The 55,331-nt window shown below is 67.6% G+C and carries 56 protein-coding genes and 1 tRNA gene (1 of these 57 running past the window's edge); 33 read left to right on the top strand and 24 right to left on the bottom strand.

Going from position 1 to position 55,331, the window contains the following annotated elements; all coding sequences use genetic code 11:
• From kynU to DV704_RS09595, 7 genes are all read left to right on the top strand, one after another.
• Window positions 1-305, top strand: partial view of a kynureninase gene (gene kynU / locus DV704_RS09625; RefSeq protein WP_114799368.1) — the end only. Its footprint begins 925 nt before the window's first position; only the last 305 of its 1,230 coding nucleotides appear in the window; the start codon falls outside the window, past its left edge; it ends in the stop codon at window positions 303-305.
• 98 nt (window positions 306-403) lie between these two features.
• The gene (locus DV704_RS09620; RefSeq protein ID WP_114799367.1) at window positions 404-1,570 is read left to right on the top strand and encodes an ABC transporter substrate-binding protein; all 1,167 of its coding nucleotides are present in this window, start codon (window positions 404-406) and stop codon (window positions 1,568-1,570) included.
• 9 nt (window positions 1,571-1,579) lie between these two features.
• Entirely contained in the window at window positions 1,580-2,500 is a 921-nt protein-coding gene (locus tag DV704_RS09615) for a branched-chain amino acid ABC transporter permease (RefSeq protein ID WP_114799366.1), read from the top strand.
• Between the two features lie 8 nt (window positions 2,501-2,508).
• The gene (locus DV704_RS09610) at window positions 2,509-3,414 is read left to right on the top strand and encodes a branched-chain amino acid ABC transporter permease (RefSeq protein WP_114799365.1); all 906 of its coding nucleotides are present in this window, start codon (window positions 2,509-2,511) and stop codon (window positions 3,412-3,414) included.
• Window positions 3,411-4,181 (top strand): ABC transporter ATP-binding protein, encoded by a 771-nt coding sequence (locus DV704_RS09605; RefSeq protein ID WP_114799412.1) that lies wholly within the window; start codon window positions 3,411-3,413, stop codon window positions 4,179-4,181. Before DV704_RS09610 ends, DV704_RS09605 begins: the two co-directional genes overlap by 4 nt.
• A complete protein-coding gene (locus DV704_RS09600) occupies window positions 4,159-4,884 on the top strand; it encodes an ABC transporter ATP-binding protein (protein WP_114799364.1) in 726 nt (241 codons plus the stop codon). The genes DV704_RS09605 and DV704_RS09600 overlap by 23 nt, the downstream gene beginning before the upstream one ends.
• On the top strand, window positions 4,884-5,696 hold the full coding sequence (locus tag DV704_RS09595; protein WP_114799363.1) for an alpha/beta hydrolase: 813 nt from the start codon (window positions 4,884-4,886) through the stop codon (window positions 5,694-5,696). Before DV704_RS09600 ends, DV704_RS09595 begins: the two co-directional genes overlap by 1 nt.
• A gap of 2 nt (window positions 5,697-5,698) precedes the next feature.
• On the opposite strand, the gene DV704_RS09590 is transcribed toward DV704_RS09595, so the two are convergent.
• Together DV704_RS09590 and DV704_RS09585 are read right to left on the bottom strand one after the other, a co-directional pair.
• Window positions 5,699-7,579, bottom strand: a complete 1,881-nt coding sequence (locus DV704_RS09590) for an acetate--CoA ligase (protein WP_114799362.1) — start codon at window positions 7,577-7,579, stop codon at window positions 5,699-5,701.
• A gap of 9 nt (window positions 7,580-7,588) precedes the next feature.
• The gene (locus DV704_RS09585) at window positions 7,589-10,228 is read right to left on the bottom strand and encodes an AMP-binding protein (RefSeq protein ID WP_114799361.1); all 2,640 of its coding nucleotides are present in this window, start codon (window positions 10,226-10,228) and stop codon (window positions 7,589-7,591) included.
• A 186-nt stretch (window positions 10,229-10,414) separates the two neighbouring features.
• On the opposite strand from DV704_RS09585, the gene acs reads away from it, so the two are divergent.
• Together acs and DV704_RS09575 are read left to right on the top strand one after the other, a co-directional pair.
• The gene (gene acs / locus DV704_RS09580; RefSeq protein ID WP_114799360.1) at window positions 10,415-12,361 is read left to right on the top strand and encodes an acetate--CoA ligase; all 1,947 of its coding nucleotides are present in this window, start codon (window positions 10,415-10,417) and stop codon (window positions 12,359-12,361) included.
• 45 nt (window positions 12,362-12,406) lie between these two features.
• The gene (locus DV704_RS09575; protein ID WP_114799359.1) at window positions 12,407-13,021 is read left to right on the top strand and encodes a TetR/AcrR family transcriptional regulator; all 615 of its coding nucleotides are present in this window, start codon (window positions 12,407-12,409) and stop codon (window positions 13,019-13,021) included.
• Here DV704_RS09575 and DV704_RS09570 read toward each other — a convergent pair.
• Window positions 12,933-14,963 carry an ABC-F family ATP-binding cassette domain-containing protein gene (locus DV704_RS09570; protein ID WP_233498319.1) on the bottom strand — a complete coding sequence of 677 codons (2,031 nt, stop codon included), beginning with the start codon at window positions 14,961-14,963 and terminating at the stop codon, window positions 12,933-12,935. The genes DV704_RS09575 and DV704_RS09570 overlap by 89 nt on opposite strands.
• A gap of 64 nt (window positions 14,964-15,027) precedes the next feature.
• Here DV704_RS09570 and DV704_RS09565 point away from each other — a divergent pair, with 64 nt between their 5' ends.
• Window positions 15,028-15,597: a GNAT family N-acetyltransferase gene (locus DV704_RS09565; protein ID WP_233498318.1), complete on the top strand. Its 570-nt coding sequence runs from the start codon at window positions 15,028-15,030 to the stop codon at window positions 15,595-15,597.
• On the opposite strand, the gene hpaR is transcribed toward DV704_RS09565, so the two are convergent.
• Window positions 15,578-16,045 (bottom strand): homoprotocatechuate degradation operon regulator HpaR, encoded by a 468-nt coding sequence (hpaR, locus tag DV704_RS09560; RefSeq protein WP_114799357.1) that lies wholly within the window; start codon window positions 16,043-16,045, stop codon window positions 15,578-15,580. The two genes, DV704_RS09565 and hpaR, sit on opposite strands and share 20 nt — an antisense overlap.
• A 117-nt stretch (window positions 16,046-16,162) precedes the next feature.
• Here hpaR and hpaI point away from each other — a divergent pair, with 117 nt between their 5' ends.
• The 17 genes from hpaI (at window position 16,163) to DV704_RS09475 (ending at window position 34,425) form a co-directional block, all read left to right on the top strand.
• Entirely contained in the window at window positions 16,163-17,098 is a 936-nt protein-coding gene (gene hpaI, locus DV704_RS09555; RefSeq protein ID WP_114799356.1) for a 2,4-dihydroxyhept-2-ene-1,7-dioic acid aldolase, read from the top strand.
• On the top strand, window positions 17,095-17,886 hold the full coding sequence (locus DV704_RS09550; protein ID WP_114799355.1) for a fumarylacetoacetate hydrolase family protein: 792 nt from the start codon (window positions 17,095-17,097) through the stop codon (window positions 17,884-17,886). The genes hpaI and DV704_RS09550 overlap by 4 nt, the downstream gene beginning before the upstream one ends.
• 11 nt (window positions 17,887-17,897) lie before the next feature.
• The gene (gene hpaE, locus DV704_RS09545; RefSeq protein WP_114799354.1) at window positions 17,898-19,412 is read left to right on the top strand and encodes a 5-carboxymethyl-2-hydroxymuconate semialdehyde dehydrogenase; all 1,515 of its coding nucleotides are present in this window, start codon (window positions 17,898-17,900) and stop codon (window positions 19,410-19,412) included.
• Window positions 19,413-19,422: 10 nt separating this feature from the next.
• Window positions 19,423-20,877 carry a 4-hydroxyphenylacetate 3-monooxygenase, oxygenase component gene (gene hpaB, locus DV704_RS09540; RefSeq protein ID WP_114799353.1) on the top strand — a complete coding sequence of 485 codons (1,455 nt, stop codon included), beginning with the start codon at window positions 19,423-19,425 and terminating at the stop codon, window positions 20,875-20,877.
• Complete coding sequence (hpaC, locus tag DV704_RS09535; RefSeq protein WP_114799352.1) at window positions 20,874-21,353, top strand: 4-hydroxyphenylacetate 3-monooxygenase reductase subunit; 480 nt, start codon at window positions 20,874-20,876, stop codon at window positions 21,351-21,353. The genes hpaB and hpaC overlap by 4 nt, the downstream gene beginning before the upstream one ends.
• Entirely contained in the window at window positions 21,350-22,321 is a 972-nt protein-coding gene (gene hpaD / locus DV704_RS09530) for a 3,4-dihydroxyphenylacetate 2,3-dioxygenase (protein ID WP_114799351.1), read from the top strand. Before hpaC ends, hpaD begins: the two co-directional genes overlap by 4 nt.
• 85 nt (window positions 22,322-22,406) lie before the next feature.
• A complete protein-coding gene (locus tag DV704_RS09525; RefSeq protein WP_114799350.1) occupies window positions 22,407-23,927 on the top strand; it encodes a 3-hydroxyacyl-CoA dehydrogenase NAD-binding domain-containing protein in 1,521 nt (506 codons plus the stop codon).
• Window positions 23,924-25,111: an ABC transporter substrate-binding protein gene (locus tag DV704_RS09520; protein ID WP_114799349.1), complete on the top strand. Its 1,188-nt coding sequence runs from the start codon at window positions 23,924-23,926 to the stop codon at window positions 25,109-25,111. Before DV704_RS09525 ends, DV704_RS09520 begins: the two co-directional genes overlap by 4 nt.
• Window positions 25,112-25,129: 18 nt before the next feature.
• Window positions 25,130-26,161, top strand: coding sequence for a branched-chain amino acid ABC transporter permease (locus tag DV704_RS09515; RefSeq protein WP_114799348.1), 1,032 nt, complete (start codon window positions 25,130-25,132; stop codon window positions 26,159-26,161).
• The gene (locus DV704_RS09510; protein WP_114799347.1) at window positions 26,158-27,924 is read left to right on the top strand and encodes an ATP-binding cassette domain-containing protein; all 1,767 of its coding nucleotides are present in this window, start codon (window positions 26,158-26,160) and stop codon (window positions 27,922-27,924) included. The genes DV704_RS09515 and DV704_RS09510 overlap by 4 nt, the downstream gene beginning before the upstream one ends.
• Window positions 27,921-28,655 (top strand): ABC transporter ATP-binding protein, encoded by a 735-nt coding sequence (locus tag DV704_RS09505; protein ID WP_369911154.1) that lies wholly within the window; start codon window positions 27,921-27,923, stop codon window positions 28,653-28,655. The genes DV704_RS09510 and DV704_RS09505 overlap by 4 nt, the downstream gene beginning before the upstream one ends.
• A 19-nt stretch (window positions 28,656-28,674) precedes the next feature.
• Window positions 28,675-29,058, top strand: a complete 384-nt coding sequence (gene paaI / locus DV704_RS09500; protein ID WP_114799409.1) for a hydroxyphenylacetyl-CoA thioesterase PaaI — start codon at window positions 28,675-28,677, stop codon at window positions 29,056-29,058.
• A gap of 9 nt (window positions 29,059-29,067) precedes the next feature.
• Complete coding sequence (gene pcaF / locus DV704_RS09495) at window positions 29,068-30,270, top strand: 3-oxoadipyl-CoA thiolase (RefSeq protein WP_114799346.1); 1,203 nt, start codon at window positions 29,068-29,070, stop codon at window positions 30,268-30,270.
• 10 nt (window positions 30,271-30,280) lie between these two features.
• Window positions 30,281-31,624 carry a phenylacetate--CoA ligase family protein gene (locus DV704_RS09490; RefSeq protein ID WP_114799345.1) on the top strand — a complete coding sequence of 448 codons (1,344 nt, stop codon included), beginning with the start codon at window positions 30,281-30,283 and terminating at the stop codon, window positions 31,622-31,624.
• A 5-nt stretch (window positions 31,625-31,629) separates the two neighbouring features.
• Window positions 31,630-32,061 carry a thioesterase family protein gene (locus DV704_RS09485; protein ID WP_114799344.1) on the top strand — a complete coding sequence of 144 codons (432 nt, stop codon included), beginning with the start codon at window positions 31,630-31,632 and terminating at the stop codon, window positions 32,059-32,061.
• Between the two features lie 34 nt (window positions 32,062-32,095).
• Window positions 32,096-33,385, top strand: coding sequence for a DNA repair protein RadA (gene radA / locus DV704_RS09480; protein ID WP_114799343.1), 1,290 nt, complete (start codon window positions 32,096-32,098; stop codon window positions 33,383-33,385).
• Window positions 33,382-34,425 (top strand): PIN/TRAM domain-containing protein, encoded by a 1,044-nt coding sequence (locus tag DV704_RS09475; protein WP_114799342.1) that lies wholly within the window; start codon window positions 33,382-33,384, stop codon window positions 34,423-34,425. The genes radA and DV704_RS09475 overlap by 4 nt, the downstream gene beginning before the upstream one ends.
• Here DV704_RS09475 and DV704_RS12465 read toward each other — a convergent pair.
• The 15 genes from DV704_RS12465 to DV704_RS09395 all read right to left on the bottom strand — a co-directional run bounded on the left by DV704_RS12465 (window position 34,422) and on the right by DV704_RS09395 (window position 47,117).
• A complete protein-coding gene (locus tag DV704_RS12465) occupies window positions 34,422-35,558 on the bottom strand; it encodes a CopD family protein (RefSeq protein WP_114799341.1) in 1,137 nt (378 codons plus the stop codon). The genes DV704_RS09475 and DV704_RS12465 overlap by 4 nt on opposite strands.
• A complete protein-coding gene (locus DV704_RS09465; protein WP_114799340.1) occupies window positions 35,558-35,974 on the bottom strand; it encodes a copper resistance CopC family protein in 417 nt (138 codons plus the stop codon). Before DV704_RS09465 ends, DV704_RS12465 begins: the two co-directional genes overlap by 1 nt.
• The gene (locus tag DV704_RS09460; RefSeq protein ID WP_114799339.1) at window positions 35,971-36,405 is read right to left on the bottom strand and encodes a copper resistance CopC family protein; all 435 of its coding nucleotides are present in this window, start codon (window positions 36,403-36,405) and stop codon (window positions 35,971-35,973) included. The genes DV704_RS09465 and DV704_RS09460 overlap by 4 nt, the downstream gene beginning before the upstream one ends.
• A complete protein-coding gene (locus DV704_RS09455; RefSeq protein ID WP_114799408.1) occupies window positions 36,402-36,851 on the bottom strand; it encodes a hypothetical protein in 450 nt (149 codons plus the stop codon). The genes DV704_RS09460 and DV704_RS09455 overlap by 4 nt, the downstream gene beginning before the upstream one ends.
• Before the next feature lie 418 nt (window positions 36,852-37,269).
• Window positions 37,270-37,968: a gamma carbonic anhydrase family protein gene (locus tag DV704_RS09445; protein ID WP_114799337.1), complete on the bottom strand. Its 699-nt coding sequence runs from the start codon at window positions 37,966-37,968 to the stop codon at window positions 37,270-37,272.
• A gap of 8 nt (window positions 37,969-37,976) precedes the next feature.
• Complete coding sequence (locus tag DV704_RS09440) at window positions 37,977-38,360, bottom strand: NUDIX hydrolase (protein ID WP_114799336.1); 384 nt, start codon at window positions 38,358-38,360, stop codon at window positions 37,977-37,979.
• Entirely contained in the window at window positions 38,357-39,217 is an 861-nt protein-coding gene (locus tag DV704_RS09435; RefSeq protein WP_114799335.1) for a DUF1028 domain-containing protein, read from the bottom strand. Before DV704_RS09435 ends, DV704_RS09440 begins: the two co-directional genes overlap by 4 nt.
• Before the next feature lie 5 nt (window positions 39,218-39,222).
• Window positions 39,223-39,855: a leucyl/phenylalanyl-tRNA--protein transferase gene (gene aat / locus DV704_RS09430; protein WP_114799334.1), complete on the bottom strand. Its 633-nt coding sequence runs from the start codon at window positions 39,853-39,855 to the stop codon at window positions 39,223-39,225.
• Window positions 39,856-39,862: 7 nt separating this feature from the next.
• On the bottom strand, window positions 39,863-41,599 hold the full coding sequence (locus DV704_RS09425; protein WP_114799333.1) for an ATP-binding protein: 1,737 nt from the start codon (window positions 41,597-41,599) through the stop codon (window positions 39,863-39,865).
• A gap of 10 nt (window positions 41,600-41,609) precedes the next feature.
• A complete protein-coding gene (locus tag DV704_RS09420) occupies window positions 41,610-42,548 on the bottom strand; it encodes a DNA double-strand break repair nuclease NurA (protein ID WP_114799332.1) in 939 nt (312 codons plus the stop codon).
• 58 nt (window positions 42,549-42,606) lie between these two features.
• The gene (locus DV704_RS09415) at window positions 42,607-43,662 is read right to left on the bottom strand and encodes a tetratricopeptide repeat protein (protein ID WP_114799331.1); all 1,056 of its coding nucleotides are present in this window, start codon (window positions 43,660-43,662) and stop codon (window positions 42,607-42,609) included.
• A gap of 43 nt (window positions 43,663-43,705) precedes the next feature.
• The gene (locus DV704_RS09410) at window positions 43,706-44,959 is read right to left on the bottom strand and encodes an ATP-dependent protease ATPase subunit HslU (protein WP_114799330.1); all 1,254 of its coding nucleotides are present in this window, start codon (window positions 44,957-44,959) and stop codon (window positions 43,706-43,708) included.
• Window positions 44,956-45,498, bottom strand: coding sequence for an ATP-dependent protease subunit HslV (gene hslV / locus DV704_RS09405; protein WP_199489972.1), 543 nt, complete (start codon window positions 45,496-45,498; stop codon window positions 44,956-44,958). Before hslV ends, DV704_RS09410 begins: the two co-directional genes overlap by 4 nt.
• Window positions 45,499-45,557: 59 nt before the next feature.
• Complete coding sequence (gene lepB, locus DV704_RS09400) at window positions 45,558-46,346, bottom strand: signal peptidase I (RefSeq protein ID WP_114799328.1); 789 nt, start codon at window positions 46,344-46,346, stop codon at window positions 45,558-45,560.
• Between the two features lie 24 nt (window positions 46,347-46,370).
• Window positions 46,371-47,117 carry a patatin-like phospholipase family protein gene (locus DV704_RS09395; protein ID WP_114799327.1) on the bottom strand — a complete coding sequence of 249 codons (747 nt, stop codon included), beginning with the start codon at window positions 47,115-47,117 and terminating at the stop codon, window positions 46,371-46,373.
• A 100-nt stretch (window positions 47,118-47,217) separates the two neighbouring features.
• On the opposite strand from DV704_RS09395, the gene DV704_RS09390 reads away from it, so the two are divergent.
• Window positions 47,218-48,024 carry a serine/threonine-protein kinase gene (locus tag DV704_RS09390; protein ID WP_114799326.1) on the top strand — a complete coding sequence of 269 codons (807 nt, stop codon included), beginning with the start codon at window positions 47,218-47,220 and terminating at the stop codon, window positions 48,022-48,024.
• A gap of 35 nt (window positions 48,025-48,059) precedes the next feature.
• Entirely contained in the window at window positions 48,060-48,899 is an 840-nt protein-coding gene (locus tag DV704_RS09385) for a metalloenzyme (RefSeq protein WP_369911164.1), read from the top strand.
• On the opposite strand, the gene DV704_RS09380 is transcribed toward DV704_RS09385, so the two are convergent.
• Window positions 48,878-48,952: transfer RNA gene (locus tag DV704_RS09380), tRNA-Thr, on the bottom strand. The two genes, DV704_RS09385 and DV704_RS09380, sit on opposite strands and share 22 nt — an antisense overlap.
• 49 nt (window positions 48,953-49,001) lie before the next feature.
• On the opposite strand from DV704_RS09380, the gene rph reads away from it, so the two are divergent.
• Genes rph through DV704_RS09360 form a run of 4 tightly spaced genes read left to right on the top strand, consistent with a single transcriptional unit; the run spans window position 49,002 to window position 51,514 of the window.
• Window positions 49,002-49,718 carry a ribonuclease PH gene (gene rph / locus DV704_RS09375; RefSeq protein WP_114799324.1) on the top strand — a complete coding sequence of 239 codons (717 nt, stop codon included), beginning with the start codon at window positions 49,002-49,004 and terminating at the stop codon, window positions 49,716-49,718.
• Window positions 49,719-49,749: 31 nt separating this feature from the next.
• Window positions 49,750-50,361 (top strand): RdgB/HAM1 family non-canonical purine NTP pyrophosphatase, encoded by a 612-nt coding sequence (gene rdgB, locus DV704_RS09370; RefSeq protein WP_114799323.1) that lies wholly within the window; start codon window positions 49,750-49,752, stop codon window positions 50,359-50,361.
• A gap of 51 nt (window positions 50,362-50,412) precedes the next feature.
• Window positions 50,413-50,763, top strand: coding sequence for a plastocyanin/azurin family copper-binding protein (locus DV704_RS09365; RefSeq protein WP_114799322.1), 351 nt, complete (start codon window positions 50,413-50,415; stop codon window positions 50,761-50,763).
• A gap of 52 nt (window positions 50,764-50,815) precedes the next feature.
• The gene (locus DV704_RS09360; protein ID WP_114799321.1) at window positions 50,816-51,514 is read left to right on the top strand and encodes an SDR family oxidoreductase; all 699 of its coding nucleotides are present in this window, start codon (window positions 50,816-50,818) and stop codon (window positions 51,512-51,514) included.
• A 4-nt stretch (window positions 51,515-51,518) separates the two neighbouring features.
• On the opposite strand, the gene DV704_RS09355 is transcribed toward DV704_RS09360, so the two are convergent.
• The 4 genes from DV704_RS09355 to DV704_RS09340 all read right to left on the bottom strand — a co-directional run bounded on the left by DV704_RS09355 (window position 51,519) and on the right by DV704_RS09340 (window position 55,185).
• Entirely contained in the window at window positions 51,519-52,835 is a 1,317-nt protein-coding gene (locus DV704_RS09355; protein WP_114799320.1) for a sugar ABC transporter permease, read from the bottom strand.
• The gene (locus DV704_RS09350; protein ID WP_114799319.1) at window positions 52,835-54,187 is read right to left on the bottom strand and encodes an ABC transporter permease subunit; all 1,353 of its coding nucleotides are present in this window, start codon (window positions 54,185-54,187) and stop codon (window positions 52,835-52,837) included. Before DV704_RS09350 ends, DV704_RS09355 begins: the two co-directional genes overlap by 1 nt.
• Before the next feature lie 96 nt (window positions 54,188-54,283).
• A complete protein-coding gene (locus DV704_RS09345; RefSeq protein ID WP_114799318.1) occupies window positions 54,284-54,703 on the bottom strand; it encodes an OsmC family protein in 420 nt (139 codons plus the stop codon).
• Window positions 54,704-54,735: 32 nt separating this feature from the next.
• Window positions 54,736-55,185 carry a divergent PAP2 family protein gene (locus DV704_RS09340; protein ID WP_114799317.1) on the bottom strand — a complete coding sequence of 150 codons (450 nt, stop codon included), beginning with the start codon at window positions 55,183-55,185 and terminating at the stop codon, window positions 54,736-54,738.
• Window positions 55,186-55,331: the final 146 nt, after the last annotated feature.

The raw sequence follows: 55,331 nt of genomic DNA, 5'->3' as shown, positions 1-55,331 counted from the left end.
TCTTCATGGCCCTCATGGAACCCCTGGAGGCCCGCTACGGCTTCCGCCTGGCGACCCCCCGGGCCCCTGAGCGGCGCGGCAGCCAGGTGGCCTACCGCCACCCCCAGGGCTACGCCATCATCCAGGCCCTGGCGGCCCAAGGGGTGGTGGGCGATTTCCGCGCACCGGATATCCTCCGCTTCGGCTTTGCCCCGCTGTACCTGCGCTACACCGAGGTCTACGAGGCGGTGGAGCGGCTTGGGCAGGTCATGGAGCAGGGGCTTTGGCAAGACCCCCGCTACCAGGAAAGGGCCAAGGTGACCTGATGCCCGCCATTCCGTGTCGCCCCGCGAACCCCTGCCCGGCGGAAGGGGGCTCTTCCCAGCGCTATGGCAGGCGCACGCCTGCTGTGAAAGGAGGCAAGATGAAAAAACTACCCTGGCTTCTAGCCCTTTTGCTCATCGGCGGCTCGCTGGGCCTGGCCCAGCCCCGCACCGTCAGGATTGGCTTCGTCAGCACCCTCTCCGGGGGCGGGGCTGCCTTGGGAATCGACGTGCGAGACGGCTTCAACCTGGCCCTAAGGCTCCAGAACAACCAGCTTGGGGGGCTGCCGGCGGAGGTCCTCATAGCCGACGACCAGCAAAACCCCGACGTGGCCCGCCAGGCGGTGGACCGGATGCTCAAGCGCGACCGGGTGGACTTCCTCACCGGCATCATCTTCTCCAACGTCCTTTTGGCGGTGGGTGAGGCCATCTTCGAGGAGAAGGTCTTCTACATAAGCCCCAACGCCGGCCCTTCGGAGTACGCGGGGGAGCAGTGCAACCCCTACTTTGTGAACGTGGCGTGGCAGAACGACAACCTGCACGAGGCCATGGGCCAGTACGTCCAGACCCGCCGCTTCGAGAACGTCTTCCTGCTTGCCCCCAACTACCCCGCCGGACGGGACGCCCTCACCGGCTTCAAGCGCTTCTTCAAGGGCCGGGTGGTGGCCGAGGTCTACCACCGCCTGGGCCAGCTCGACTTCTCGGCCGAGATTGCCCAGATTCGCGCCGCAAGGCCCAAGGCGGTCTACGCCTTTGAGCCGGGGGCCATGGGGGTCAACTTCATCAAGCAGTACGCCGAGGCCGGGCTCATGCGCGAGATCCCCCTCTTCCTGCCGGGGTTCTCCGCCGATGCGGACGTAATTCGGGCGGTGGGCAGGCCCATGGTGGGCATCTACAACAGCTCGCAGTGGGCCCTGGAGCTCAACAACCCGGTAAACCAGCGCTTCGTGGAGGAGTTCCGCAGGGCCTATGGCCGCACCCCCACCCTCTATGCCGCCCAGGGCTACGACGCCGCGCTTTTGCTGGACGCGGCCATCCGGGCCGTGGGGGGAGACCTGAGCAAGAAGGACGAGCTGCGCCGGGCCATGCTGGCAGGGTTCAACAGCACCCGGGGGTTCGTTCGCTTTAGCCCCAACGGCTACCCCATCCAGAACTACTACCTGCGCCAGGTTGTGCAGCAGCCCAACGGGGAGATCGTGAACCGGTTGGTGGGCACCATCTTCACCAACCACCGCGACGCTTACGTGGAGAAGTGTAGGCTGAGGTAAGGACCCCCCATGCCGCCCTCGCTTTTCGCCGAGCAGCTTCTAAACGGCCTCCAGTTTGGCCTGATGCTTTTCCTGCTGGCCGCAGGGCTTACGCTGGTCTTCGGCATCATGGACATGATCAATCTGGCCCACGGCTCGCTGTACATGATCGGGGCCTACCTGACCGCTACCTTTGTGGGTCTGCTGGGCAACTTCTGGCTGGCCGTGCTGCTGGCGGTGCTGGGCACCGCCCTCGTAGGGATGCTCCTCGAGCTCACCGTCCTCCGCCAGCTATACCGGCGCGACCACCTCTCGCAGGTGCTGGCCACCTTCGCCCTCATCCTCATCATCAACGAAGGGGTGCGGATGATATGGGGCTCCCAGCCCCTGCTGCTCTCAGCGCCCGAGGGGCTCTCGGGCCCCGTCGAGCTCCTACCGGGCTTCAGCTACTCGGCCTACCGCCTTACCCTGATCGGGGTGGGGCTCCTGGTGGCCCTCCTGCTTTTCTGGCTGGTTAACCGCACGCGGGTGGGGATGTGGCTGCGGGCCGGGGCCTCGAACCGCGAGATGGCCCAGGTCATGGGGGTGCCCATACGGCCCCTCTTCACCCTGCTGTTCGGGGTGGGAGCGGGGCTCTGCGCCATTGCGGGGGCCTTCTTGGGGCCCATTCTGGCGGTGCAGATTGGGATGGGCGAGAGCATTTTGATCCTGGCCTTCGTGGTGATTGTGATTGGGGGAATCGGCTCAATCAAGGGGGCCCTGGTGGGATCGCTGCTGGTGGGGATGGTGGACACCGCCGGGCGGGCCTTCCTGCCCCTTCTGCTCTCGCAGGTGGCCCCGCCCGAGGTGGCCTCCAACCTGGGGCCGGCCCTGGCCTCCATTCTCATTTACCTGCTCATGGCGGCGGTGCTCTTCTTCCGGCCGCAAGGGCTCTTTCCGGTGCGGACCTAGGGGGCTTTGTGGGAGGGGTAATCGTCCTTCTTCTGCTGCTGGCCTTCCCGCCCATCGCCAGCGCGGCAGGCCTCGAGTTCTACCAGGGCCTGCTGACCAAGATTATGATATTCGCCCTGGCCGCGAGCAGCCTGAACCTGATCCTGGGCTACGGGGGAATGGTGAGCTTCGGCCACGCGGCCTATTTTGGTCTGGGGGCCTACACCGCGGCCATCTTGGTGCGCGAGGGCGTGACCTCGGGCTGGCTTATCTGGGCCCTGGCCGTGGGCCTCAGCGCGCTGCTGGCCTTTTTTATCGGGGCCATCAGCCTCAGGACGCGGGGGGTCTACTTCATCATGATCACCCTGGCCTTCGCCCAGATGATCTACTACCTGGTGGTCTCCTTCAAGCAGTACGGGGGGGAGGACGGCCTCAGGGCGCGGCGGCCCGAGTTTGGCCTGTTTGAGCTCACCGACACCGCGCTGTACTACCTGACCCTGGGGGTGCTGGCAGGAGCGCTGTACCTGCTTCACCGGCTGGTGCACTCGCGCTTCGGGCGGGTGCTCCAGGCCATCCGGGAAAACGAGTCGCGCGCGCTGGCGCTGGGCTACCCGGTGTACCGGTTCCAGCTCACCGCCTTCGTGCTGGCCGGGGCGATGGCCGGCCTGGCCGGGGTGCTGATGGCCCACCACACCCAGTACGCCTCGCCCCACCTCCTGTCCTGGCAGCAGTCGGGCCACCTGATGATGATGGTCATCCTGGGCGGGGTGGGGCAGTTCTGGGGCGGGGCGCTGGGGGCGGCGGTGCTCCTTCTGGTGGAGGAGGTCCTGCAGGACCTGACCATCCACTGGCAGCTTGGGGTAGGGCTGATCCTCCTTCTTATCGTGTTCTTCGCCCCCAAAGGGCTGGCCGGGCTATGGCGGAGGGAAAGGTGAGACTGCTGGAGGTAGAGGGCCTGACCAAGCGCTTTGGCGGGCTTTTGGCGGTGAACGGGTGCAGCCTCTGGGTTGAGGCGGGCGAGGTACACGCCCTGATCGGCCCCAACGGGGCGGGCAAGACCACGCTGATCAACCTGATCAGCGGCACCCTCAGGCCCAGCCAGGGGCGGATTTTCTTCGAAGGGCAGGAGATCACCCGCACCCCCGCCCACGAGCGGGTCCACCGGGGGCTGGCCCGCACCTTCCAGATCACCAACCTGTTTCGGAACTACACGGTGCGGACCAACCTCGAGCTGGCCGTGCAGGCCCGCTCAGGGAGCAGCTTCCGCTTCTTCCAACCGGTAAGCCGGGAGCGGGCCCTCACCGAGGAGGCCCTGGAGGTAGCCCGGCGGGTGGGCCTGGAGAAGCGGTTTGAGGAGGTGGTGGGAAAACTCTCCCATGGGGAGCAGCGGGCGCTCGAGGTGGCCATGGCCCTGGCCAGCCGGCCCAAGCTCCTCCTACTGGACGAGCCCACCGCGGGCATGGGCTTCGAGGAGTCGGAGAGGATGGTGGAGCTCATCGCAAGCTTGGCGCGGGAGTTCACCATTCTGCTGGTGGAGCACGACATGCAGGCGGTCTTTCGGCTGGCAAAGCGCATCTCGGTGCTGGTCTATGGCCAGGTAATCGCCACCGGCACCCCGGAGGAGATCCGGGCCAACCCCGAGGTGCACAGGGCCTACCTGGGCGACGAGGTGGAGGGGTATGGGCGCGCTTTTGGAGCTTGAAGGCCTGGAGGCCTTCTACGGCCCAAGCCAGGTGCTCTTCGGGGTAAGCCTGCGCCTGGAGGAGGGCCAGGTGGCCACCCTTTTGGGCCGCAACGGCATGGGCAAAACCACCACGGTGCGCTCGATCCTGGGCCTGGTCCCGGCCTGGCGGGGCAGCATCCGCTTCGCTGGCCAGAGCCTCAGAGGCCTGGCCCCGGAGCAGATCGCCCGCCTGGGCGTGGCCCTGGTGCCCGAAGGGCGGCAGGTCTTCCCCAACCTCACGGTGGAGGAAAATCTCATCGCCTTCGCCGCCAACCGCAGCAAAAGCCCGGCCCCCTGGAACCTCGAGCGCATCTACGAGCTTTTCCCCAGGCTAAAAGAGCGGCGCAACAACCTGGGCCACCAGCTCTCAGGGGGCGAGCAGCAGATGCTGGCGATTGGGCGGGCCCTCATGACCAACCCCAGGCTCCTGATTCTGGACGAGGCCACCGAGGGCCTGGCCCCTTTGCTGCGCGAGGAAATCTGGCGGGTGCTGGAACTGCTCAGGCAGAACGGCCAGACCATCCTGGTGATCGACAAGTATCTGGAGCGCCTCCTGGCCCTGGCCGACTGGCACACCATCCTGGAGCGGGGCCGGGTGGTCTGGCAGGGAGGCTCAGCGGCCCTGAGGGCCCAGCCCGAACTCTGGCGGCGCTACCTGAGCGTGGAGGTGACCCCGAGGTGATGGAGAACCCTTCCTGGCTCGAGCTGCAGTACAGCCCCCGTCTCACCGTGCCGGATGCGGCCGGCTACTTCCGGCGCTGGGCCGAGGAGGCCAAGGCCGCCCGCGCGGCCCTGCCCCACCATCCCAGCCTGGCCTACGGACCGGGCCCGAAGGAGACCCTCGACCTCTTCCCCGCCCCCCAAAGCCGCTATCTTTTGGTCTTCATCCACGGCGGCTACTGGCGGGCCTTCGACAAGGACGACTTCTCCTGGCTGGCCCCGCCCCTGGTGGAGGCCGGGGTCAGCCTGGCGGTGCTGAACTACGACCTCTGCCCCGCGGTCAGCATCGGCCAGATCGTCGAGGAGTGCCGCCGGGCGGTGGCCTGGCTCTACCGCGCGGCCCCGCGCTACGGCCTGAGCGGCCTGCCCATACTCCTGAGCGGCCACTCCGCAGGGGGCCACCTCACCGCCGAGCTCTTCGCCACCCCCTGGGCCGAGTACGGCGTGCCCGAGGCGGCCTTCGCGGGGGGTATAGCCATCAGCGGCCTTTTTGACCTGGAACCCCTTCTGCAGGTCTCCTTCAACACCGACCTGCGCCTCACGCGCGAGAGCGCCCGGGCCCTCAGCCCCATCCACAAGCGGCCTACCCTGAGGGTTCCTTTGGTGCTGGGGGTGGGGGAGCTCGAGTCCAGCGAGTTCCAGCGGCAAAGCCGGCTCCTGCAGCAGGCCTGGCCGGAGGTCTGCCCCGGGGTCTGGCGGGTGCCCAACGCCCACCACTTCAACGTGCTGGAGGCCCTGGCTGACCCCAGAAGCGAACTCTGGCGGCCCTTCTAGGGCTACTCCTCCAGCGTGCTCAGGTCCCCTGGGTCCCGCCCCAGTTCCCTGGCCTTTAGAAGGCGGCGGAGAATCTTGCCGCTGCGGGTCTTGGGCAGCTTGTCCAGGAAAGCCAGCTCCGCCGGTGCGGCAATCGGCCCCAGCTCCCGGCGCACGTGCTGCACAATCTCCTCCGCCAGGGAGGGGCTTTGAGCAAAGCCCGTCCGGAGGACCACAAAGGCCTTGATGCGCTCGCCTTTTAGGGCATCGGGCAGGCCAACGGCCGCGGCCTCGGCCACCGCGGGGTGCGAGACCAGGGCGCTTTCCACATCGGCGGTGCCGATGCGGTGCCCGGCCACGTTGAGCACATCATCGGCCCGGCCCAGCACGGCAAAGTAGCCGTCCCGGTCCCTGACGGCCACATCGCCCGCCACATACACCTGGCCGGGGACCTCCGTCCAGTACTGGGTGTAGCGGTCGTGGTTGCCCCAGATGGTGCGCATCATGTGGGGAAAGGGCCGCCTCAGCACCAGCAGGCCGCCCTGGCCCGGGGGCAGCTCCTGGCCCTGGGCGTCCACCACCGCCGCTTCCACCCCGGGGAGCGGCACCCCCGCGAAGCCGGGTCGGGCCTCGAGGGCAAGGGGGCTGCCCAGGGTGGGCCCCCCCAGCTCGGTCTGCCACCAGTTGTCCACCACGAACCCCCGCCGGCCCTCCCCCATCAGATGGGCGTGGGCCCAGCGCCAGGCCTCGGGGTTCAAAGGCTCCCCCGCCACGGCCAGGAGGCGCAGCGAGGACAGGTCTGCGCGGGCGGGCCACTCGGGACCGAACTTCATGAACATCCGCACCGCGGTGGGAGCGGTGAACATCACGTTGACCCGGTAGCGCTCCACCGCCTGCCAGAGCGCACCCGGATCGGGGTGGTCGGGGGCCCCTTCCCGCAGCACGCTGGTTATGCCCAGGAGCAGAGGAGCGTACACGATGTAGCTATGCCCCACAATCCAGCCGATGTCCGAGGTAGCCCAGAAGACATCGCTCTCCTTCACATCGAAAAGGGTGCGCAGGTGGTAGGCCACGCCCACCATGTACCCCCCGTGCACGTGCAACACCCCCTTGGGCTTGCCCGTGGAGCCCGAGGTGTAGAGGATGAACAGGGGATGCTCGCTGTCTACAGGCAGGGCTGGCGTCTCGGGTCTGTGGGCCCAGAGCAGGGTGTTGAAGTCGCTGTAAAGGGGGCCCCGAGGGGCTTCCTTGCGGCTGAACCAGACGATGGGCAGTTCCAGGCCCTGGGTGGCCTCCAGCACAACGGAGGCCAGGTCCACCTCCCGCCCCCGCCGGTAGCCCACGTCCCCGGCGATGACCAGCTTGGCCCCCGCGTCCAGGATGCGCTCGCGCAGGGCCTGGACCCCCAGCCCCGCGTAGACCACCGAGTGGATGGCCCCGATCCGGGCGCAGGCCAGCATGGCGATGATTCCCTCCGGGGTGAGGGGCATGTAGACCACCACCCGGTCGCCCGGCCCCACCCCCAGGGCCCTGAGGGCGGTAGCGAAGCGGGAGACCCGCTCCAGGAGCTCGCCGTAGGTGAGCTTTTGCTCGAGGCCGTCCTCCCGCAGGTACAGGAGGGCCAGGTGGTTGCGCCTGGGCCCCTGGGCATGGCGGTCCAGGGCGTTGTAGGTGATGTTGGTCTTGCCCCCCAAGAACCAGCGGTGGTCGGGGAATCTCCACTCCAGCACCTGCCCGAAGGGTTCAAACCAGTAAAACCGCCGCCCCTCCTCCCCCCAAAACCCCTCCGGGTCCTGCAGACTGCGGGCGTACTCGGCGTGGAAATCGGAGAGGTTGGCCTGCTGCCGCAAGGCCTCGGGGGCCTGGTAGCCGGTTGAGTGCTTGAGGAGCTGCTCTATTTGCATAAGCCTCCTTCAGGACTCCAGGGTGGAGAGGTCGCCTGGGTCAAGGCCCAGCTCCTGGGCCTTTAGCAGACGGCGCATGATCTTGCCGCTCTTGGTGCGCGGCAGCCGCTCGATGATCTCCACCACGGTGGGCAGGCCCAGGTTGCCTAGCTGGCGCCGCAGGTGGGCCTGGAGCTTGTCGGCCAGAATGGCGCGCACCTCGAGGCTGGCCTCCCGGGTCTTGAGCACCACGTACACCTTGATGACCTCACCCCGCTCTGGGTCGGGCACCCCAACCGCCGCGGCCTCGGCCACCGCGGGGTGGGAGAGCATGGCCCCTTCGATCTCGGCGGTGCCGATGCGCAGCTCGCCGGCCTTGATCACATCATCGGAGCGGCCCAGAAGAGCAATGTAGCCCTCGGCGTCCTGCACCGCCATATCGCCGGTGGCGTAGCAGCCGGGGATTCGGCTCCAGGCCTCCACATACCGCTCGTCGTTGTTCCAGAAGGTGCGCATCATGTGGGGGAAGGGCTGGCAGATCACCAGGTGCCCCTTCTGCCCAGGGGGCAGCTCCCGGCCCTGGGCGTCCACCACCCGCATCCTCACCCCGGGCAGGGGCAGGCCGGCCTTGCCCGGCTTGGCCGGCATGCAAGGAGGGGTGGCCAGGCAGGGGGCCCCGGTCTCGGTCTGCCACCAGTTGTCCACCACATGGGCCAGGTGGGCGCGGGCCCAGTGCCAGACCTCGGGGGCCAGGTATTCTCCCACGCTGCCCACGAGCCGGAGCTCGCTCAAATCGGCCTCCCGGGCCCACTCCTCCCCGTGGCGGCGAAAGGCGCGCAACCAGGTGGGGCTGGTGAGGAGGACGTTCACCCCGCAGGCCTCTATGGTCTCGTAGAAGCTCCCCGGATCGGGGTAGTCAAGCCGCTCGGCCCGGATCACCGTGGTCAGGCCCTCCAGCAGGGGGGCGTAGAGGCCGTAGCTGTGGCCCACAATCCAGGAGAGGTCGGCGGTGGCCCACATTACATCGCCCTCCTTGAGGTCGAAGAGGGTGCGCAGATGGTAGGTGATGCCCACCATGTACCCCCCGTGCACGTGCACCACCCCCTTGGGCTTGCCCGTGGAGCCCGAGGTGTAGAGGATGAACAGGGGGTGCTCGCTGTCCACGGGGAGGGCCGGGGTGGTGGGGCGGTGGGCCTCCAGAAGCTCCCAGAACTCCAAAGGGCGCCGCTCGCTGCCCCGGCTAAACCAGAGCACCTCGAGGTCCAGCCCCTCCACCGCCTCCTCCACCAGGGCTGCGAAGGGTAGAACGCGCCCCCCATGGTACATACGGTCGGCAGCCACCAGAAGCCGGGCCCCGGTATCCAGAAGGCGCTCGCGCAGGGCCTGGGCCCCCAGGCCGGCGGGAACGGCCACGTGCACCGCCCCGATGCGGGCGCAGGCTAAAAAGGTCAGGGCCATCTCCAGCCCGCTCGGCAGATAGACCGCCACCCGGTCGCCTTTCCCGATTCCCAAAGCCCGCAGCCCCCCTGCCAGCCGGGCGCTCAGGTCGCGCAGCTCGCGGTAGGTGAGCTTGTGCACGGCGCCGTCGCCCGCAAGGGCGATGAGAGCCAGGTGGTTGCGCCTGGGCCCCTGGGCGTGGCGGTCCAGGGCGTTGTAGGCCAGGTTGGTCTCGCCGCCCACAAACCAGCGGTGGTGGGGAAACTCGAGCCGGCAAACCTCCTTCCAAGGGGTGAACCAGAAAAACCGGCCGGCCCACGAGGCCCAGAAGCCCTCGGGGTCCTCCAGGCTCCGCCCGTACTCGGCCCGGTAGTCCTGCAAATTGGCCTGGCGCCTGAGCTTCTCTGGAGGTGGCACGGTCTCCTCCTTGGCGGCGAGAAGGGGGAGGGCCGGAGCCGGCTCTGGGGGGGCTACCTCCGGCTCCTCCCGGATGGGCTCGGGGAGAGGGTGGCTCGAGGCCGCCCGGGCCACCTCCTGCACCGCCCGGGCCAGCCGGGTAAAAGCGTAGGGAAAACGCCGGGAGGGCACCACCACCCCCAAAGCCCCCACCACCTGCCCCTGGGGGTCGAAGATGGGGGCGGCCAGGCTCGAAAGGCCCAGAGCGTGCTCCTCGAGGTCCACCGCAAAGCCCATCCGCCGCACCCTGGCGAGCTCCTCCTCCAGGGTCAGGGGGTCGGTGAGGGTGAGGTGGGTGTAGGCGCGGAGGTTCTGCAGGTGGGGGGCCTGGGCCTCGGGGGGCAAAAAGGCCAGCACCGCCTTGCCCAGGGCAAGCGCGTGAAACCCCTCCCCCACCACCTCCTCCACCCCCAGCTTGGGCAGACCCTGGCGGCCCCGGGTAGCCAGGCGCAGCCGCCCCTCGCGGTCCAGAAGGGCTAGGTAGGTGCGCTCACGCGTGCACAAATAGAGCTCCTCCAGCGCATCTGAAAGCCGCTCGGGCTCCACCAAAGGGGGTGGGGTTCGGGCCAGGGCTGTCCGGGACAGCCGGTAGAGGCTTCCCTCGCGTTCAGCAAACCCCTCAGCCACCAGGCTGGCCAGAAGGGCGTAGGCGGTGGAAAGGCTCTTGCCCAAAAAAGCTGCCAGCCGCGCCGCTTCTACCCCCTCGGGGTGCTCGGCCAGGTAGGCCAGCACCCGAAGGGCCGCTTGTACGGTGGTGAGCTTGCGGGTCTTGGACATAAAGTGCTGCTGAAGTCGTTGTTTTTGGCCCATCATGGTCTTTGCTGCCGGAGGTGTCAAGTAATGGCTTTTTTCTTACATTTGCCAAAGCCCCTGATTTCTTGACGGGGCCAGCGCGATTACCTATGCTCACCTCAAAAAGCCCTGGCAGCCTGCTGCCTCCTTCTCGGTTTTGGGGTGTGGTGTATGGAAAAAATCGAAGCCGTCCTAAAAGAGGAAAGGGTCTTCCAGCCTTCCGAGGCCTTCCGGAAAGCGGCGCAGATCAACCGGCTTGAAGAGTACGAGGCGCTTTACAAGGAAAGCTTAGAGGCCCCCGAGCGCTTCTGGAGCCGGGTGGCTTCCGAGCTACACTGGTTCCAACCCTGGGAAAAAGTGCTGGCCTGGGACCCCCCCAAGGCTCAGTGGTTCATTGGGGGCAAGCTCAACCTCGCCTACAACTGCCTCGACCGGCACCTGGAAACCCGGGGCAACAAGGCCGCCATCATCTTTGAGGGGGAGCCGGGCGACTCGCGCATCCTCACCTACCAGCAGCTCCACCGCGAGGTCTGCAAGTTCGCCAACGTGCTCAAGTCCTTGGGGGTGGAGAAGGGCGACCGGGTCACCATCTACCTGCCTATGATTCCTGAAGCTGCCATCGCCATGCTGGCCTGCGTGCGAATCGGGGCGGTGCACTCGGTGGTCTTCGGGGGCTTCTCGGCCTCGGCCCTGGCCGACCGCATCAACGACGCCGAGGCCAAGGTGCTTATCACCGCCGATGGGGGCTGGCGCCGCGGCAGCGTGGTCCCCCTCAAGGCCAACAGCGACGAGGCCCTGGCCGACGCCAAGAGCATAAAGCACGTGGTGGTGGTAAGGCGCACCGGGCAGGAGGTCCACATGGAACCGGGCCGCGACCACTGGTACCACGAGCTCATGGCCAACGCCTCCCCAGTCTGCCCGGCCGAGCCCATGGACGCCGAGGACCCGCTCTTCATCCTCTACACCTCGGGCTCCACAGGCAAGCCCAAGGGGGTGCTGCACACCACCGGGGGCTACTCGGTCTACACCTACCTCACCGCGCGCTACATCTTCGACCTCAAGGAAAGCGACACCTACTTCTGCACCGCCGACGTGGGCTGGATCACCGGGCACAGCTACGTGGTCTATGGCCTCCTGCAAAACGGGGCCACCACCCTCATGTACGAGGGAGCCCCCAACTTCCCCGACGAGGGGCGCATCTGGAGCATCATCGAGAAGTACCGGGTGAACATCCTCTACACCGCCCCCACCGCCATCCGGGCCTTCATGAAGTGGGGCGAGCAGTGGCCGCGCAGGTACGACCTCAGCAGCCTGCGCCTGTTGGGCTCGGTGGGCGAGCCCATCAACCCCGAGGCCTGGCTCTGGTACTACCGGGTAATCGGCCAGGAGCGCTGCCCGATTGTGGACACCTGGTGGCAGACCGAGACCGGGGGCATCATGATCACCACCCTGCCCGGGGTGCATCCCATGAAGCCCGGCCACGCGGGTAAGCCCTTCTTCGGGGTAGAGCCCGAGGTCGTGGACACCTCCGGCCAGCCGGTCACCAACCCCGACGAGGGCGGCCACCTCATCCTCAAGCGGCCCTGGCCCTCCATGCTGCGCACGGTCTGGGGCGACCCCGAGCGCTTCGAGCGGCAGTACTTCGCCCAGTACCCCGGCCGCTACTTCACCGGCGACGGGGCCAAGCGCGACCCCGAGGGCTACTACATGATCCTGGGGCGGGTAGACGACGTGCTCAACGTCTCCGGCCACCGCCTGGGCACCATGGAGATCGAAAGCGCCCTGGTGGCCCACCCGGCGGTGGCCGAGGCTGCGGTGGTGGGGCGGCCCGACCCCATCAAGGGCGAGGGCATAGTGGCCTTCGTCACCCTCAAAAGCGGCCAGACCCCCAGCCCTGAGCTGGCCCAGGAGCTCCGGGCCCACGTGGTCAAGATGATCGGGGCCATCGCCCGGCCCGATGAGATTCGCATCACCGACGCCCTGCCCAAGACCCGCTCGGGCAAGATCATGCGCCGCCTGCTGCGGCAGGTGGCCTCGGGCGAGGAGATCAAGGGCGATACCAGCACCCTGGAAGACCGGGCCGTGGTGGAGCGGCTCCGGGCCACCTCAGCGCAGTAGCCCCGCGTTGACCCCCTGGCGGGGAGCCCCTATACTCTTCGCAGGGTGGCAAGCCGCTCACCAGGGGAAAAGACCAGCCGCCGGGACGAGATTCTGCGGGCCGCCGGGCGGCTTTTTAGTCGCCGGGGCTTCCACGCCACCTCCATGCGCGACCTGGCCAGAGCGGTCAACCTGCAGGGAGGGAGCCTTTACGCCCACATCACCTCCAAAGAGGAGGTGCTCTTCGAGCTGGTCAACCGCGCGGCGGACGAGTTCCTGGAAGGGGCGCGGGCGGTCCCCGAAGGCCTCGCCCCCAAAGAGCGGCTTCTACGGCTGGTGCGGTCCCACCTGCAGGTCATCGCGCGGGAGCTCGACCACGCCACGGTCTTTTTCCACGAGTGGAAGTTCCTGAGCCCCGCCATGCAGGCGCAAATCAAGGCCCGGCGCGACGAGTACGAGGAGCATTTCTACCGCGCCATCGAGGCGGGGGTGAGGGAGGGAGAGTTCCAGGTGGAGGATGCCCGGCTGGCCACCTTGTTCGTCCTCTCGGCGCTGAACTGGACCTACCACTGGTACCGTCCGGGGGGGAGGCTCAGCCTTGCGGAGCTGGCGGAGGCCTACGGCCGGCTGGTTCTGCGCAGCCTGGGTGCCCAGCCCCCACCACCTCCCCCAGCCCGATGAGCTCGAGGGCCATCCGCCAGATGGCCCGCAGCATGCGCGGGCTGGGCTGCCCTTCCAGGTAGAGGGCAGGGCCCCGGGCCTCGGCAAAGACCACCCCCTCCCGGCTCCAGAACTGCCAAAGGCCCAGCTCCTCCTCGGCAAAGACCTCCAGCCCCTCCTGGACCACCCGGTAGCGGTAGGGATGGGGGCGGTAGTAGACCTGGGCGTAGTGGAGGAAAAGGGCCTCCTCCAGGGCCAGAAGGTCGGCCCGCAGGCGGGCGAGGCTGCGCGCAGACAAGGGGCCATCCAAACGCTCCAGCAAGGCCAGGCGCTCCTCCTCCAGGTCGCGCTCGGGTGGAGGGGGCTCGAGCGTAGGCTCGCCGCAGGGGTCGATTCGCAAGGCCGGCCGGCCCAGCATCGCAGCCTCGGCCTCGGCGTAGCTGGGGTACTCCACCAGCACCCCCTCTTCCAGCCCCCAGAACCGGGTGGCCACCCTCTGCACCAGGGTGCGGTCGTGGGAGACGAAAAGAAGGGTGCCGGGATAATCGACCAGGGCTCGCTCGAGGGCCTCCAGGAGCTCGAGCTCCAGGTGGTTGGTGGGCTCGTCCAGCACCAGCAGGCCGGCCCGCAGGGCCGAGAGCAGGGCCAGGCCCGCCCGGGCCCGCTCGCCCCCGGAGAGGCGGGCCGGCGGGCTGTGCCAGTGGGGCGGACGAAAGCCCAGCCGGCCCAGAAGGGCGGCGGCCCGAGCCTCCCCAAAGCGGGCCGCGAACTGGGCGAAAAGCGGCTCTTCTGGCACCAGGCCGTGGTGATGCTGGTCGAGGTAGGCCACCCGCACCCCCAGCCCCAGGGTCCGCTCCCCTGCCTCGGGCGGCTCCAGGCCCAGCAAAAGACGCAGCAGGGTGGTTTTGCCCGCCCCGTTGGGCCCCACCAGCGCCACCCGATCGCCGCGGAAAAGGCGCAGGGTAGCCCGGCGCAGCACCGGTCCTCGGCCGGGGTAGGCCTTGGCCAGGTCGCGGGCCTCGAGGACCAGCCGGGGGGCACCTTCCGCAGCAATTTCCAGGCTCCAGCGCCGCTCGGGGGGCAGGGGGTCGGGGGCCTCGATCCGCGCAGCCCGCCGGCGCAGGGCCCGCCGCTCGCGCACCCGCCGGTCCACCCCGGGCCGGCGTCTATCGGGCAGCACCCGCAAAAGCCGCTCGCGCTCCTTCTCCGCCTCGGCCCGGGCCTTTTCGACGGTGCGGCGGATGCGCTCGCGCTCCTGCAGGTAGGTCGCGTAGCCGCCCGCCACCCGGAAAAGCACCCCGGCCTCGAGGTGGTAAACGGTGGAGGCCACCCCGTGCAAAAGGGCCCGGTCGTGGCTGATAAAGCCCACCGCACCGGGGTAGGCCCGCAGCAGCTCTTCCAGCCCCAGGCGCAAGGGCAGGTCCAGGTGGGTGGTGGGCTCGTCTAGGAGCAGCACCTCGGCCCCGGAAAGAAAGGCCAAAGCCAGCCCCAGCCGCACCCCCTCCCCCCCCGAGAGCCCATCGGCGGACCGATGGCGCAAAGCCTCCAGCCCCAGCGCCCGCAGAACCCGCTCCACCCGCCCCTTCCAAAAAGCAAGGGCCCTGCGCTGCGCCCACAGCTCGCCCCACTGCTCGGAAGGGGCCGACTCCAGCGCCCGCTCCAGGCGGGCAAGCGGGGTGACCGCGTAGGCCAGCTCGTGCACAAGCCCCCCCGTGGGGCGGAAGTCCTGGGGCAGGTAGAAAACCTGCACCCCAGAAGCCCGCCAAAGCCGCCCCCCATCCAGCCCCACCTGGCCGGCCAGGACCCGGAACAGCGTGCTCTTTCCTGCACCGTTGGGCCCTACCAGGGCGGCCCGTTCGCGGGCCACAAGCCAGAGGTTCGCTCCTTTGAACAAGACCCGCTCCCCAAAGGCCTTCTCTCCCTCCAGCAGGCGCAGCAGGGGAAAACGGCCGGAGGTAGCCACCAAAACGAGACTACGCAGCCTCCGGCGATTTATCAATGGCCAGGGCATCCTGTAAGGTAGGGACATGCTGGCGGTGGAGCTGCGCCCCCTGGCGATGAGCGACCTGGCCCGGGTGATCTCCTGGAGCCAGGACGAGGCCTTTTGCCTGGCCAACGGCTGGCCGCTGGGGCTCTCGCCCGAAAAACTGCAGGACTGGTTCGTGCGCTTGCTGAACAACCCCCCCGCCGACCTGGTGCGCCGGGGCATCGTACTTCGCAGCCAGGAGCACCCCGAGGGTCTGCTGGTGGGCTTTGTCGACCTGCGCGACCTGAACCCCCTGGAGCGGCGCGCCCGGCTGCGCATCGCCATCGGGGAGGAAAGCCACCGCGGGCAGGGGGTGGGCTATGCGGCCGGGCGGGCCATGCTGGCCTACGGCTTCGGCGAGCTGGGACTGGAGCGCATCACCGCCGAGGTGCAGGGCTCTAACGTGCCCATGCGCCACCTCCTGGAAAAACTCGGCTTCCGGTTGGAGGGCATCCTGCGGCGGCACGAAACCCGGCAGGGTGTAAAGGAAGACCTCTACCTATACGGGATGCTGCGCGAAGAATTCGAGGAGGCGAACCGCTTCCTGCCCCCTAACTGCCTCCCTGACTGAGCCCTTGCTCCAGCTCCTCCAAAAGGGCGTAGAGGAGCTCGAGCTTTTCCTTCCCCAGAAGCTGCTCAATCTCGGCGTAGACCGCCACCACCTCGGGCTTGATCCGCTCCACCAGGGCCTGCGCGGCCGGCGTGAGGGCCACGCACACGCTGCGGCCATCGGCCTGGTTGGCCCGGCGCTGCACCAGCCCGCGCTGCTCCATGCGGCGCAGGATGCCGCTCATGCTGGGCAAGAGAATGCGGCACTGCTCGGCCAAAAGCGATATCTCCAGCCCTTCCTTACCGTCCAAAGCCCGCATCACCCGCCATTGTTGTTCAGTTAGGCGGTGGCGGGAGAGCACCTTGCGAAAACGCTGCACCACCGCCTCGCGGGTGCGCAGGAGGGCCATGGGCAAGGAGTGGGTTAGGTCGCGCAGGAGGCGGGCTGCATCTGGGGGAAGGGTGGTCATAGGGCCTCTTGGGGAGTAATTGTACTTTAGCTCGCAAACGCTGCCCCGGTTTTACTTAACATATTAAGTATCTCAAAGGCGGCAGCACAGCAAGCCAGCTCACAACCAAGGAGCGCCATGGTGGAGTTCAAAGGCAGCGTCGTACCCCTGATTACCCCGTTCAAGAATGGCAACCTCGATGAGGCCGCGCTGGAGCGGCTCATCGAGCGGCAGATCGAGGCCGGGTCCCACGCCTTGAGCGTGGGGGGCACCACCGGCGAGCCCGGCACCCTGAGCCTGGAGGAGCGCGAGTACCTGATTGAGCGGGCCCTCTTCTTCATCCGCGGCCGGGTACCCCTCCTGGCCGGCACCGGCAGCCTGCGGCTGGACGAGACCCTGAGGCTGACCCGCGCAGCCCAGAGAATGGGGGCCCAGGGGGCGCTGGTCATCACCCCCTACTACGTCAAGCCCAACCCAGAAGGCCTATACCGCTTCTTCGGCCAGGTGGCGGCCAGCGTGCCTGAGCTGCCCATCGTGCTCTACAACATCCCGGGGCGAACCGGGGTGGAGATCGGCATAGAAACCGTGGCCCGGCTGCGGCGCGAATTCAAGAACATCGTGGGGCTCAAGCACTCCTCCAAGGACATGGAGTACGTCTCGGCCCTGCTGCGCCGGGTGGGGCGGGACTTCCAGGTCTACTGCGGCCTGGAGGCCCTCACCTTCCCCATGATGTGCGTGGGCGCGGTGGGCACCATTGCCGCCACCGCCAACTGGCTGCCCAGGGAGACCGCCGCGCTCTGCCAGCTTGCCCTCGAGGGCCGCTACCAGGAGGCCCGGGAGCTTCACTACTACCTCCTCGAGGCCAACGAGGCGGTCTTCTGGGACACCAACCCCATCCCGCTCAAGACCGTGCTCGCCTGGATGGGCCTCTGCGAGAAGGAGTGGCGCGAACCCCTGGGGCCCACCACCCCCGAGATCGAGGCCCGGCTGCGCCAGATGGCCCAGGCCTATGGCCTCCTACCGGCCCAGGACCCCCCAGTCCTGCCCGACCCCTCGAGGAAGCAGTACGTATGAAACGGGCCCGCTTTATCGCCAAAGGCCGCCTGCTGGAGGGGTACCTGCAGGGGGGGATGCTCGTGGACCCTGCCGGGGAGGCCCATCGCCCTGAGGAGGTGCAGTGGCTGCTGCCGGTGGTGCCCAGCAAGGTCATCGCCCTGGCCCTCAACTTCGCCGAGCACGCCGAGGAGTTCGGCCTGCGGAAGCCCGAGGAACCAGCCCTCTTCTGGAAGCCCAACAGCTCGCTGCTTCCCCACCGGGGCACCGTGATCTACCCCCGGGGGGCCCGGTTCATGCACTTCGAGTGCGAGCTGGCGGTCATCATCGGGCGCCCCATGCGGCGGGTCAAGGCCAGGGAGGCCATGGACTACGTGGGCGGCTACACCATCGCCAACGACCTGGTGGTGCGCGACTATGTCAGCAACACCTTCCGCCCCCCCATCCGGGCCAAGGGCTGGGATACCTTCGGCCCCCTGGGGCCCTACTACGTGAGTGCGGACGAGGTTCCTGACCCCCACAACCTCTGGATGCGGGCCTACGTCAACGACGAGCTGCGCCAGGAGGCCAGCACCCGGGGGATGCTCTTCAGCATCCCGGAGATTCTGGAGTACATCAGCCGCTTCATGACCCTAGAGGCCGGGGACGTGATTCTGACCGGCACCCCCAGGGGCATCTCGCAGGTGCGCCCGGGCGACGTGATGCGGATGGAGATCGAGGGGCTCGGGGCGCTGGAAAACCCCATTGAGCAGGAAAGCGAGTGGGCCGAGCCCGTAGTGGGGGAAGAGGGCGACCGGTCGGTGGTGTAGAGGAGGCGCAGGTGAAGCTAGCGGAGAAAACCCCAGCCATAACCCCTGAGTTCATCGCCCAGGTGCGGCAGCGGGTGGCCCGCCAGACCGTGCCCCACTTCATCAACGGGGCCTTCGTACCGGGGGAGCGGGGCGAGGTCTTCGAGACGCTTGACCCATCCGACAACCAGGTGCTCGCCCGGGTCTACAGGGGCCACGCCCAGGACGTGGACAAAGCCGCCAGGGCCGCCAAGGCTGCCTTTGTGGGCTGGAAAAAAAGCGCCAAGACCCGCAAGAAGTACCTGCTCCGCCTGGCCGAGCTTTTGGAAAAGCACGCCGACGAGCTCGCGGTGCTGGAGTGCCTGGATGCTGGGCAGGTGCTCAGGATCGTGCGGGCCCAGGTGGCCCGGGCCGCCGAGAACTTCAGCTTCTACGCCGAGTGGGCCGAGCGGGCCATGGAAGGGCAGACCTTCCCGGTGGACGACACCTGGCTCAACTACTCGGTGCGGGTGCCGGTGGGGGTCTGCGGCATCATTACCCCCTGGAACGCGCCGCTGATGCTCTCCACCTGGCGGATCGCCCCGGCCCTGGCCTTCGGCAACACCGTGGTGCTGAAGCCCGCGGAGTGGTCGCCCCTCACGGCCTGGAAGCTGGCGGAAATCTTCCAGGAGGCCGACCTGCCCCCAGGCGTCTTCAACGTGGTGCAGGGGTTCGGGGAGGAGGCCGGGGACGCGGTGGTGCGCCACCCGGATATCCCCCTCATCGCCTTCACCGGCGAGACCACCACCGGGGCCCTCATCACCCAGAACAGCGCCCCCCTGCTCAAGCGGCTTTCCCTCGAGCTCGGCGGTAAGTCGCCGGTGATCATCTTCGAGGACGCCGACTTGGAGCGGGCCCTGGACGCCACCGTCTTCCAGATCTACAGCTTCAACGGCGAGCGCTGCACCGCGAGCAGCCGCGCGCTGGTACAGGAAAACCTCTTCGATGCGTTCGTGGAGCGTCTGGCCGAACGTGCGGCCCGCATCAGGGTGGGCCACCCCCTGGACCCCGAGACCGAGGTGGGGCCCCTCATCCACCCCGAGCACCTGGCCCGGGTGCTCCGCTACGTGGAAATCGGCAAGCAGGAGTCCAGGCACGTCTTCGGCGGGGAGCGGATAGGCAGCGAGGGCAACTACATTCGCCCCGGGGTTTTCGTGGCCGAGAACCATCACACCATCGCCCAGGAGGAGATCTTCGGCCCCATCCTGACCGTCATCCCCTTCAAGGACGAGGCCGATGCGCTGGAGAAGGCCAACCACTCCAAGTACGGCCTGGCCGCCTATGTCTGGACCAAAGACCTCTCGCGGGCCCACCGCATGGCCCTGCACCTAGAGGCCGGCATGACCTGGATCAACGCCCACAACGTGCGCCACCTGCCCACCCCCTTCGGCGGGGTCAAGTTCTCGGGCACCCACCGCGAGGGCGGGGCGCACAGCCTGGAGTTCTACACCGAGCTCAAGCACATCGCCGTTCCTCTCGTCGACCCCCCCATCCCCAGGTTCGGCTAAAGGAGGCCGTATGGCGCGCAACGGTAAGGAGTACCTGGAAGCCCTAAAGGAAAACCCGCCCAACCTTTGGTACAAGGGCGAGCGGGTGCAAGACCCCACCACCCACCCTGTCTTCAGGGGCATCACCCACGCCCTGGCCAGCCTCTACGACCTGCAGCACGACCCCCGCTACCGCGAAACCCTAACCTACGAGGAAGGCAAGGAGCGCTACCCTGTAAGCCTGCTGCCGGCGCAAAGCCGGGAGGACGTGGCCCGCCGAGGGGCTGCCTACAAGGTCTGGGCCGACGCCCACCTGGGCATGATGGGCCGCAGCCCCGACTACCTCAACGCGGTGCTGATGGCCTTTGAGAAGAGCGCCGAGTTCTTTGGGCCCTTCGCCGAGAACGTACGCCGCTACGTGCAGTACGTGCGCGAGCGGGACCTCTGCACCACCCACTGCCTCACCAACCCCCAGGTGAACCGGGCCAGGGGCAACCTCGAGCTGCCCGACCCCTACATTCCCCTGGGGGTGGTGCGCGAGACGCCAAAGGGCATCGTAGTGCGCGGCGCGCGGATGCTCTCCACCCTGCCCACCGCCGACGAGCTGCTGGTCTTCCCCTCTACCCTGCTCAAGGCGGAGCCGGGGGCCGAGAAGTACGCCATCGCCTTCGCCATCCCCACCCACACCCCCGGGCTCCACTTCATAAGCCGGGAGGGGCTCAGGGGCGGGGACTCGAGCTTCGACCACCCCCTGAGCAGCCGGCTGGAGGAGATGGACTGCCTGACGGTCTTCGACGAGGTCTTCGTGCCGTGGGAGCGGGTCTTCATCTACAAAGACCTGGAGCGCTGCAACACCGCCTACGCCGAGACCGGGGCCCTGATGCACATGGCCCACCAGGTGGTGGTGCTCAAAAACGCCAAGACCGAGGCCTTTTTAGGGCTCATCTCGCTCATGGCCGAGGCGATTGGGGCCGACGTCTACCCCCACGTGCAGGAGAAGGTGGCCGAGGTCATCATCTACCTGGAGGCCATGCGGGGGCTCTGGGCCCGGGCCGAGCGGGACGCCAGGCCCAACGCCTACGGCCTCTACTGCCCCGACCGGGGGGCCCTCGACGGGGCGCGCAACCTCTACCCCAGGCTCTACCCCCGCATCCACGAGATCGTGCAGCAGATCGCGGCCTCGGGCCTTATCACCCTACCCTCCGAGGCCGACTTCGAAGCCCCCATCGCCCCCTACCTGGAAAAATTCCTGCAGTCGGCCACCCTGCCCGCGCGCGAGCGGGTGCAGCTCTTCCGCCTGGCCTGGGACATGACCCTCTCGGGCTTCGGGGCCCGTCAGGTGCTCTACGAGCGCTTCTTCTTCGGCGACCCGGTGCGCATGCACCAGACCCTTTTCTCGGTCTACGACAAGGAGCCCTACAAGGCGCGCATCCGGGAGTTCCTGGGCTGGCAGAAAAAGCCCGAGCCCGAGGTGGTAGCCGGATGAGCGACCAGCCCCTCGCTGAAGCCCTCCGCCAGGCGATGCGCCGCTGGCCCAGCGGGGTGGTGGTGGTGGCCGCGCGGCACAACGGAGAGGCGCGAGGGATGACCGTGAGCAGCTTCACCAGCGTGAGCCTCGAGCCCCCCCTGGTCCTGGTCTGCATCCACCAGGTCACCCTGCTCTGGCCGGTGCTGGAGAAGGCCGGGCGCTTCAGCGTGAACCTGCTGCCCGAGGGCCACGAGCGCACCTCGGAGCACTTCGCCGGCCAGCCCGCCCAGGACCACGCCCCCCTCACCGAGGACGAGGTACCAGCCCTGGTCGGGGCCCTGGCCACCATCTACTGCCAGACCTGGGCGGTCTACCCGGGCGGGAGCCACCGAATCGTGGTGGGCCGGGTAACCGAGGTACGCCTGGCCGAGGGCCGGCCGCTTCTGTACTGGAACCGCGGCTACCGCAAGCTCTGTTTGGAGGGTGAGAGATGAAGGCAACCCCCAACCTCGTGCGCGCCGCCCACGTGGCCCTTTACGTGACCGACCTGGCGCGCGCCCGCTATTTCTACGCAGACCTGCTGGGCCTCCAGGTCCTGCATGAACGGGAAGGGGCCCTCTATCTGCGGGGCACCGAGGACCGCGAGTGGACCCTCAAGCTCGAGCAGGCCGCCGAGCCCGGGGTCAAGCACCTGGCCTTCCGGGTGGCGGGCGAGCCGGATTTGGAGCTCCTGGTGGGGCTGGCCCAGGAAGAGGGCCTCCCCTACCGCTGGGAGTCGGAACAGGACCGGCCCCGGCTGCTGCGAATCCAGGACCCCTTCGGCCTGCCGCTGGCCTTCTACGCCGAAAGCCAGAGGTACCCCTGGCTCCTGCAGCGCTACGACCTGCACAGGGGCCCTGGCCTGCAGCGCATCGACCACATCAACGTGATGACCCCCCAGGTAGGGCAGGCCACCCGCTGGTACATGGACAGGCTCGGCTTCCGCCTCTCGGAGTACACCGAGGACGACGAGGGCCGGATCTGGGCCTCCTGGATACAGCGCAAGGGCAACGTCCACGACCTGGCCTTCACCAACGGCACCGGGCCCAGGCTGCACCACTTCGCCTACTGGATGCCCGATGCCATGAGCATCATCCGGGCCTGCGACATCCTGGCCGGGGCCATGCACACCGAGGCCATCGAGCGCGGCCCGGGACGGCACGGCATCTCCAACGCCTTCTTCCTCTATCTGCGCGACCCCGACGGGCACCGCATCGAGCTCTACACCTCCGACTACAGCACGGTCGACCCCGACTTCGAGCCCATCCGCTGGCACCTGAACGACCCCCGTCGGCAAACCCTGTGGGGTGCCAAGACCCCCAAAAGCTGGTTCCTGGAGGGCTCGCGCCTCGAGGCCTTCGAGGGGGGGTTCGTGCCCACCAAGGCCTCGGAGCTGGAGGGGCTGCCCCAGCACGTCATCTGAGCGCTTGACAGCGGTCTGGGCTTCAAGATACACTGACGGCCAACAAATAAACAAACAAGTGTTTGTTTGGTAAGCGGGAGGAGCGGTGGAGGAGACGGTAGCGGTTTTGGGTGCGGGCACCATGGGCCGGGGCATCGCCCAGGTGGCGGCCGCCGCGGGCCACCCGGTGCTGCTCTACGACCCCCACCCCGCCGCTTTGGAAAGCGCCCTGGCGGACATCCAGGCCGGCCTAGAAAAACGCCAGCCCGCCGCGCTGGGCCGCATCCAGCCCACCCAGGCGCTGGAGGCCTGCGCCCAGGCCGGGCTCGTCATCGAGGCTGCGCCGGAGGAGCTGGCCCTAAAGCAAGAGCTGCTGGCCCGGCTGGGGGCCCTCAACCCCCAAAGCCTCCTCGCCTCCAACACCTCCACCCTCTCCATCTCGGCCATCGCGGCCAGGGTGCCCGACCCCAGCCGGGTGCTGGGCCTCCACTTTTTCAACCCCGCCCCGCGCATGCGGCTGGTGGAGGTGATAGGCGGGCTGGAGACCGACCCGGCCCTGCTCGAGAAGGCCAGCCAGCTCATGCGAAGGTGGGGCAAGGAGCCCATCCGGGTCAAGGACGCCCCAGGCTTCCTGGTGAACCGGGTAGCCCGGCCCTTCTACGGCGAGGCCCTCAGGCTCCACGCGGAGGGCGTTCCCAAGGAACATATCGACTGGATCATGCGGGGGCTGGGCTTCCCCATGGGCCCCTTCGAGCTGATGGACCTGATCGGGCTGGACGTGAACCTCGCCGCCTCCAGCTCGGTCTACCAGGGCTTCTTCGGCGAGCCCCGCTACCAACCGCACTACCTGCAGCAGCAGAAGGTGGCCGCCGGCCACCTGGGGCGCAAGAGCGGGGTGGGCTGGTACCGCTACCCCCCGGGCCCCCCACCCACCCCCACCCCGCCCAACCCCAGGACCGACCATCCCCTCCCCCTCATCCTCGGCCCCAACCCCCTGGCCGCGGCGCTGCGGGCCCGCTTTCCCCATGCTGAAAACCCTGCCGAGGCCGCCTTTGTGCTGGACTGCCGGGTCAAGCCCGAGCGCAAGCACAGCCTGCCCGAACCCCTTCCCGTGGTCACCCTGGTCTGGGGCCACTCGGTAAGCCGCCTCCAGGCTGAACACAAAGGCCCGCTGGCGGGGTTCAGCCTGGTGCCGCCCATCGGCGAGCGGGCCATCGTGGAGCTCTATGCGCCCCTTTCCGGCCCCAACCCGGCTTTAGCCCTGGCCCAGAGCTACTTCGAGGCCCAGGGCCACCTCTGCCTGCTCCTCCCCGACCAGCCCGGGGGCGTGGGCTTCCGCATCCTGGCCCTCCTCATCAACGAGGCCATTTCGGCCCTCGCCGAGGGCCTAGCTTCCCCAGCCGAGATCGACCGGGCCATGCGCCTGGGCACCGGCTACCCCCTGGGGCCCCTGGAGTGGGCTGAGCGCATCTGGCTCAAGCCGGTGCTCCGGGCTTTGGAGGGGCTCCACGAGGAGCTGGGCGAGGCGCGCTACCGGCCCCACCCCCTGCTGCGCCGGATGGTGGCCGCCGGGCTCGAGGACTTCCGCAACCTCTTTCCTAAGGAAAAAGACAAGGAGGCAGTATGAGGCGAGCGTTGTTCGGCGTACTGGCGCTGGGCCTGGCTCTGGCCCAGCCGGCCCCCCTGAAGATCGGGGTGGTGGTCTCGGCCACCGGCCCCGCGGCCAGCCTGGGGATTCCCGAGCGGAACACCCTGGTGCTTTTGGAAGAGCAGGTCAACCGCCGCGGCGGGGTGGCGGGCCGGCCGGTCCAGTTCATCATCCTGGACGACGCTTCGGACACCACCCAGGCCGTGCGGGCCACGCGCCGGCTGATTCAGGAAGACCAGGTGCTGGCCATCATCGGCACCACCACCACCCCGGCCAGCCTGGGGATGATCGACGTGGTGGCCGAGGCCGGGGTACCCAAGATCTCGCTGGCGGCCAACCTGGAGATCGTCTTCCCGGTGGACGAGAAACGCCGCTGGGTTTTCAAGACCCCCCAAACCGAGCAGCAGATGAGCATCCCCATCGTGCGCGATATGGTTGCCTCGGGGGTTAGGACCGCGGCCTACATCGGCTTCAACGACGCCTACGGTGAGGGCTGGGCCCGGGCCTTTGAGGCCGCAGCCCGCGAGGCCGGCATCCAGGTGGTGGCCTCGGAGCGCTTTGCTCGCACCGACACCTCGGTCACCGGGCAGGTGCTCCGCATTCTGGCCCGCAACCCCGACGCGGTCTTGATCGGTGGCTCGGGCACTGCGCCGGTCCTGCCCCAGCGCACCCTGCGCGAGCGGGGCTACCGGGGGCTCATCTACCAGACCCACGGGGTGGCCAACCCCGACTTCCTGCGGGTGGGGGGCGACCTGCTGGTGGGGACCCGGCTGCCCGCTGGGCCGGTGTTGGTCTTCGACCAACTTCCCCCCGACTTCCCCAACCGCCAGGTGGCCGTCAGCTACGTCCAGCTCTACGAGTCGCGCTTCGGCATCGGCAGCTACTCTACCTTTGGCGGCCATGCCTACGACGCCTGGGCCATCCTGCGCCCGGCCCTGGAGCGCGCCCTGCGCCGTGAACAGCCTAGCAACCTGGTGGCTTTCCGCCGCATCCTGCGCGAAGAGATCGAGGCTACCCGCAACGTGGTAGGCACCCACGGCATCTTCAACATGTCGCCCACCGACCACCTGGGCCTGCGCTTCAACGAGTCGGCGGTGATGGTGGAGATCGTAAAGAACGCCAGCGGCAAGCTCGAATGGAAGCTTTTGCGCACCTTCCGCTAGAAGAAGCCTAGGGCCCCCATGGACTGGACCATCGCCTCGTTCCTCGCCGCCGATGCCCTGCAAAACGGCACCATCTATGCCCTTCTGGCCTTAGCGCTGGTGCTGGTCTTCGCGGTGACGCGGGTGATCCTGGTGCCGGTGGGGGAGTTCTTGGTCTACGCCCCCCTGACCTACGTCTGGTTCCTGCCCCCAGAGGTGAGCGGCCTGAACCTGAGGGGGCAGATACCGGGAACCGCCTGGCTGGTGGCGGCCATGCTCCTGGGCTGGGCTTTCCTGGAGCGGCGAAACCTCCGGAGGGCCGGTCTGCTGGGGCTCGCAGCGGCAGGGGTGGTGGGGCTGGCCTGGTGGGGGGCCCAGGGAGTGCCCCTCTGGCTGGGCTGGATCCTGGCGGTCCTGATCGTGCTGCCCATCGGGCCCGCCTCTTACCGGCTTTTTTTCGAACCCGCCAGGAACGCCAGCGTGCTCACCTACCTGATCATCGCGGTGGGGCTTCACTTCGCCTTCATGGGCCTGGGGCTGGTCTTCTTCGGCCCTGAGCAGTTCCGCCTGCCTCCTCTATGGCCAGGACAGACCCAGGTGGGCCCGGTGCCCATCAACAACCAGGCCTTCCTGGTCTACGGCTTCGCCCTCCTGGCCATGCTGGGGCTGTACCTCTTCTTCACCCGAAGCATCTACGGCAAGGCTCTCAGGGCCTGTGCCATCAACCGGTACGGGGCCCGATTGCTGGGCATAAGCCCCAGCCAGGCGGGCTACGTCTCCTTTGGCATCGCCACCTTGATAGCCTGCGTGAGCGGGATGCTGCTAGCGCCTTTGATCTCGCCGGCCTACTTTCAGGGCTTTTTACTGGGGCTGAAGGGCTTCGTGGCGGGCATCCTGGGGGGCCTGGTCAGCTACCCGCTGGCGGTGGTGGGGGCCTTGCTGGTGGGGGCCATGGAGTCCTGGGCGGCCTTCCAGGCCAGCGCCTACAAGGACGCTTTGGTGTTCGCCCTTCTCCTGCCCATCCTCTTCTGGCGCAGCCTACGCAGCCACGAGATCGCGGAGGAAGAGTGAGGTTTTCACCTTTGACGCTGGGCGCAGTAGGGGTTCTGCTCCTTCTACCTCTGCTGCTGCCGCCCACCTCCTTCTACCTGAGCGTGGGCAACTACATCGCCTTTGGCGCGCTGGTGGCCCTGGGGCTGTACTTGCTCACGGGTCTTTCGGGCATGACCAGCTTCGGCCAGGCCGCTTTTATGGGCCTCGCTGCCTACACCTCGGCCCTGCTTACCGTCCAGCAGGGCTATAGCCCCTGGCTCACCCTTCCGCTGGGCCTATTGGCCGCGGCGGGGGGCGCTTTGGTGCTGGGGGGCATCACCGTGCGGCTCAAGGGGCACTACCTGCCCCTCTCCACCATCGCCTGGTGCATGGCCCTGTTCATCGTGATGGGAAGCTGGGTGGGCCTCACCGGGGGGCACACCGGTCTGCGGGGGATTCCCCCCATCTCCATCCTTGGCTACACCCTGAGCGACTCGAGGAGCTACTTCTACCTCTCCTGGGGCTTCGTGCTGGTGGGGGCTTGGGCGGCCTGGAACCTCACCCAAAGCCGCATCGGCCGGGCCATGCGGGCCTCTAAGGGTGATGCCATCGCGGCGGCCAGCTTTGGGGTCAACCCTGCGACCCTGAGGCTGCAGATCTTCGTCCTCTCGGCCCTATACGCTGGGGCGGCCGGCTGGCTTTACGTGCACTACCAGAAGTTCGTCAACCCCACCCCTTTCAGCCTCGAGGCCTCCATCAAGTACCTGATCGCGGCGGTGGCGGGCGGGGTGGGCAGCATCCCTGGGGTGGTGCTGGGGGCTGGGCTGGTGACGGGGTTGGAAGAGGCCCTCAAGGGCCTTCTGCCGCGCATCTTCGGGCGCACCGGAAACTACGAGATCATCGCCTACGGCCTGATTCTGGTCCTGATCCTGATGTTTGCCCCCAAGGGGCTCTGGCCCTTTATCGAGCGCTACCTGCCCCGACCCCGGCCCCCAGTCCCGCAGGGTGGGGGGCTGCCCGTGCGAACTGGGGGCGGAGCGAAGGGGGAGGTGGTGCTCGAGGTGAAAAACCTGAGCAAGCGCTTCGGCGGCCTCATGGCGGTAAGCAACATGAGCTTCGAGCTGCGGCGGGGCGAGATCCTGGCCCTCATCGGCCCCAACGGGGCGGGCAAGTCCACCTGCTTCAACATGATCACCTCGGTCTACGCCCCTACCGCAGGGGAGGTTCGCTTCAAGGGCCAGGTTATCTCGGGCCGCACCCCCTACGAGGTGCACCGGCTGGGGATTGCCCGCACCTTCCAGCACCCCCATCTTTTCCCCGAGATGACCGTGCTGGAAAACGCCGCCCTGGGCACCTTTGCCCGGGCTCGAGCCGGGATGGTGGCCTCGCTGCTGGCCCTTGCCCGCAAGGAGGAGGAGGCCGCTATGGCCGAGGCCTACTGGGCCCTTTCGCAGGTGGGCCTGGCCCCAATCGCCCACCAGAAGGCCGAGGGGCTTTCCATCGGGCAGCTTCGCCTGCTGGAGCTGGCCCGGGCTTTGGCCGCCCGGCCCGAGGTGCTGCTCTTGGACGAGCCCGCAGCGGGCCTCAGGGCTGGGGAGAAGCGGCAGTTTGCCGCGCTCATCCGCCGGCTGGTGGAGGAGGGCATGACGGTGCTGTTGGTGGACCACGACATGGAGCTGGTCATGGGGCTGGTGGACCGGGTGGTGGTGATGCACTATGGGGAGAAAATTGCCGAGGGTAGCCCCGCCGAGGTGCAGCGCAACCCGCGGGTGATTGAGGCCTACCTGGGGGAGGCGGCGTGATTCTGGAGGTGGAGAACCTCACCGTGCGTTACGGGGCAGTGGAGGCCGTGCGCCACCTCACGCTTTCGGTGGGGGAGGGCGAGGTCATCACCCTCATCGGCCCCAACGGGGCAGGCAAGACCAGCGTCCTGAAGGGCATCCTGGGCCTGGTGACCACCAGCGGCCAGGTGCGCTACGAGGGGAAGCTTCTGCGGCGGCGCGAGCCGGAGGCCCTGGCCCTGAAGGGGCTGGTGATGGTCCCGGAGAAGCGGGAGCTATTTGCCTCCTTGACGGTGGAGGACAACCTGCTCCTCGGGGCCTTCCCCCGCTTCCAGCGGCGCGAACGGGGAATCTGGGAAGACCTGGACTGGGTCTACAGCCTCTTCCCCAGGCTGAAGGAGCGCCGCCGCCAGCTTGCCGGGACCATGTCCGGGGGCGAGCAGCAGATGCTGGCCATCGGGCGGGCCCTGATGGGCCGGCCCAGGCTCCTACTTCTGGACGAGCCCAGCCTGGGGCTGGCCCCCCTGATTGTGCGGGAGATCTTCCACATCCTAAGCGAGCTCAAGGCCCGGGGGGTGACCCTCTTGCTGGTGGAGCAGAACGCCCGGATGGCCCTGCGGTTGGCCGACCGGGGATACGTCCTCGAGGCCGGCGAGCTGGTGATGGAGGGCCGGGGAAGCGAGCTGCTCCAAGACCCCCGGGTCATCGAGTCCTACCTGGGCATCCGCGCGCAGGAGGCCGCCGGTGGCTGAGCTGGCCCCTGACCCCTACATGCGGCTTTTGGGCTTCACCCTGGTCCGGATAGGCCCGGGCCACGCCACCCTGGAGGCCGAGGTGCGCCCCGAACACACAAACATCCACGGCCAGTGCCACGGGGGCTTCCTCTACAGCCTGGCCGACGCCGCCTTTGCCCTGGCCTCCAACGCCCACGGCACCCCGGCGGTGGCCCTCAGCACCAGCATGCAGTACTTCCGGCCGGTAAGGGTGGGGGAACGGGTCGTGGCGCTGGCCCGCGAGGAACACCTGGGGCGCCGCACCGCCACCTACCGCATCGAGGTGATGTGCGGGGAAAGGCGGGTGGCCCTCTTCACCGGCACCGTCTTTCGCCTCGAGTGTTCGCCAAAGCCCCTTGCCCCCGAGGGGCAAAGCGGGTAAAACCCAACCATGGAAGCCTACATCGTAGATGCCGTTCGCACGCCCGTCGGCAAGCACGGAGGGGCGCTGGCCTCCGTCCGGCCCGATGACCTGGCCGCCATTCCCCTAAAGGCCCTGCTGGAGCGCACCGGGATACCCGGGAGCGATGTGGAGGACGTCTACATGGGCTGCGCCAACCAGGCCGGGGAGGACAACCGCAACGTGGCCCGCATGGCCCTGCTGCTGGCCGGGCTGCCCAAGGAGGTGGGAGGGGTCACGGTCAACCGGCTGTGCGGGAGCGGGCTCGAGGCCATCGCCGGCGCGGCTCGGGCCCTGATGCTGGGCGAGGGCCAGGTCTACATCGGGGGCGGGGTGGAGAGCATGAGCCGGGCCCCCTGGGTCATGCCCAAGGCCGAGCGGGCCTTTCCCACCGGAAACCTGACCGTTTACGACACCACCCTAGGCTGGCGCTTCATCAACCCCAGGATGCAGGCCCTCTACGGCACCGACTCGATGGGCGAGACCGCCGAGAACCTGGCCGAGCTGTACCGGATCTCCCGCGAGGCCCAGGACCGCTTCGCTCTTCACTCCCACCAAAAAGCGGTGCGGGCGCAGCAGACGGGGGCCTTCGAGAGCCAGATGGTGCCGGTGGAGGTGACCGACCGCAAGGGGCAGAGCACCTGGGTTCGGCAGGACGAGGGGCCCAGACCCGACACCAGCTTGGAGGCGCTGGCCAAGCTCAAACCGGTCTTCCGCCCCGGTGGCAGCGTCACTGCCGGCAACGCCTCCTCCCTCAACGACGGGGCTGCGGCGGTGCTGCTGGCCTCGAGCGACTACATAAGGGCCCACGGGCTCAACCCCCTGGCCCGGGTGCGCGCCATGGCGGTGGCCGGGGTGGAGCCCCGCATCATGGGCATCGGGCCGGTACCGGCCACCGAAAAGGTCCTGAAGCGCTCTGGTCTTTCCCTAAGCGAGATTGGTCTGATCGAGCTCAACGAAGCCTTCGCTGCGCAAAGCCTGGCGGTGCTCCAGGAGTGGGGCATGGACCCCGAGGACGGCCGGCTCAACGTGAACGGCGGTGCCATTGCCATAGGCCACCCCCTGGGGGCCTCGGGGGCCCGCATCCTGACCAACCTGGTGCACGAGATGCAAAGGCGGAACGTCCAGTTCGGCCTGGCCACCATGTGCATCGGGGTGGGCCAGGGCATCGCCATGGTGGTCGAGCGGGTGTGAAGAGGTGGCTATGTTCCAACCCGAGCTGGAGACCCTTCCCCGCCATCAGCTAGAGGCCCTGCAAAGCGAGCGCCTGCGCGAGCAGGTAGCCTATGTCTACGAACGGGTGCCCTTTTATCGCAGGATGCTGGACGAGCGGGGCCTCGAACCCTCGGCCATCAAGAGCATCCAGGACATCCACAAGCTGCCCTTCACCAGAAAGCAAGACCTGCGCGAGGCCTACCCCTTCGGCCTCTTCGCGGTGCCGCGGGAGCAAATCGCCCGCATCCACGCCTCCTCCGGCACCACCGGCAAGCCCACCGTGGTGGGCTACACCAAGGGCGACCTGGAGATATTCGCCGAGGTGGTGGCCCGCTCGCTGGCCGCTGCCGGGGGCCGGCCCGGAATGATGCTGCACAACGCCTACGGCTACGGCCTCTTCACTGGAGGGCTGGGCCTGCACGCCGGGGCTGAGAAGCTGGGGATGACCGTGGTACCCATCTCAGGGGGCATGACCGAGCGGCAGGTCATGCTCATCCAGGACTTCAAACCCGAGATGATCGCCTGCACCCCCTCCTACGCCCAGACCCTGGCCGAGGCCTTCCGGGCGCGGGGGGTGGCGCCGGAGGAGATCAGCCTCAAGTACGCGGTGCTGGGGGCCGAGCCCTGGACCGAGGCCGTCCGCAGGAGCGTGGACGAGGGGCTGGGGGTGGCCTCCACCAACATATACGGCCTCTCGGAGATCATCGGCCCCGGGGTGGCCAACGAGGATGTGAACGAGCGGGAGGGGCTTTCCTACATCTGGGAGGACCACTTCTACCCCGAGGTGGTGGACCCCGAGACCGGCGAGCCCCTGCCCGAGGGCAAGCTGGGGGTGCTGGTCCTCACCAACCTGACCAAGAAGGCCATGCCCCTCCTGCGATACTGGACCGGCGACCTGACCTTCCTCACGCGGGAACCGGGCCCCTCGGGCCGCACCCACGCCCGCATGGCCCAGATCAGGGGCCGCACCGACGACATGCTGATCGTGCGGGGGGTGAACGTCTACCCCACCCAGATCGAGGCCCTGCTCCAGGAAATCCCCGAGGTGGCCCCCCACTACCAGATTGTGCTCTCGCGCCAGGGGACCCTGGATGAGATGGAGCTCAAGCTCGAGGTGGCCGAGCCCTTCTTCCGCGGACTGGGGGTTCCAGCTCTCTCGGAGGAGAATGTGGAGGCCGACCCGCGCCTGAGCCATCTACGCGAGCGGGTGGGGCGCAAGATCAAGGACCACGTGGGCATCTCGGTGCGGGTGACCCTGCTGAGCCCAGGCACAGCCCCCAGGAGCGAGGGCGGCAAGCTCAGGCGGGTGCTGGACCTGCGCAAGCAGGGGTGAGGGCGATGAGGCCTATTCCCCCGGGCTACCAGGCCACCTTCGAGACGGTGGTCACCGAGGCGATGACCGTGGACTTCGAGCAGGCCGACCCCCGGCTGGGGAGGCTGCACCCGGTCTACGCCACCTACTGGATGGCCAAGCACATGGAGCTGGCCGGTCGTAAAATCATCCTGCCCTTTTTGGAGGAGGGAGAGGAGGGCATTGGGTCCAGGGTAAGCGTGGACCACCTGGCCTCGGCCCTGCCGGGCATGCGGGTGCGCATCGTGGCCGAACATTTGCGCACCGAGGGCAACCGGGTGCACGTGCGCTGCACCGCCTGGAACGAGCTGGGGGACCGGATCGGCGAGGGCTACACCGAGCAGGTCATCCTGCCCAAGGACCGGCTCGAGCAGATCTTCGGCCGGCTGGCGGAGCGCTGGCGGGCCCACAGGACCTAACTTTGGACCCCTTTTCACGCTAGACTTATTGCAAATGCCCCGGGCGGCCCTCCAGTACCGCTGCGTCGAGTGCGGCTACCGAGCCATCAAGCCGCTGGGACGCTGCCCCAGCTGCGGAAGCTGGGAAAGCTTCAGGGAGGAGGCCCTGGCCAAGACCGGGTCCAAGCCGCCCCCCCCTCAGCCGGGGGCCCTCATCCCCCTTGGGCAGGTCCTCGAGGACGGCGAGGCCCGCTTCAGCAGCCGGATGGCCGAGTTCGACCGGGTCATTGGCGGGGGGTTCGTGCCGGGGGCGGTGCTGCTTCTGGGCGGCGAGCCCGGGGTGGGCAAGAGCACCCTGCTCTTGCAGATAGCCCAGCGAATCCTGGAGCAGGGCCGGCGGGTGGTCTACCTGGCCGGGGAAGAGTCCCCAGGCCAGATCCGGCTGCGGGCTAGGCGGCTGGGGATTGCGGGCGGGCTGGAACTCCTCCGCGAAACCCGACTGGAAAGCGTCCTGGCTATCTTGGAGGCCTCTCCGCCGGAGTTCTTGGTGGTGGACTCAATCCAGACCCTGGAGACCGACGCTGCAGTGGGCTCGCTGGCGGCGGTGCGCGACGCCACCGCAGCCCTCACCCGCTTTGCCAAGCAACACCGTGCAACCACCGTGCTGGTGGGGCACGTCACCAAGGAAGGCTTCGTGGCCGGGCCCAAGGTAATCGAGCACGTGGTGGACGCCACCTTGTACCTCGAGACCGCCGGGCAGTTCCGGGTGCTGCGCAGCAGCAAAAACCGCTTCGGGCCGGTGGGGGAGCTGGGGGTTTTCCGGATGGAGGAGCAGGGCCTTGTGGAGGTGCCCAACCCTTCGGCGGCCTTCCTAGCCGAGCGCCCGGTGGGGGTGCCCGGCTCGGTGGTGGCCCTCAGCCTGTTGGGGGAGCGGGCCCTGGCCCTGGAGGTGCAGGCCCTGGCCGCCCGCACCCCCTTTCCCGCGCCCAGGCGGGTGGCGCAGGGGCTGGATGCCCGGCGGGTGGACGTGGTGCTGGCGGTGCTCGAGCGCCGCCTCGAGCTGCCTTTGGGCAACCTGGACATCTACGTGAACCTGGCCGGGGGGCTAAGGGTCTTCGACCCCGGGCTCGATCTGGCGGTGGGGCTCGCGGTGTATTCTGCCGTTGTGGGCCGCCCTCTTCCGCCCAACGTGGCGGCGGTGGGCGAGGTGGGGCTGGCGGGGGAGCTCAGGAGCGTGGAGGGCCTGGAGCGCCGCCTGCGCGAGGGGGAACGGGCCGGCTTCAGCCGGCTCGTCCACCCGCCGAAGCACAAAAGCCTGAGAGAAGTGGTGGACCTTTTCCTATGAACTGGTTGCGCTGGATTCTCTACCTCCTATTCACCTACCTCGGCTACCGCACAGGGGTCTGGCTCGAGCAAGAAGGCCTGATTAGCACCAGCCCCCTGGGCCTCAACCAGCTCTACTTAGGGCTGGTGGGCTTCCTCCTGGGCCTTCTGGCCGCGCCCCGGCTGGCCTACTGGCTGGAGAAGCGCTGGCAGCAGACCCAAGAGCGCCTGGGGAAGCTCCCTCCCGAGATCCCGGTGGCCATCACGGTGGCCTCGAGCCTGGGGCTCCTGCTGGCGGTGCTCCTGACCAACCTCCTCATCCAGATTCCAGGCTTCAACGCCCTGCACTCGCTGCTTATTGCTGCCGTGCTGGTGGTCTCGTTCTCGGCCTTTGCGGTGGCCAACCGGGAGTACTTCCGCTTGGCCCGCCCCCCCAGCCCCCCCCCCAAGCCGCGGGGGGGCAAGGTGCTGGACACCTCGGTTCTGATCGACGGGCGCGTCGCCGAGGTGGCCGAGCTGGGTTTTCTGGAGGGGCCTCTCTTCGTGCCCCGGCAGGTTCTGCGGGAGCTGCAGCAGTTCGCCGATTCCTCCGAGGCCCAGAAAAGGGCCAGAGGGCGGCGGGGGCTGGAAACTCTGGAACGGCTCAAGCTCAAGGTGGGACTGGAGGTGCTGGATGCGCCCGAGTCCGAAGACCCGGTGGACGAGCAGATTCTGGCCCAGGCCAAAAGCCTGGGGGCTGCCCTGGTCACCAACGACCATGCCCTGGCCCAGCTTTCCCGCATCTACGGGGTCAGGGCCCTCTCCATCCAGGCCCTGGCCTCGGCCCTGCGGGCCCCCTTGCAACAGGGGGACTACCTCCAGATCACCATCGTCAAGGAGGGCAAGGAGCCCGGCCAGGGGGTGGGGTACCTGGAGGACGGGACCATGGTGGTGGTGGACGACGCCATCGGCTTCAAGGGCAAGGAGGTGGGGGTGGTGATCACCCAGTCCATCCAGACGCAGGTGGGCCGCCTGCTATTCGGGCGGCTCCAGGAAAACGGCCGCTCCGCCAAGGAGGGCTAGCGGTCCACCCTCAGGGCGAGGTCCAGCCGGCCGGAGGGAAGCTCGAGCTCCACCCGCCACACCCCCGCTTCGGCCAGGTAGGCCAGGTGGTACTGCGAGCGGTGGTAGGGAGCCAGGGCCTCCTCGTGCGCCTGCCCCCCTTTCTCAAACCGCACCCGCAAAGTGGGGCCGCTGGCCAGGAGGTTGCCCTCGGGGTCGCGCAGGTCGAGGTAGAGGTGGATAACGCCTGCCTGGCTGAAAAGCTGGCCCACAAAGCGGTGCGCCCCGTAGGGCTCGCGGATATCGACCAGGCTGGGCACCGGCCTGGGCGGCTCGGTGCCGGCCAGCACCCCGGTGGCCAACAGCACCCCCAGCAGCAAAGCCGCCTCGAGGGCCACCGGCCCCGGCCCCTGCACCCCTTTGGCCCGCAAGCGGGGGAGGAACCACAGGCGGTTGAGCCCGGCCAGAAGCAGCACCAGCCCCACCAGGGCCAGCTTGACCAGGAGCCGCTGCCCATAGGCGGTGGTCCAGAGGTCAGGAATGCTCGGCAGCCGGGAGGCCGCCAACCCCACCCCTGAAAGCGCCACCCCCAGGACCGCCACCAGCCCCAGCGCGGAAAGCCGCTCCAGCGCCCGCAGCCGGGCCTCATGGCGAGCGGTGGGCCAGACCACCACCAAAGCCAGCAGGCTGCCCCCCCAGACCACCCCCAGCCCCAGGTGCAGCAGGTCGGCCAATACCTCCCCCACCCCGCCCCCCGCGGCATGGCCGGTAAGGCTTACGGTGAGGAGAAGGGCCAGCGCCAGAGGGGGATAGAGCCAGGCATCCCCTCGCAGCCAGCCCAAAGAGAGGCCTAGCAGCAGCGGCAAAAGCAGAAGCCTCAATAGCAGCCAGGCCCCCTGCTGGGTCTCCAGGAAATACCGGCCCAGGAGCGCTGGGTCCCCCAGCATCCAGACGGTGTGGTAGGCCCCGTAGAGGGTGGCACCCCAGGCCAGCATGAAGCCGGCCACCAGCATGTACCAAAGCCGCCAGCGCGAGGCCAGCGGGCCGCCCTGCCCCACGTAGCGCACGAACACCCCGGCGCCCAAAAGCAAAAAGACCCCCAGGTACAAAGCCCCCCGCAGGAGGTAGAGGGTGGTGTCGTGGGCGTGGGGCATCAGGGCCGGTAGATGAAGACGAAGTAGCCGCTTTGGCTGTGGCCGTCCACCGAAAGGTTCCGCCACATCACCACGTACACCCCGGGCCTTAGGTCGGGCCTCAGCCGCAAGGTCACGCTCCGGCTGGTGCGGGCAGAGGTCAGCAGGCCGGTGTCCACCCGCCGCGCCTGGTCATCCCTGCGCGAAAGGGCCTGGCGGACCAGAGGGGCGGCCAGCCGCTGCAGCTGCTCCGGGCTGCCCTGGGCCTCGAGGGGATAGACCTTGAAGGTGGAAAGCCGCACCTCCACCGGCTCGGTGAAGTGGACGGTGACGGTTTTGGGCGGAAGCCTGAGCACCGCCCCCGCCGGGGGAACCGAGCTTTTGTACTCGGCGTGGGCCAGGGCCAGCCCGCCTAAGAGGACCAGGCCCCACCTCATGGGCGGCCTCCTGGAGGCTGGTAGGTGAACAGGTAGAAACCCGAGGTCACGTGGGTGTCCACCGAAAGCACCCGCCAGACGACCACGTACACCCCGGGCCTCAGGCCGGGCTCGAGCGCCAGGACCACATTCTCCGCGCTGCGGCCCTGGGTCTTCAGGCCCAGGTCAACCCGCCCAGGAGGGTCCTCCCGCCGGGCCAGCACCCGCGCGGCCAGGGCCTCTGCCGCCTGACGGGGATTGCCGGGGGCCTCGAGCCGGTAAACCCTGAAGAGGGAGAAGGGCAGCACCACCGCCTCGGTGAAGCCCAGCCGCACCTCGGTAGGGGGAGCCTCCAGGCGGGCGTTCTCCGGGGGGCTGCTGCTGACCAGGTAGGCGTGGGCCAGGGCCATCCCGGCCAGGGCCGGGATGACCCCAAGGAGCAGGCGTTTCATCGTACCTCGAACAGGCTCCTATCGCGGATGTTGAAGGTGCTCCCCCCCACCGTGAAGTCGAAGGCCACGCCCTCGATCTCCCCGTAGACCCGCACCTGGTACTGCCCCGGGACCGCCAGGATCCACCTGGTCATGTACCGCCCGGCCCGGTCCGCCCCGGGCTGGGGCCGCAGGCGGTAGATGTCCTTGGGATCGTCCGACCACCTATAGACCCGGCGCTGCCCCGAAGGGCCGATGATCTCCACGGTGAGGTTCTTTTCCACCCCCACCACCGGGGTGTTGTCCGCTTTGCGGCGGATGATGAGGTCGAGGCCGTTGACCTCGCCCGCCATGGAGGGCTCGTTGAGCTGGCCCACCGCGAACACAAAGGGACCCACTTCCACCCGCTCGTGCGCAAAAGCCGAAACCGAGAAAACCAAGAGGAACCAGACTGCCAGAGCGCGCATGCTCACATCCCTCTCCAAACAGGCCACGGGCCTGCCAAGGCTACCCTAGGACCGAAGAGACCTACCTTGGGCGTATGCGCGCTCTATGGGCGGCCCCCGGGCCCCCAACCCCTGTCCAAAGACTTCCCGTTCTAAGACCCCCCCAGGGGCAAAGACCGGAGCAGAGCGCAGAGGATGGTACAGACCCTGCAGGGGGTCCAGGTCAGGCCAGAAGATCTGGAGCAGGCACAGCGGGCAGTGCTCGAGGTGCGGCTGCGCCTTGGCCTTCGAGGTGTGGGCAGCGGTGCAAAGCTGGGCAGAGGAGGCAGCGGACAAAAGCACCGCCCCCCGCAGCCCATAGAGGCTGAAAGCCAGCAAAGCAAGGACCACCAGCCCCAAAACAGGCTTCCAACGGGAGGGTGAGCGGAGCGGCCGCATATCAGAGGGGTCGTATGAAGCCCTCGCGCAAAAGCGCCTGCAGCAGCTCGGGGGAGGCCTCACCCAGGCGGCCCTCCGCCACCAAGCGCAGGGCCGAGAGCGCCCCGGGTTCACTGCGCTTGAGCTGCAGGTGCAGGTCGCTAAAGGGGTTCAGGGCATCCTGGCCCCGCAGGGTGAGCTGGTAGCGCCCTGTGGGGGCCACCGGAGCCAGATGGGTTCGGTAGTGACGGGCCAAAGCCACGTAGCGCTCGGCATTCCTGGGGGCCTCCACCGGGCCCCGCACCCTGGCCGGAATGCCGACCGCCAGCATCCCCGGAGGAATCTCCATACCCGGTGGCACCACCGCCCCTGCCCCCACCACCGCCCCCCGGCCCACCCGGGCGCGGTTCAGCACCACCGCCCCAATGCCAATCAGGGCCCCGTCCTCCACCAGCGCCCCGTGCACCACAGCGCGATGCCCCACGGTCACGTTCTGCCCCAGTATACACGGCTCTCCGGGATCAGCATGCAGGATGGCCCCATCCTGCACGTTGCTGCCAGGACCGATCACCACCCGCTCGGTATCCGAGCGCACCACCGCCCCGAACCAGACCGAGGCGTTCTCCCCCACCTCGGCCTGCCCCACGATGAGAGCACCGGGGGCCACAAAGGCGGTGGGGTGGATCCGGGGGGTGTGCTCGTCCAGGCGGTAAACGGCCATTTCGGTCTTTATTCTATGCGCCCCAAGGCCTCCTCCAGCAAGGCCACATCCTCCGGAAAGGCCAGCCTTTGCCGGGCCTCCTGCGGGTCGAAGAAGCCTACCCCGCTCAAACCCCTCTCCAGCCGCAGCTCCCCCTCGCCCCGCATCAAGAACCAGTGAATCTCCCGGGGAACGCCCTGGTGGTTGGTGTAGCGGGTCGTGCCCAGCGCCCCTTGCACCTCAGCCTTTATGCCGGTCTCCTCCTCCACCTCCCGCAGCGCGGCCTGGGCCAGGCTCTCCCCCGGCTCCACGTGCCCCTTGGGAAAGCACCAGTAGCCCATCCGGTCGCGAATCAGAAGCACCTCGCCCTTGGGGTTGAACAACACCCCCCCTGCCCCTATTACCGCCTTCACGCGAACTTCTCCTTCAAATAGTCCAAGGTGGTCTCGTCCAAAGCGGCCCCGCCCCGGTAGCGCTCCTCCAGGTTCTCCACGCCCAAAAGCGCCCGCAGGGCCTGCTCGGTGGCCTCGTCCCAGCGGCCGGTAGCCTCGCCTGTGTAGTAGCCCTCCCGCTGCAAAACCGATTGCAGCCAGGCGATCTCGGCGGCGGCCAAGGACCTGGGCTCCTCGCCCTGCCCGAAAAGCAGGCGATGCATCCGCAAAAGCCGGGCCAGCTCCTCCACCGGCTCGGGGTGGTCGTCCACCCGCAGGTCAATCCAGCGCTCCATCCCGCCATAGCCCTTGCCCTGCCCCACCACCAGCAAGGCTGCCGACTGCCGCCCACGCCGGTCGCCCCCGGCCTGCTCGGCCTGGCGTAGGGCCTCCACCAACCGCTCGGGGAAGGGCAGGTCGGTGCGCTGAAGGAAGGTTTGCTCGAGCGCCTCCACCACCTCGGGGCCGGCGAGCAGGTTGCCCTGGGCGGCGTAGCCCTCCCCCCAGCGGCCCCCGGCCCAGGGGTGGCAGGCCGGGCCGGTGTAGGAAAGGCTCTCCCCGCTATTCAGCACCAGGCCAAACTGCCGCTTGGCCAGCTCGGGGTCGGTGCGGGCAAAGACCGAGAGGATGTCCTCCGGGCCAGCCCCCGCCTCCATCAGGGCCAGGCCCTTGGGACCGAAGGCGGGATTGGCGTAGGACTGGGTGGCCACCGCCCCCACCCCTGCCCGGGCCCAGGGGACCACCCAACCCACCGCCAGAAATTTGCTGGCCACGGCGATGCCCAGATCACCGGTCTGCGAATCGCAGGCCACCAGCGAGAAAGTCGAGACCACTTCCATGAGCCCTATCCTAAGGGTTTCGCCAGGGGCCCATCCAAGAAGCGCAGGGGTCTTTGGATTGCCCGCTGCATCCAGCGGCGGAATTCGACGGGGTCCACCTCAAAGGCCCCGAAGCGGGCCAGGTGGGGGTTCATCACCTGCACATCGAAGAGCTCGTAGCCCCGCGCGCGCAGGTACTCCACCAGCCGGACCAGGGCCACCTTGGAGGCGTTGGGCACCCGGTAGAACATGCTGTCGCCGATGAAAGCGGCCCCCAAAGCCACCCCTAAAACCCCCCCGGCCAGCTCGCCTTCCAGCCAGGTCTCAAAGCTGTGGGCATAACCCCAGCGATGAAGGTACTGGTAGAGCTCCGCGACCTCCGGGGTGAGCCAGGTCTCGCTCTTGTAGGTCCAGCCCCGGGTGGCGCAGCCCTCCAACACCCGGGTGAAGCTATGGTTGATCCGCACCTCAAAGCGGCCTGCGTTCAGGACCCGTCGGAGGCTTTTGGGAATGTGAAAGCGCTCGTCAAGCGGCATCACCGCCCGGAAAAGCGTGCCGTAGGCCCGCTGGTCGAACCAGCCGATTCCCTGCCTGAGCCCCAAGGGAAAGTAGCCCTGGGCGTACATGTGCAGGATGGCCTCTAACTGCGGATGGCCCATGCCCTCTTCAGTCTATCAACTGGGAGAGGGCGCTGGCCGAGAGGTCCTCCTCCACCTCCTCCTGCTTCATGGCCCAGGCGGGAAGGGGAAAGGTGAGGGCCAGGGGGACGGGCACCTCTGGCTGGTGCAGAATCACGGTGCCCTGGGGCAGGATCACCGCCCGCTGGCGGAAGGAAGCGGGCAGGTAGCGGTACTCGGGGCGCTCGGCCTCGGCCGCGTCCAGCCGCCCTACCACCCGGATGGCCGCGTTGCCCACGATGCGGCCCTCCACCTCCGAGGCGGTCTGCTGGGCCCCTATGAGGATCACCCCCAGGCTGCGCCCCCGCTCGGCGATGTCCAGGAGGATGTCCTTGATGGGGCTTTCCCCCTCACGCGGGGCGTACTTGTTGAGCTCGTCGAGCACCACAAAGACCCGCCCCTTGTACTCGTCCCGCTCCTTGCGGCCGAAAACATCCTGCAGCAAGGCCCCCACCACGAACATCTGGGCCTGGGCGTGGAGCTGGTGGATGTCGATGACGCTGAGCTGGGCCGGGGTTTGCAGGGGGCGGGGGGGCTGGCCGGGCCTGTCGCCGCGGATGAGGTGCTCCACGTTGGCCGCCGAGGCCCGCAGGCGGCGCACGAAAGCCTCGAGGGTGCCCCGGGCCTGCCGGGCCGTCCAGCGGGGGTCGCCTTTTGGTTTTTCCTCGTCCTCGGAAGCCTCGGGGCCCAGGAGCTTGTACTCGATGTAGCGCACCAGCTCAGCGAAGCTGGCGATGCGCCGCCGGCCCAGCCCGGCGAAGTCCACCGTCTTTCCAAGGTCGTCCTCCCCCCAATCGTCCACCCACAGGTCCGGGCCTTCCTGGTCTTTCACCAGCCAGCGCAGCCGCTCGGTCACCTGGTCGATCAGAAAGCCCAGGTTGCTCATGGTCCCCCGGTCGGCGAAGAGGAAGGGCAGCAGCCCCTCGCGGCAGAACTGCACCAGGTCCCAGTAGTAGGGACGGGCATCGAGGCGGGTCACATCCGGAAGGATGTCCCCCGGGCTGCGGCGGGGCGGGGCCAGGAAGGCCACGTGGGTGAAGGGCTGGGCGGGCAGGCCCAACCGCTGGTAGGCCTGCCGGTCCTCCTCCCGCAGGCCCCGGTTGGGCTTGTCCAGGTAGAAGAGGTCCTCGCCCTTCACGTTGAAGATGAGGGCCTTGGTGGTGCTGGGGTGGGGGTTGGCGCGGGAGTGAAAGAGGCTGTGGAGCAGGAAGGTGGCGTAGCTGGTCTTGGCCGCCACCCCCGAGATGCCCGAGATGTTGATGTGGCCGCCCTTGAAGCCGTTCACGAACTCGAAGTTGACGTAGGCCACCTGCCCGTTCTTGAGCAGGCCCACCGGCAGCTTCCGCTCGCCCATGCGCTCGTAGTAGAGGGCCAGCCCCAGGGTTTCCTCCTCGTCGGCCAGATAGACTGGGGCCCCAGGGCTTGGGGGCAGGTACTCCTCGGGCAGGATGCGGGTCACCTGGACGTGGGCGATGTAGGCGAGGCTCACCGGCAGAAGCTGGCGCTCGGCCAGGAAAACGTCGGTGTCGAAGGTCTTGCCCTCGTAGAGCTTGAAGACCTCGTCCACCATGCCGTAGTAGCGCACGTTGCCCAGGCTCGGCTCGGGATGGGGAAACTCCACGCACACCAGGTCGTCCAGCCGGAGGTAAGACCCCTCCGGCACCGCCACCCAGAACTCGAGGGGCCGCGCTTCGCGGCTGCCCAGAATTAGACCTACCTGCCTCACCCCGAACCTCCTATGCGAACAGCGCCTCCACGATTCTACGCCGCACCACCTCTAAGGAGCCCATGTGCTGCCCCAGCCACTGCTCCAGCCCCCCCACCGGCACCAGGTTCTGCGGGGCCCGGGGGTCTTTAGTGGGCGAGGAGGCCATGGCGCAGAACAGGCTCACCGAAAGATCGGCCAGCTCTTTGGCCTCAGCCGGCTCGAGCGTGGGCGACTCCACCCGCAAAAGCGCTGAGGCCCCGTGAAAAGGGGTGCTGGGCTGCAAAGGCAGCCGCAGGTACCAGCTGTAGACGTCCACCGCCCGGCCCAGCCCCCGCCCCGGCAGGAAGAAGATGGGGGTGCGCTGGTAGGGCTCGAGCCGGTAGAGCAGCCCCCGCTCCCCAGGGGCCAGGTAGGTGGCGGCCTGGGTCTTGGTGTAGCCCAGCACCCGCCCGGGGCGCCGATAGGTGAGCCCGCCCGGGTATAGCTGGCCGTCCACAATCACATACCCCTCTTCGAGCTGGTTGACGAGCTCCGTCTCCAACCGCCGCATGGCCTCGGTCAGGCTCGAGCGAATGCTGGTGGGGTCAGCCCTCCTAACCTGGTAGGTCTGGTAGTGCCGCAGGCCATCCGGCAAGGACTCCTGCAGCTCCCCCGCGTGCAGCAGCAGGTGTTTTTTTATGGGGTCGCCAGCCGGGCGTATGCCCCCCTCATCGCGCAGCACTGCGCCGGCCACCACCGTGGCCAGCACCGCCCGCCGCCCCTCAGCATCGATGAGCTGGGCCTCGATACGCTGGCGGCCGTCCACCAGGTAAAGCTTCGGCCACTGCTCAGGGGAAACCAGCTTCGGGCTCTGGGCCTCCCAGGCCCCCTCGATACCGGTCTTTACTTCCAGCCGACTCTCCTCTTCCTCCCCTACCCGTTCCGGCAGCACGTACTCGGGGCTCCAGGTTTCTAGACGCCAGGGCATGAGGCGATTATAGGCCAGCTTATGTTTTTGCGCAAAGGACTGCTAGCTTTTATGCAGTCTACCTAAGACGGTTCAGCACCTCCTGGGCTTCCTTGAAGTCGGGGCGCAGCCGGATGGCGTGCTCGCACTGGGCCCGCGCCCCCTCCTTGTCGCCCATGAGCTCGTTGGCCCGGCAGAGCCAGTAGCGGTAGACCGGGTTGTTCTGCTCCAGGGCCACCGCCTTGGTGAAGTTGAAGCGGGCCTTCTGGTAGTCCTTCAGCTCCAAGAAAACCTGCCCCAGGCCCAGATAGGCATCGGGGTAGCGCACCGGAGAAAGGGCCACGGTCTGCTGGTAGGAGACCCCCGCCTGCTGCCAGTCTTTTTTCTCGTAGTAGGCATCCCCCCGGCGCAGCCAGGCCTCGGCGTTGCCCGGGGCCAGCACCACCGCCTGGTCCAGCTGCTCAATAGCCTGGTCCACATTACCTCTAAGAAGCAGCAGGCTGCCGTACTTGACCCGCAGGCTGGCATTCCTGGGGGCAGCCTTCACCGCCTCATCGTAGTTCTTGAGGGCCTCTTCCCACTTGCCCTGGCGGATATAGATATCGGCCAGCAAGGCCCGCACCACCGGCTCGTCCTTCAGGGCCAGCGAGCGGTTGATGGCCTCGATGGCTTGGTCAAGGCGGCCCTGGTAGGCCAGCACCGTGCCCCGGGTGGCGTAGATGGGGGCGTAGCGGGGGTTCACCCGCTCGGCCTCGCGCAAAACCGAAAGGGCCTGGTCCAGCAGGCCCTTGGCCGCCTCGCGGTTTTCCGAAAGCAGGTACTGGCGCACATAGACCTGGGCCAGGGCCACATAGGACTGAATGAAGCCGCTGTTTTGGGTGATGGAGCGGCGCAGGTTCTCGATAGCAGCGGTAAAGCGGCCCAGCTCGGCCTGAACCCGGGCCAGGAGGTAAAGGTTCTCCGCCGTGGGGGCGTCCCTCACTGCCCGCTCGCAGGCTGAAAGGGCCGCTTCTGGCCGCCCGGCATCGTAGAGCAGGGCGCACAGGCTGGCCTGGGTCTGGGGCCGGGACGAGGGCGGGTTCTGCTGCGCCAGGACGCTTCCCGCAACCAAAACCAAAAACAACCAAAAGCGCATCTTCTTCCTCCACGCCAGGCCCGATGCTCGCACCACGCTACTCCTAGAGGATGTAGCGGGATAGGTCGGGCGAGGCCAGAACATCTTTGAGCCGGGCTTCCACATACTCCTTGGTGATCTCTACCCGCCCCAGGTTGGTCTGAAACGAGACTTCCTCCAGAACCCGCTCTAGGACGGTTGAAAGCCGTCTGGCGCCAATATCCTCCAACTCTTGGTTAGCTTGGTGAGCAAACCGGGCCACCGCCTCAATGGCTTCAGGGGTGAAGTGAAGCTCGGTCTCGTCGGCCGCGAGCAGGGCCTTGTACTGCTTGATGAGGGAGTTCTCCGGCTCGAGCAGGATGCGCTCGAACTCCTTGGGCCCCAAGGGCTCGAGCTCCACCCGAATGGGAAAGCGGCCCTGGAGCTCTGGGATCAGGTCGGAGGGTTTGGAGACATGAAAAGCCCCTGCAGCGATGAAGAGGACATGGTCGGTGGAAAGAGGCCCCAACCGGGTCGAGACCACGGTGCCCTCCACGATGGGCAGCAGGTCCCGCTGCACCCCCTCGCCGGAGACATCGGGTCCACCCACAGACCCCCTGCTGCGAGCGATTTTGTCGATCTCATCGATAAAGACAATGCCTTCCTCCTGTGCCCGGCGCAGGGCCTCCTGGGAGGCCTCCTCCTTGTCCACGAGCCGCTCGGCCTCCTGGTTCTTGAGGACCTCCAAAGCCTCCCGCACCCGCATCCGCCGGCGCACCCGGCGCTGGGGCAGAAGCCCCCTGAGCATCTCCTGCAAACCCTGCATGGACTCCCCCCCGAGCATGCCCACCATGGGCAGCCGAGCCTCCTCGGCCACCTCCACCTCCACGTATTGCTCGTGGTAGCGGCCGGTGCGCAGCTCGTGGACGGGGACCCGCAGCAGCGAGGCCACCTGGTCCTCGGCCAGGCTCCGCGCCCGGTCCTCCACTTTGGCCTTCATTTCCTGCATCACGAGCTGGTAGGCGGCCTCGGCCAGGTCGCGCACGATAGAGTCCACATCCCGCCCCACGTAGCCCACCTCGGTGAACTTGGTGGCCTCTACCTTGAGGAAGGGAGCCCCTGCCAGCCGCGCAAGCCGCCGGGCAATCTCGGTCTTGCCCACCCCGGTGGGGCCTATCATCAGGATGTTCTTGGGCATAACCTCGCGGGCCAGCTCGGGGGGCAGTTTCTTGCGCCGCATGCGGTTGCGCAAGGCCACCGCCACCGCGCGCTTGGCCGCCGTCTGCCCCACGATGTGCTTATCGAGCTCCCGCACGATCTCGGCTGGGGTAAGGTTCACGCCGCCTCCCCTAGCAGCAGGACCTGGGTGGCCTCCCCGCTGGTGTAGAGGTCGATCTCCCCTGCAAGCCGGATGGCCTCCCGGGCGATCTCGGGGGCCGAAAGGGCCGAGTGGCGCAGCAGGGCCTTGGCCGCGGCCAGGGCGTAGGGCCCCCCGGAGCCCACCGCGAGCACCGGCTCATCGGGGGTGAGCACCTCCCCACTGCCCGATAGCAGGAGCAGGTTTTCCCGGTCGGCCAGCACCAGCATGGCCTCCAGGTTGCGCAGCACCCGGTCGGTGCGCCAAAGCTTGGCCGTCTCGATGGCCGCCCGCTGGAGGCTGCCCTTGGCCTCCTTGAGGGCCGCCTCGAACCGCTCCAAAAGGGTGAGGGCGTCGGCCACCGCCCCGGCGAACCCCACCAGCACCCCCCCGCCCACCTCCAGCCGGCGCACCTTGACCGCGCCGGTCTTGAGGACGGTCTGGCCCAGGGTCACCTGGCCGTCGCCTGCCATAGCGGTCACGCCGTCCCGACGTACAGCCACAATTGTGGTGCCGTGCATTTTCACTCCCCGGAATCTAGCGCCGCAGGGTGAAGCCGCCATGAGAGGGCGCAAGAGGCTCAATTTTCCAGGGCCCTGAACCCCTCCGGCACCGGCAAGAGGCGGATGCGGTTGAGCGGCCACCAGACCGCGTTGGCCCGGCCGGCAATCGCCGTGACGGGCACCGGGCCAAAGGTGCGGGAATCCTCCGAACCGCCGAAGGTGCGGTTGTCCCCCATCACGAAGTAGTAGCCGGGCCTGAGCTTGAGCGCCCCCACGAAGCAGTGCTCCCCCAAACGGCTTTTGGCCAGCTCCTCCTCGGAAGGGGGCACCAGCATCTCCAAAGTGGGCCTCAGGTAGTCGGGCAGCAGCTCAGGGGTGAAGCGCACCTGCTGCTGGGTGATGAGGGCGGTGAGTCTTCCATCGCGGTAGCAGACCACCGGGTAGCTGTCCGGGTAGGGCTGGAGCGAGGCGGTGATGTGCAGCTCGTTCAGGGGCTGGCCGTTTACGTAGAGCACTCCCTCCCGCAGGCTTACCTCATCGCCCGGCAGGGCCACGATGCGCTTGATGAAAAAGGCCCGGAACTCAAAGCCCAGCACAGGAAAGCGAGCCACCGCGTTGGGGGTTCCCTCAGGGGGCTTGACGATGGCCACCTCGCCCCGCTGCCACTGCATCAGGCCAAAGCGCACCAGCCAGGTCTCGTACTTGGGCACGAACACCCGCTCGCCATTCAAGAGGGTGGGGTTCATCGAGCTGCCCACCACCCCTACGGTGGTGAAGAGAAAGGTGGTCACCAGGAAGGCCAGCAGCAAAGCCTCCCCCACCTGACGGAACCACTCCTTGAAAAGGTACTCGAGAAACTTTCGCATCGCGTAGCGTCTCCAATCCGGCCCCTAGCATACCTTGAGGTCCAGGCTGGCCGCAGCCTTTCGCCCCGCCTCCACGATCTCCTCCAGGCGCCCGAACTGCTCCATGCCCACCCCTCTTAGCTCAGGGCGGATGTAGGCCTCCGGGGGGTACAGCGAGCGCCGGGCCGCGGTGAGGTGGTGCTGCATGATGTCGAGGGCCCGGCGAATCTGCCCCACGGAGGAGCGCGGCACCCCGGGCTGGGCCGCCTCGGGGGTCACGTCCACCGCGAGCACGTAGCGGGCCCGCATGAAGCGGGCTGCGTCCACCGGGAGGTTGTCCAGCACCCCGCCGTCCACATAGACCCGCCCGGCGTACTCCACCGGGGCCAGCAGGCCCGGGTAGGCCACCGAGGCCAGCACCGCCCCCGGCAGGTCGCCCTCGCTGAAGTAGGCCAGCCGGCCGGCCTCGAGGTCCACCGCCGTTACCACCAGCTTTCTTTCCAGCTCCTCAAAGCTGGGCGGCAGGTGCCGGGCTAGAAACTCGTGCAAAGCCCGCTGGGAGATGAGGCCCGGGCGGGGCACCAGGTCCAAAAGGCGCAGCCAGGGAGTGCGGCGGGCGATCTCGAGGATCGCCGCCGGCCTCTTGCCGGAGGCGTACAGGGCCCCCACCACCGCCCCCATGCTGGTGCCGGCCACCACCTCAGCCTCGAAGCCCTGGGCCTCCAGCACTTCCAGCACCCCGATGTGGGCCAGCCCCCTGGCCCCCCCACCCGACAAGACCAGACCGCGCACCCTACCTCCTGCGAATCCCCATCCCCAGGGGCGGGTGTAATTCTATGCCTCCGTTCTAGAATGGCCCAAGAACCCTGACCAAAGCGGGTATAGTGGTGCTGTGGGGTTAGCCGGAATCACCCTGGAGGGCCGGTACAAGGTCATCCGCCCCATCGCCCGCGGCTCCTTGGCCACGGTCCACCTGGCCTTCGACATTCACGGCACCCCCTACGCCCTAAAGGTCTTTCCCAAAGGCTTCGAGGGCCGGGCCGAGCGCGAGTGGCGGGTGGGCCGGCAGCTCAAGCACCCCCACATCAACCCCGTGCTGGCCCGGCTCAGCGTGCCGTACAACGGCTGCAACCACCCGGCCGTGCTGCTGGCCTTTGCCCCAGGCAGCCGCTTCTCCGAGTGGCGCCAGGACCACCCCAGCCGGGTGCTCCTGGTATTCCAGCACCTGCTCGAGGCCCTGGCGCACATGCACAGCAAAAACCTGGTCCACCGCGATGTGAAACCCGAAAACCTGGTGGTAGATGGCACCGGTGAGGCCCGGCTGGTGGACTTCGACCTCTCGGGGCCGGCCAGCGAACGCTTCTCCCGGCAGGTCCGCCTGGGCACCCCCGCCTACATCGCCCCAGAGCAGATCCGCGGCCAGCCCCCTACCCCCGCTTCAGACATCTACTCGGCGGGCGTGCTCCTGTACTGGGCCCTGGCCGGCGAACTCCCTTTTACCGGGGAACCCACCGAGGTGCTGCGGGCCCATCTCCACACCCCTCCTCCGCCGCTTTGCATCGCCCCGGAGACCGGGCTCACGGCCTCAAAGGAGCTGCAGGCCTACCTCAACCGACTCCTGGCCAAGGATGCCCGCGAGCGCTACCCCAACGCCTCGGAGGCCCTGCGCGAGCTGAAAGGGATGGGCCTGGCGCTTTGAACCCACACCCAGCTCGGGGTGAAAATGGGCCCGTGCTGGCCTTCTTGTTTGTGGACGGGCTGGGGGTCTGCGAGGACCCCGCCAGCCCCCTGCACCGGCTAAAGCTGCCCACCCTGAGGGGGCTCAGCCGGGGCTTCAGCCGGCTGCCCTTCACCACCAGCGACCACGCCTACCGCGTGCTGGACGCCTGCTTGGGGGTAGAGGGGCTGCCCCAGTCGGGCACCGGCCAGACCACCCTCCTCACCGGCATAAACGCAGCCAGGCTGCTGGGGCGGCACCAGGGCCCCCACCCCCTGAGCCGCCTGCAGGCCCTGCTGCAAAGCGAAAGCCTCCAGGTCTGGGCTGTCCGCCAGGGCCTCAGGGTGCTCCACGCCAACGGCTATCACGAAAGCTACCTGGAGCGAACGCAGAAAAGCCGCCGCAACCTGCTCTCGGCCTTCGGCTATGCGGCCCGAGCAGCCGGGCTGGCGCTGCTACCCTGGGAACACCCCCTGGCCCTTCCCCCGGCCTTCTGGCCCGAGCCCGAGGCCAGCGGGGCCCGCTTCGCCCGGCTGGCCCAGGCCCACCATCTGGTCATCCTGGAGCACTGGGCCCTGGACCACGCCGCCCACCGGGAGCCCGAACGCCTGGCAGAGCGCTTCCTCGAGCTCGACCGTTTCCTGGCAGGCTTCCTGGCCGCCCAGGGCGAGGCCACCCTCGTTCTCACCAGCGACCACGGCAACGCCGAGGAGCCCTGGCACCCCCAGCACACCCGCAACCCGGTGCCCCTGGTGGTCTCCGGACCCCTGGCGGCCAGCCTGCCCCCCATGCAGAGCCTGGCCGAGCTGGCCCCCTGGCTGCGCTGGGCTTTATGTGGAGCCGGTGGTCGGATTTGAACCGACGGCCGCTCGATTACGAATCGAGTGCTCTACCGCTGAGCTACACCGGCACGCCCGGATATTCTAGCGTCAAATGCCCTTGTGGTAAAGTCTCGGGCGATGAAGCGCAAGGACGGCCGCGCGGCCCATGAGCTGCGCCCTCTCAGGCTACAGATGGGCTACGTACGGTATGCCGAAGGCTCGGCCCTGGTGGAGCTGGGCCAGACCCGGGTCCTGGTGAACGTCTCCCTCACCGAAGGGGTGCCGCGGCACGTCCCGGGCCGGCAGGGCTGGCTGATGGCGGAGTACAACCTGCTGCCCCGCTCCACCCAGGAGCGCAAGGAGCGCGAACGGCAAAAAATCTCCGGCCGCACCGCCGAAATTCAACGCTTTTTGGGCCGGGCCTTCCGGGCCGTGCTGGACCTGCGCCTTCTGCCGGGCAGAACGGTGGTGGTGGATGCGGACGTGATCCAGGCCGACGGCGGGACCCGGGTGGCCGCGCTTCTGGGGGGGTACGCTGCCTTACACATGGCCCTGGACCGGCTGGTCCAGCAGGGCCGGCTCGACGAGTGGCCCCTGACCGAGTTTGCCGCGGTGAGCGTGGGCTGGATGAGCGACGGCACCCTCCTGCTCGACCTAACCCAGCTCGAGGACGAAAACGCCTGGGCCGACCTGACCGTGGTGGCCACCCGGGCTGGCGAAATCATCGAGCTGCACGGAGCCGGGGAAGGCCGCCCGATTCCCAAGGAAACCTACCAGGCGATGTTCGAGCTGGGGCTGGCCCAGATTCCTGAGCTGGTGCGGCGGCTTCACGCCCAAATCCATGCAAAAACCTGAGGTCCCCCGCAGAAGCGCTAAGATAGAGCCGATGCGGCTTCTGATAGCGACCTCCAACCCGGGCAAATTCCGCGAGCTCAAGGAGGGCCTGGCCCCGCTGGGTTGGACCGTGCTTTCTTTGCTTGACTACCCCTTCAAGCTGCCTCCCGAGGAGGGCGCCACCTTCGAGGACAACGCCATACTCAAGGCCGCCTTCGCCGCCAGGCACAGCGGCCTGCCCACCCTAGCCGACGACTCTGGGCTCGAGGTCAAAGCCCTGGGCGGCGAGCCCGGGGTCTACTCGGCGCGCTACGGCAACCGTAACTCCGACCTAGAGCGCAACGTCTACCTGCTGGAGCGCATGCGCGGGCTCCCGCCAGGCGAGCGCCAGGCCCGCTTCGTGGCCGTGCTGGCCCTGGCCTACCCCGATGGCTACCTGGAGCTCTACCGCGGCGAGACCGAGGGGGAGATCCTGGAGGCCCCCAGAGGCGACTGGGGCTTCGGTTACGACCCTCTCTTTCTGGTACCCGAGGCCGGAAAGACCTTTGCCGAGATGACCCTGGAGGAAAAAGCCCGCTACTCCCACCGCGGCAAAGCCCTAAAAGCGCTGATAGAGGCCCACCAGCAGGGCCTGGTGCGCAGGGAAGCCCCCATGCAGGAGTAGCTTAAGCAACGCTAAAGGCTGCCCGGGGCTGCAAGGGGTTAGGGTAATGCCATGCCTGTGCTCCTGTTCCTTGGCCTGGTGCTCCTGGCTGCCTGCAGCGGGGCCAACACCCCCACCGCCTGCGCGGAGGTGCGGATGGTCAGCCCCACCCAGCCCTTCAACCCTAGCCTCGTGACCCTCAAGAAAGGCGGCTGTATCGAGTTTTTCAACGCTGATCAGGGCGTACACGACGCAGTTTCGGTTCCCAGCACCCCTGCTGCACTCCAGTTCAGCACCCGAAGGCTGAACGGCGGCGAGCGCCAGCGGGTGGTCTTTAACCTGGCCGGCGAGATCGAGTACATCTGCACCGTAAATGGCCATGCCCAGCTCGGCATGCGGGGGCGCATCGTGGTGGAGCCCTGAAAGGTGTCGCCCGTCATTGTGGCCCTCCTGCTCCCTAAAAACGATATAGGGCGTGGCAGATTTGCATGGAAAAGTAGCACTGGTCACCGGAGCCTCCTCGGGCATCGGCCTGGAAATCGCCCGCGCGCTGGTGGCCCATGGGGTGAGGGTGGGGCTCTTTGCCCGCAGCCAGGACAAGCTGGCCCGGCTGGCCGCTGAGCTGGGCGGCTGCCTGGCTTTGCCGGGGGACGTCACCCGCTACGAGGACCTGGTGCAGGCAGTGGAGCGGCTGGAAGCTCAATTCGGCGGCCTAGACTTCCTCATCAACAACGCCGGCATCGGCATCTTCAAGCCCGTGCACGAGCTAAGCCCGGAGGAGTGGCAGCAGGTGGTGCAGACCAACCTCACCGGCCCCTTCTACGCCACCAAGGCTGCGGTCCCCGCCTTGCTCAGACGGGGGGGAGGCTACATCATCAACATCGGCTCGCTGGCGGGGAAAAACGCCTTCGCCGGGGGGGCAGCCTACAACGCCAGCAAGTTCGGCCTGCTGGGCTTCTCCGAGGCGGCACTGCTCGACCTGCGCCACCAGGGCATCCGGGTAAGCAGCATCCTGCCCGGCTCGGTGGACACCCCCTTCGCCGGCAACCCCACCGGGGTGGGCTGGAAGATAAAGCCCCAGGACGTGGCCCAGGCGGTGCTCTACCTGCTCACGACCGACCCCGGCATCGTGGTGAGCGAGCTGGACATAAGGCCCAGCCAGCCCAAGCGATGAAGCGCTACTCCTTCACCGCGCCTGCGGTGTAGCCTGAAACAAAGTAGCGCTGAAAGCCGTAGAAGGTAAGCAGAATGGGCAGCGAGCCCACCACCGCTGCTGCAGCAAACAGGCCCCACTTGGTGGAGAACTGCCCGGTGGTGAAGTTCCTGAGGCCCATCCCCACCGTCCAGGCATCCACCCCGGTGAGGAACAGATTGGCCACGATGAACTCCGAATAGGTGCCCACGAACTGCAAGAGGAAGATGAAGACGAACATGGGGGCCGAAAGGGGCAACAGAATCCGGGTGAAAACCTGCCACCTGCTGGCCCCATCGATCAGGGCGGCTTCTTCCAGGCTTTTGGAGATGCTTTCCAAAAAGCCCTTGTACACCCAGGTACCGAAGCTGATGATGGCCCCCGAGTAGGCCAGCACCAGCCCTGTGAAGGTGTTCAGGAGCCCCAGGTTGGAGATGAGGATATAGGTGGCCACCAGCCCCAAAAACCCCGGGAACATTTGGATGAAAATGAACACTAAAAGCAAAGGGTAGCGCCCGGGAAAGTTGAAGCGGGCGAAGGCATAGCCTGCCGTGGCCGTGAGGAGCACGGCCAGAAGCCCTGTGAGCCCGGAAACAAACAGGGTGTTCCGCACCCAGAGCAGGAACTTGGACTCGGTGGTCTGGCCGGTGAACTGCGCGGGAGAAATCAAAACCACCAGGGCAAAGCTGAGGAGAGCAAAGGCCGCCAGGCTGCGGTTCTGCGCCAGGCCCAGGGGGCTGTCGGCCTGGGCGTCCCCCACCAGCCTTCGGTAAGCAGCCAAAAGCCCCACCCCCAGCAAGGCGAGCCCGGCCAGAAGCAGCAAAACCACCTGGTAGGGGTAGAGCACAAACCCCTCGAAGAGCCGGGCGTAGTTTTCCCAGCTAAGCTGGGAAAGATCGGGGATTACTCGAGCCCGCACCAAAAGGTTTTCGCTCTGGGGCGGCAGGATGCGGTAGAGGGTGTTGCGGGGGTCAAAGGAGGCGGCCAGAATCTGCAGCACCGGGTAGTAGGCAAAAAAGAGCACCAGCACCATAAAGAGGTGCGTTAGCCCCTGGCCAAAAAGCGGCCAGAAGCTGCGGCGGCGGCCGGTGCGCCGGTTTACCAGGCTGGTCACCCCCACCGCATACCCCAGAATCAACAGCACCAGCCCCAGCAGCCCCCCCAGGGCATAGACCCAGCCGTTTTCAATCCGCACGAAGCCCGGCGGCAGGTTGGGCTGTACCCGCGAGAAAAGGTCGGGAAGGTAAACCCCCACCAGCCAGGCCAGCAAAAGGGCCAGGAGCGTCCAACCCAGCCAGCGCATCAGCGCACCTCCCGTAAAGCCCCGGTAAAGCGGAAATTGATGAGGCTTATGAATACCGTCAGCAGAAAAATCAGCACCGAGATGGCCCCACCCAGGCCATAGGCCTGGCCCCCATCGGCCTGGAAGGCGGTCTTGTAGGCCCAGGTAATCAGGATATCGCCGGCCTGGGCGGTAGAGGGGCGGCCCTCCACCCCAGGCTGGGGGCCCATCAGGTAGATGAGGCTAAAGTTGTTGAAGTTAAAGGCAAAGGAGCCCAAAATCAAGGGAATGAAAGGTTGACGCAGCAAGGGCAGGGTGATGCCGGTGAGGGTCTGCCAGCCGCTGGCGCCGTCTATTCTGGCCGCCTCGTAGACGTCCTCGGGGATGGTGGAAAGAGCTCCCAAAGTGGCGGTCATCCAGTAGGGGAAGCTCAGCCAGAGGCTGATGAGCAGGGCCGAGACCTTGAACCACTCGGGGTCGGTGAGCCAGGGAACAGGATAGGCCCCCAGCAAGCCCAGCAGGCGGTTGATGGGGCCAAACTGAACGTTGAGCATGGCGGTGAAAATTTGCACGCTGATGACCGCCGGTATGGCCCAGGAGATGATCAGGGCCGTGCGGTAAAAGCCCCGGAAGGCCAGGTTCTTGTTGCTCAGGATCAGGCCCAACACCAGGCCCGGGACCGCCCCCACCACCACCGCGCCGGCAGCGAAGATGAGGTTCCAAACGAGCACCGGGAGCAAAACGCTGCCCGCTCGGCTGAAGATTTCCACGTAGTTCTGGAAGCCCACGAACTGGTAGTCGTTGATCTTGTAAACCAGGCTGGGGGTAAAAGGGGGCGGGGCGGTAAGGAGCACCACCTCGCCCTGGGCCCTCTCCGCCACCACCCGGGCCCGCTGGGTGCGGCTGGTGATCTCCAGGGGCTGGCCGGCGCAGTCGGGCCGGTCGCAGCGCAGCAGGGGGTAGGCCTCCCCCTCCAGCACCAGCGAGCGGTCCTCTACCTGCACCACCGCCGTTTCGGTGGAGCGGTCGGGCTTGCCGTTGCGCAGCCCGGTGTAGTTGGTGAAGCTGTAGTAAACCGTGAGAAAAATAGGAAAGACCGTAAAGGCCAGGAGAAAGGCGATGGCCGGCAGCAGATAGTACCAGTCGGTCAGGTAAGGCACCCGCCGCCCCAGGAAGACCAGCAGAGGCAGCAGGACCAGAAGGGCAAAGATCAGGACCAGGTACCCGGGGTAAGCCGCCTCGAGCGGCCTGGGGAAAGCCGCCTGCAAGGCCCAGTACAGGAGCAGCCCCGCCAGCGTAGCCAGCAGCAGGGCCCCACCCAAAAGGCCGATAGCGATGAAAAAACCTCGAGCGCCGGGGGGAGATCGATACATTGCCACCTCCTGACAGAAGCGCTCTTAGTATAAGAGGGTCATGGAAGCGCTTCTACCAGCAGGCCCGAGCACCCCCTGGCCGGCGGGGCAGGCGATTTAGAGCAGCCGGGCTTCCAGGGTAATCTCCGGTACCGCTGCCAGGGCCTTGGAAATGGGGCACTTGGCCTTGGCCTCCTCGGCCAGCTCGGCGAACTTCCCAGGGTCAAGACCGGGCACCCGGGCCGAAAGCTCCAGCTCGATCTTGGTAAGGGTGGGCCCCTCGCCCAGGTGGACCCTGGCGGTGACGTTGAGCTCCTCCGGGGGGGTGTTGTGGTTGGTGAGCAGGGCCGAGAGGAACATGGCGAAGCAGCCGGCGTGGGCCGCCGCCACCAGTTCCTCGGGATTGGTGCCCGCGGCATCGGCAAAGCGCGAGGCCCAGGTATAGGGCCCCTCGTAAACCCCACTTTGCAACCTCAGATGGCCCTGCCCTTCCTTGAGGGTGCCTTTCCACACTGCGTTGGCTGAGCGTACCGGCATGGTCTCTCCTTTCCCCCATAATAGCCAAGGAGCTAGAACAGGGCAAAGCTGAGAAGGGCAAAACCAATGCCCAAGAGAGCCCCCACCGCCACCTCGAGGTAGGTGTGCCCCAAAAGCTCCTTCAGGGGTTCGGGCTTGGGCCCTTGCTGGAAAACCGCCCGGAACTCCTCGAAAAGGTCGTTCAGGCGGGCCGCGTGCAGCCCGGCGGCCCGACGAATACCGGTGGCATCGTACATCACGATGATGGCCAGCACCACCGCAATCGCAAAGTACGCGCTGCCCAGCCCCTCGGTGATGCCCACCCCCGTGGCCAGCGCCGCCACCGTGGCCGAGTGGGAGCTGGGCATCCCTCCGGTCTCAGCCAGGCGCTCCCATTCCCAGCGGCGCTCCATCCAGTAGTAGATGAGGAGCTTGATGAGCTGGGCCAGCACGCTGGCTAGGATGGCTGTCCAGAGTACCTGATTGGCGAGAAGCTCGTGCATAGGGCGCTTCGGTCTGATTGTGACGACTCCCCGTTCTGAAGAACGGGGCTTCGCGGTTCTCACGGGACGGCCCTTGCCGTATCCATCCCCGCAGGCTCCGTCCGAGCCCATCTGCGGTCGGGTGCACGCCCCGACCTGGCCAGGAT

This window comes from Meiothermus sp. QL-1 (assembly GCF_003351145.1).
GTDB lineage: Bacteria > Deinococcota > Deinococci > Deinococcales > Thermaceae > Meiothermus.
This window is presented reverse-complemented; position numbering and strand designations above follow the sequence as displayed.

Bases quoted from the DNA above. Each gene is read 5' to 3' on its own strand.
- DV704_RS09620 (WP_114799367.1), top strand. From the start codon at position 404: ATGAAAAAACTACCCTGGCTTCTAGCCCTTTTGCTCATCGGCGGCTCG.
- DV704_RS09615 (WP_114799366.1), top strand. From the start codon at position 1,580: ATGCCGCCCTCGCTTTTCGCCGAGCAGCTTCTAAACGGCCTCCAGTTT.
- DV704_RS09600 (WP_114799364.1), top strand. From the start codon at position 4,159: ATGGGCGCGCTTTTGGAGCTTGAAGGCCTGGAGGCCTTCTACGGCCCA.
- DV704_RS09595 (WP_114799363.1), top strand. From the start codon at position 4,884: ATGGAGAACCCTTCCTGGCTCGAGCTGCAGTACAGCCCCCGTCTCACC.
- DV704_RS09590 (WP_114799362.1), bottom strand. From the start codon at position 7,579: ATGCAAATAGAGCAGCTCCTCAAGCACTCAACCGGCTACCAGGCCCCC.
- DV704_RS09585 (WP_114799361.1), bottom strand. From the start codon at position 10,228: ATGTCCAAGACCCGCAAGCTCACCACCGTACAAGCGGCCCTTCGGGTG.
- acs (WP_114799360.1), top strand. From the start codon at position 10,415: ATGGAAAAAATCGAAGCCGTCCTAAAAGAGGAAAGGGTCTTCCAGCCT.
- DV704_RS09565 (WP_233498318.1), top strand. From the start codon at position 15,028: ATGCTGGCGGTGGAGCTGCGCCCCCTGGCGATGAGCGACCTGGCCCGG.
- hpaR (WP_114799357.1), bottom strand. From the start codon at position 16,045: ATGACCACCCTTCCCCCAGATGCAGCCCGCCTCCTGCGCGACCTAACC.
- hpaI (WP_114799356.1), top strand. From the start codon at position 16,163: ATGGTGGAGTTCAAAGGCAGCGTCGTACCCCTGATTACCCCGTTCAAG.
- DV704_RS09550 (WP_114799355.1), top strand. From the start codon at position 17,095: ATGAAACGGGCCCGCTTTATCGCCAAAGGCCGCCTGCTGGAGGGGTAC.
- hpaB (WP_114799353.1), top strand. From the start codon at position 19,423: ATGGCGCGCAACGGTAAGGAGTACCTGGAAGCCCTAAAGGAAAACCCG.
- hpaC (WP_114799352.1), top strand. From the start codon at position 20,874: ATGAGCGACCAGCCCCTCGCTGAAGCCCTCCGCCAGGCGATGCGCCGC.
- hpaD (WP_114799351.1), top strand. From the start codon at position 21,350: ATGAAGGCAACCCCCAACCTCGTGCGCGCCGCCCACGTGGCCCTTTAC.
- DV704_RS09520 (WP_114799349.1), top strand. From the start codon at position 23,924: ATGAGGCGAGCGTTGTTCGGCGTACTGGCGCTGGGCCTGGCTCTGGCC.
- DV704_RS09515 (WP_114799348.1), top strand. From the start codon at position 25,130: ATGGACTGGACCATCGCCTCGTTCCTCGCCGCCGATGCCCTGCAAAAC.
- paaI (WP_114799409.1), top strand. From the start codon at position 28,675: ATGCGGCTTTTGGGCTTCACCCTGGTCCGGATAGGCCCGGGCCACGCC.
- pcaF (WP_114799346.1), top strand. From the start codon at position 29,068: ATGGAAGCCTACATCGTAGATGCCGTTCGCACGCCCGTCGGCAAGCAC.
- DV704_RS09490 (WP_114799345.1), top strand. From the start codon at position 30,281: ATGTTCCAACCCGAGCTGGAGACCCTTCCCCGCCATCAGCTAGAGGCC.
- DV704_RS09485 (WP_114799344.1), top strand. From the start codon at position 31,630: ATGAGGCCTATTCCCCCGGGCTACCAGGCCACCTTCGAGACGGTGGTC.
- radA (WP_114799343.1), top strand. From the start codon at position 32,096: ATGCCCCGGGCGGCCCTCCAGTACCGCTGCGTCGAGTGCGGCTACCGA.
- DV704_RS09475 (WP_114799342.1), top strand. From the start codon at position 33,382: ATGAACTGGTTGCGCTGGATTCTCTACCTCCTATTCACCTACCTCGGC.
- DV704_RS12465 (WP_114799341.1), bottom strand. From the start codon at position 35,558: ATGCCCCACGCCCACGACACCACCCTCTACCTCCTGCGGGGGGCTTTG.
- DV704_RS09465 (WP_114799340.1), bottom strand. From the start codon at position 35,974: ATGAGGTGGGGCCTGGTCCTCTTAGGCGGGCTGGCCCTGGCCCACGCC.
- DV704_RS09460 (WP_114799339.1), bottom strand. From the start codon at position 36,405: ATGAAACGCCTGCTCCTTGGGGTCATCCCGGCCCTGGCCGGGATGGCC.
- DV704_RS09455 (WP_114799408.1), bottom strand. From the start codon at position 36,851: ATGCGCGCTCTGGCAGTCTGGTTCCTCTTGGTTTTCTCGGTTTCGGCT.
- DV704_RS09445 (WP_114799337.1), bottom strand. From the start codon at position 37,968: ATGGCCGTTTACCGCCTGGACGAGCACACCCCCCGGATCCACCCCACC.
- DV704_RS09435 (WP_114799335.1), bottom strand. From the start codon at position 39,217: ATGGAAGTGGTCTCGACTTTCTCGCTGGTGGCCTGCGATTCGCAGACC.
- aat (WP_114799334.1), bottom strand. From the start codon at position 39,855: ATGGGCCATCCGCAGTTAGAGGCCATCCTGCACATGTACGCCCAGGGC.
- DV704_RS09420 (WP_114799332.1), bottom strand. From the start codon at position 42,548: ATGCCCTGGCGTCTAGAAACCTGGAGCCCCGAGTACGTGCTGCCGGAA.
- DV704_RS09415 (WP_114799331.1), bottom strand. From the start codon at position 43,662: ATGCGCTTTTGGTTGTTTTTGGTTTTGGTTGCGGGAAGCGTCCTGGCG.
- hslV (WP_199489972.1), bottom strand. From the start codon at position 45,498: ATGCACGGCACCACAATTGTGGCTGTACGTCGGGACGGCGTGACCGCT.
- lepB (WP_114799328.1), bottom strand. From the start codon at position 46,346: ATGCGAAAGTTTCTCGAGTACCTTTTCAAGGAGTGGTTCCGTCAGGTG.
- rph (WP_114799324.1), top strand. From the start codon at position 49,002: ATGAAGCGCAAGGACGGCCGCGCGGCCCATGAGCTGCGCCCTCTCAGG.
- rdgB (WP_114799323.1), top strand. From the start codon at position 49,750: ATGCGGCTTCTGATAGCGACCTCCAACCCGGGCAAATTCCGCGAGCTC.
- DV704_RS09365 (WP_114799322.1), top strand. From the start codon at position 50,413: ATGCCTGTGCTCCTGTTCCTTGGCCTGGTGCTCCTGGCTGCCTGCAGC.
- DV704_RS09355 (WP_114799320.1), bottom strand. From the start codon at position 52,835: ATGCGCTGGCTGGGTTGGACGCTCCTGGCCCTTTTGCTGGCCTGGCTG.
- DV704_RS09350 (WP_114799319.1), bottom strand. From the start codon at position 54,187: ATGTATCGATCTCCCCCCGGCGCTCGAGGTTTTTTCATCGCTATCGGC.
- DV704_RS09345 (WP_114799318.1), bottom strand. From the start codon at position 54,703: ATGCCGGTACGCTCAGCCAACGCAGTGTGGAAAGGCACCCTCAAGGAA.
- DV704_RS09340 (WP_114799317.1), bottom strand. From the start codon at position 55,185: ATGCACGAGCTTCTCGCCAATCAGGTACTCTGGACAGCCATCCTAGCC.